At 62.9% G+C, this 57671-nt stretch carries 53 protein-coding genes, 1 tRNA gene and 1 pseudogene; 35 read left to right on the top strand and 20 right to left on the bottom strand.

The window, feature by feature from the left end:
- Positions 1–19: 19 nt before the first annotated feature.
- The 7 genes and pseudogenes from CIT26_RS15610 (at position 20) to CIT26_RS15580 (ending at position 8406) form a co-directional block, all read left to right on the top strand.
- On the top strand, positions 20–589 hold the full coding sequence (locus CIT26_RS15610; RefSeq protein ID WP_095493404.1) for a sigma-70 family RNA polymerase sigma factor: 570 nt from the start codon (positions 20–22) through the stop codon (positions 587–589).
- 1 nt (position 590) lies between these two features.
- Positions 591–1229: an NrsF family protein gene (locus tag CIT26_RS15605; RefSeq protein ID WP_095493403.1), complete on the top strand. Its 639-nt coding sequence runs from the start codon at positions 591–593 to the stop codon at positions 1227–1229.
- A 371-nt stretch (positions 1230–1600) separates the two neighbouring features.
- Positions 1601–2637: pseudogene (locus CIT26_RS15600) on the top strand (MFS transporter); the annotation flags it as partial.
- A gap of 269 nt (positions 2638–2906) precedes the next feature.
- Positions 2907–3668 carry a Tll0287-like domain-containing protein gene (locus tag CIT26_RS15595; protein ID WP_095493465.1) on the top strand — a complete coding sequence of 254 codons (762 nt, stop codon included), beginning with the start codon at positions 2907–2909 and terminating at the stop codon, positions 3666–3668.
- A complete protein-coding gene (locus tag CIT26_RS15590) occupies positions 3665–6397 on the top strand; it encodes a hybrid sensor histidine kinase/response regulator (RefSeq protein ID WP_095493402.1) in 2733 nt (910 codons plus the stop codon). The genes CIT26_RS15595 and CIT26_RS15590 overlap by 4 nt, the downstream gene beginning before the upstream one ends.
- A 49-nt stretch (positions 6398–6446) precedes the next feature.
- A complete protein-coding gene (locus tag CIT26_RS15585; protein ID WP_031255744.1) occupies positions 6447–6818 on the top strand; it encodes a response regulator in 372 nt (123 codons plus the stop codon).
- Between the two features lie 25 nt (positions 6819–6843).
- A complete protein-coding gene (locus CIT26_RS15580) occupies positions 6844–8406 on the top strand; it encodes an adenylate/guanylate cyclase domain-containing protein (protein WP_095493401.1) in 1563 nt (520 codons plus the stop codon).
- Positions 8407–9200: 794 nt separating this feature from the next.
- Here CIT26_RS15580 and CIT26_RS15575 read toward each other — a convergent pair.
- The 7 genes from CIT26_RS15575 to CIT26_RS15545 form a co-directional block, all read right to left on the bottom strand.
- The gene (locus CIT26_RS15575; RefSeq protein ID WP_029348585.1) at positions 9201–10079 is read right to left on the bottom strand and encodes a 3-hydroxybutyryl-CoA dehydrogenase; all 879 of its coding nucleotides are present in this window, start codon (positions 10077–10079) and stop codon (positions 9201–9203) included.
- Between the two features lie 117 nt (positions 10080–10196).
- A complete protein-coding gene (locus CIT26_RS15570; protein ID WP_095493400.1) occupies positions 10197–11126 on the bottom strand; it encodes an electron transfer flavoprotein subunit alpha/FixB family protein in 930 nt (309 codons plus the stop codon).
- A 24-nt stretch (positions 11127–11150) separates the two neighbouring features.
- The gene (locus CIT26_RS15565; RefSeq protein ID WP_095493399.1) at positions 11151–11900 is read right to left on the bottom strand and encodes an electron transfer flavoprotein subunit beta/FixA family protein; all 750 of its coding nucleotides are present in this window, start codon (positions 11898–11900) and stop codon (positions 11151–11153) included.
- Positions 11901–12112: 212 nt separating this feature from the next.
- The gene (locus CIT26_RS15560) at positions 12113–12913 is read right to left on the bottom strand and encodes a rhomboid family intramembrane serine protease (protein WP_095493398.1); all 801 of its coding nucleotides are present in this window, start codon (positions 12911–12913) and stop codon (positions 12113–12115) included.
- A gap of 24 nt (positions 12914–12937) precedes the next feature.
- On the bottom strand, positions 12938–13519 hold the full coding sequence (locus tag CIT26_RS15555) for a cob(I)yrinic acid a,c-diamide adenosyltransferase (RefSeq protein WP_095493397.1): 582 nt from the start codon (positions 13517–13519) through the stop codon (positions 12938–12940).
- 28 nt (positions 13520–13547) lie between these two features.
- Positions 13548–13739, bottom strand: coding sequence for a twin transmembrane helix small protein (locus CIT26_RS15550; RefSeq protein ID WP_023797244.1), 192 nt, complete (start codon positions 13737–13739; stop codon positions 13548–13550).
- A gap of 23 nt (positions 13740–13762) precedes the next feature.
- On the bottom strand, positions 13763–14629 hold the full coding sequence (locus tag CIT26_RS15545; RefSeq protein WP_095493396.1) for an SDR family oxidoreductase: 867 nt from the start codon (positions 14627–14629) through the stop codon (positions 13763–13765).
- A 57-nt stretch (positions 14630–14686) separates the two neighbouring features.
- On the opposite strand from CIT26_RS15545, the gene CIT26_RS15540 reads away from it, so the two are divergent.
- A complete protein-coding gene (locus CIT26_RS15540; protein ID WP_095493464.1) occupies positions 14687–15538 on the top strand; it encodes a YihY/virulence factor BrkB family protein in 852 nt (283 codons plus the stop codon).
- Positions 15539–15607: 69 nt separating this feature from the next.
- Here CIT26_RS15540 and CIT26_RS15535 read toward each other — a convergent pair whose 3' ends face one another.
- Entirely contained in the window at positions 15608–16483 is an 876-nt protein-coding gene (locus CIT26_RS15535; RefSeq protein ID WP_095493395.1) for a DMT family transporter, read from the bottom strand.
- 675 nt (positions 16484–17158) lie between these two features.
- Complete coding sequence (gene gluQRS, locus CIT26_RS15525; protein WP_095493394.1) at positions 17159–18034, bottom strand: tRNA glutamyl-Q(34) synthetase GluQRS; 876 nt, start codon at positions 18032–18034, stop codon at positions 17159–17161.
- Between the two features lie 93 nt (positions 18035–18127).
- On the opposite strand from gluQRS, the gene CIT26_RS15520 reads away from it, so the two are divergent.
- The 3 genes from CIT26_RS15520 (at position 18128) to CIT26_RS15510 (ending at position 19854) form a co-directional block, all read left to right on the top strand.
- Positions 18128–18769 (top strand): DNA-3-methyladenine glycosylase family protein, encoded by a 642-nt coding sequence (locus CIT26_RS15520; RefSeq protein ID WP_095493393.1) that lies wholly within the window; start codon positions 18128–18130, stop codon positions 18767–18769.
- 228 nt (positions 18770–18997) lie between these two features.
- Positions 18998–19555: an HNH endonuclease gene (locus CIT26_RS15515; RefSeq protein WP_029348574.1), complete on the top strand. Its 558-nt coding sequence runs from the start codon at positions 18998–19000 to the stop codon at positions 19553–19555.
- 35 nt (positions 19556–19590) lie between these two features.
- Positions 19591–19854 (top strand): hypothetical protein, encoded by a 264-nt coding sequence (locus CIT26_RS15510; protein WP_095493392.1) that lies wholly within the window; start codon positions 19591–19593, stop codon positions 19852–19854.
- Positions 19855–19874: 20 nt separating this feature from the next.
- Here CIT26_RS15510 and CIT26_RS15505 read toward each other — a convergent pair whose 3' ends face one another.
- Complete coding sequence (locus tag CIT26_RS15505; RefSeq protein ID WP_095493391.1) at positions 19875–20393, bottom strand: disulfide bond formation protein B; 519 nt, start codon at positions 20391–20393, stop codon at positions 19875–19877.
- Between the two features lie 57 nt (positions 20394–20450).
- Positions 20451–21038, bottom strand: a complete 588-nt coding sequence (locus CIT26_RS15500) for a YqaA family protein (protein WP_095493390.1) — start codon at positions 21036–21038, stop codon at positions 20451–20453.
- Between the two features lie 272 nt (positions 21039–21310).
- Between CIT26_RS15500 and CIT26_RS15495 the strand changes: the two genes are divergently transcribed.
- Positions 21311–21395, top strand: a tRNA-Leu gene (locus CIT26_RS15495).
- Positions 21396–21520: 125 nt separating this feature from the next.
- On the opposite strand, the gene CIT26_RS15490 is transcribed toward CIT26_RS15495, so the two are convergent.
- Positions 21521–22129, bottom strand: a complete 609-nt coding sequence (locus tag CIT26_RS15490; RefSeq protein WP_095493389.1) for a hypothetical protein — start codon at positions 22127–22129, stop codon at positions 21521–21523.
- Between the two features lie 311 nt (positions 22130–22440).
- On the opposite strand from CIT26_RS15490, the gene CIT26_RS15485 reads away from it, so the two are divergent.
- A complete protein-coding gene (locus tag CIT26_RS15485; protein ID WP_425350350.1) occupies positions 22441–22707 on the top strand; it encodes a GIY-YIG nuclease family protein in 267 nt (88 codons plus the stop codon).
- Between the two features lie 220 nt (positions 22708–22927).
- On the opposite strand, the gene CIT26_RS15480 is transcribed toward CIT26_RS15485, so the two are convergent.
- The 3 genes from CIT26_RS15480 to secA form a co-directional block, all read right to left on the bottom strand.
- Positions 22928–24208: a GNAT family N-acetyltransferase gene (locus CIT26_RS15480; RefSeq protein ID WP_095493388.1), complete on the bottom strand. Its 1281-nt coding sequence runs from the start codon at positions 24206–24208 to the stop codon at positions 22928–22930.
- A complete protein-coding gene (locus tag CIT26_RS15475) occupies positions 24208–25608 on the bottom strand; it encodes a lipopolysaccharide biosynthesis protein (protein WP_095493463.1) in 1401 nt (466 codons plus the stop codon). Before CIT26_RS15475 ends, CIT26_RS15480 begins: the two co-directional genes overlap by 1 nt.
- Positions 25609–25978: 370 nt before the next feature.
- Positions 25979–28711, bottom strand: a complete 2733-nt coding sequence (gene secA, locus CIT26_RS15470) for a preprotein translocase subunit SecA (protein WP_095493387.1) — start codon at positions 28709–28711, stop codon at positions 25979–25981.
- A 251-nt stretch (positions 28712–28962) separates the two neighbouring features.
- Here secA and CIT26_RS15465 point away from each other — a divergent pair, with 251 nt between their 5' ends.
- Positions 28963–29895, top strand: coding sequence for a peptidylprolyl isomerase (locus CIT26_RS15465; RefSeq protein WP_095493386.1), 933 nt, complete (start codon positions 28963–28965; stop codon positions 29893–29895).
- A 478-nt stretch (positions 29896–30373) separates the two neighbouring features.
- On the opposite strand, the gene CIT26_RS15460 is transcribed toward CIT26_RS15465, so the two are convergent.
- On the bottom strand, positions 30374–31024 hold the full coding sequence (locus tag CIT26_RS15460; protein WP_095493385.1) for a TetR/AcrR family transcriptional regulator: 651 nt from the start codon (positions 31022–31024) through the stop codon (positions 30374–30376).
- A 110-nt stretch (positions 31025–31134) separates the two neighbouring features.
- Here CIT26_RS15460 and CIT26_RS15455 point away from each other — a divergent pair, with 110 nt between their 5' ends.
- The 6 genes from CIT26_RS15455 to CIT26_RS15430 all read left to right on the top strand — a co-directional run bounded on the left by CIT26_RS15455 (position 31135) and on the right by CIT26_RS15430 (position 34668).
- On the top strand, positions 31135–31365 hold the full coding sequence (locus CIT26_RS15455; RefSeq protein WP_065008468.1) for a putative antibiotic biosynthesis monooxygenase: 231 nt from the start codon (positions 31135–31137) through the stop codon (positions 31363–31365).
- A 118-nt stretch (positions 31366–31483) separates the two neighbouring features.
- Positions 31484–32725, top strand: coding sequence for a bifunctional glutamate N-acetyltransferase/amino-acid acetyltransferase ArgJ (argJ, locus tag CIT26_RS15450; RefSeq protein ID WP_095493461.1), 1242 nt, complete (start codon positions 31484–31486; stop codon positions 32723–32725).
- Complete coding sequence (locus CIT26_RS15445; protein ID WP_206072770.1) at positions 32725–33504, top strand: GNAT family N-acetyltransferase; 780 nt, start codon at positions 32725–32727, stop codon at positions 33502–33504. Before argJ ends, CIT26_RS15445 begins: the two co-directional genes overlap by 1 nt.
- Positions 33501–33923, top strand: a complete 423-nt coding sequence (locus CIT26_RS15440; protein WP_095493384.1) for a (deoxy)nucleoside triphosphate pyrophosphohydrolase — start codon at positions 33501–33503, stop codon at positions 33921–33923. Before CIT26_RS15445 ends, CIT26_RS15440 begins: the two co-directional genes overlap by 4 nt.
- A 118-nt stretch (positions 33924–34041) precedes the next feature.
- On the top strand, positions 34042–34389 hold the full coding sequence (locus CIT26_RS15435; RefSeq protein WP_095493383.1) for a hypothetical protein: 348 nt from the start codon (positions 34042–34044) through the stop codon (positions 34387–34389).
- 99 nt (positions 34390–34488) lie between these two features.
- Positions 34489–34668, top strand: coding sequence for a Flp family type IVb pilin (locus CIT26_RS15430; RefSeq protein WP_095493382.1), 180 nt, complete (start codon positions 34489–34491; stop codon positions 34666–34668).
- A gap of 49 nt (positions 34669–34717) precedes the next feature.
- Here CIT26_RS15430 and CIT26_RS15425 read toward each other — a convergent pair whose 3' ends face one another.
- On the bottom strand, positions 34718–35590 hold the full coding sequence (locus CIT26_RS15425) for a methyltransferase domain-containing protein (protein WP_095493381.1): 873 nt from the start codon (positions 35588–35590) through the stop codon (positions 34718–34720).
- A 53-nt stretch (positions 35591–35643) separates the two neighbouring features.
- Here CIT26_RS15425 and CIT26_RS15420 point away from each other — a divergent pair, with 53 nt between their 5' ends.
- From CIT26_RS15420 to CIT26_RS15405, 4 genes are read left to right on the top strand one after another with little or no spacing between them, the layout of a single operon-like run.
- On the top strand, positions 35644–36429 hold the full coding sequence (locus CIT26_RS15420; protein WP_095493380.1) for a ComF family protein: 786 nt from the start codon (positions 35644–35646) through the stop codon (positions 36427–36429).
- A gap of 27 nt (positions 36430–36456) precedes the next feature.
- On the top strand, positions 36457–36726 hold the full coding sequence (gene grxC, locus CIT26_RS15415) for a glutaredoxin 3 (RefSeq protein WP_095493379.1): 270 nt from the start codon (positions 36457–36459) through the stop codon (positions 36724–36726).
- A gap of 10 nt (positions 36727–36736) precedes the next feature.
- Positions 36737–37603: a carbon-nitrogen hydrolase family protein gene (locus tag CIT26_RS15410; protein ID WP_095493378.1), complete on the top strand. Its 867-nt coding sequence runs from the start codon at positions 36737–36739 to the stop codon at positions 37601–37603.
- Positions 37600–38025, top strand: coding sequence for a DUF1178 family protein (locus CIT26_RS15405; protein WP_095493377.1), 426 nt, complete (start codon positions 37600–37602; stop codon positions 38023–38025). The genes CIT26_RS15410 and CIT26_RS15405 overlap by 4 nt, the downstream gene beginning before the upstream one ends.
- 4 nt (positions 38026–38029) lie before the next feature.
- Here CIT26_RS15405 and CIT26_RS15400 read toward each other — a convergent pair whose 3' ends face one another.
- Positions 38030–38515: a MarR family winged helix-turn-helix transcriptional regulator gene (locus CIT26_RS15400; RefSeq protein WP_095493376.1), complete on the bottom strand. Its 486-nt coding sequence runs from the start codon at positions 38513–38515 to the stop codon at positions 38030–38032.
- A gap of 98 nt (positions 38516–38613) precedes the next feature.
- Here CIT26_RS15400 and CIT26_RS15395 point away from each other — a divergent pair, with 98 nt between their 5' ends.
- A complete protein-coding gene (locus CIT26_RS15395; RefSeq protein WP_095493375.1) occupies positions 38614–39543 on the top strand; it encodes a DMT family transporter in 930 nt (309 codons plus the stop codon).
- Between the two features lie 22 nt (positions 39544–39565).
- On the opposite strand, the gene ubiG is transcribed toward CIT26_RS15395, so the two are convergent.
- Positions 39566–40315 (bottom strand): bifunctional 2-polyprenyl-6-hydroxyphenol methylase/3-demethylubiquinol 3-O-methyltransferase UbiG, encoded by a 750-nt coding sequence (gene ubiG / locus CIT26_RS15390; RefSeq protein WP_095493374.1) that lies wholly within the window; start codon positions 40313–40315, stop codon positions 39566–39568.
- Between the two features lie 153 nt (positions 40316–40468).
- Between ubiG and CIT26_RS15385 the strand changes: the two genes are divergently transcribed.
- The 10 genes from CIT26_RS15385 (at position 40469) to CIT26_RS15340 (ending at position 55206) form a co-directional block, all read left to right on the top strand.
- Positions 40469–41191 (top strand): putative glycolipid-binding domain-containing protein, encoded by a 723-nt coding sequence (locus CIT26_RS15385; protein WP_245319448.1) that lies wholly within the window; start codon positions 40469–40471, stop codon positions 41189–41191.
- Between the two features lie 208 nt (positions 41192–41399).
- Positions 41400–42653 carry an aspartate kinase gene (locus CIT26_RS15380; RefSeq protein ID WP_029348549.1) on the top strand — a complete coding sequence of 418 codons (1254 nt, stop codon included), beginning with the start codon at positions 41400–41402 and terminating at the stop codon, positions 42651–42653.
- 179 nt (positions 42654–42832) lie between these two features.
- Positions 42833–45103 (top strand): phosphoenolpyruvate--protein phosphotransferase, encoded by a 2271-nt coding sequence (gene ptsP, locus CIT26_RS15375; protein WP_095493373.1) that lies wholly within the window; start codon positions 42833–42835, stop codon positions 45101–45103.
- A gap of 139 nt (positions 45104–45242) precedes the next feature.
- Positions 45243–46322: a peptide chain release factor 1 gene (gene prfA / locus CIT26_RS15370; protein ID WP_095493372.1), complete on the top strand. Its 1080-nt coding sequence runs from the start codon at positions 45243–45245 to the stop codon at positions 46320–46322.
- Positions 46315–47193, top strand: coding sequence for a peptide chain release factor N(5)-glutamine methyltransferase (gene prmC, locus CIT26_RS15365; RefSeq protein WP_095493371.1), 879 nt, complete (start codon positions 46315–46317; stop codon positions 47191–47193). Before prfA ends, prmC begins: the two co-directional genes overlap by 8 nt.
- A 303-nt stretch (positions 47194–47496) precedes the next feature.
- Positions 47497–48486, top strand: coding sequence for a DUF4167 domain-containing protein (locus tag CIT26_RS15360; protein WP_095493370.1), 990 nt, complete (start codon positions 47497–47499; stop codon positions 48484–48486).
- Between the two features lie 223 nt (positions 48487–48709).
- Entirely contained in the window at positions 48710–51316 is a 2607-nt protein-coding gene (gene clpB / locus CIT26_RS15355) for an ATP-dependent chaperone ClpB (protein WP_095493369.1), read from the top strand.
- Positions 51317–51360: 44 nt separating this feature from the next.
- On the top strand, positions 51361–51726 hold the full coding sequence (locus CIT26_RS15350) for an MmcQ/YjbR family DNA-binding protein (protein WP_095493368.1): 366 nt from the start codon (positions 51361–51363) through the stop codon (positions 51724–51726).
- 249 nt (positions 51727–51975) lie between these two features.
- A complete protein-coding gene (locus CIT26_RS15345) occupies positions 51976–53439 on the top strand; it encodes a L,D-transpeptidase family protein (protein ID WP_095493367.1) in 1464 nt (487 codons plus the stop codon).
- Positions 53440–53640: 201 nt separating this feature from the next.
- The gene (locus CIT26_RS15340; protein WP_095493366.1) at positions 53641–55206 is read left to right on the top strand and encodes an MFS transporter; all 1566 of its coding nucleotides are present in this window, start codon (positions 53641–53643) and stop codon (positions 55204–55206) included.
- 21 nt (positions 55207–55227) lie between these two features.
- Here the strand turns inward: CIT26_RS15340 and CIT26_RS15335 are convergent, their stop codons facing one another.
- Complete coding sequence (locus CIT26_RS15335; RefSeq protein WP_167391418.1) at positions 55228–57189, bottom strand: M23 family metallopeptidase; 1962 nt, start codon at positions 57187–57189, stop codon at positions 55228–55230.
- Positions 57190–57671 lie beyond the last annotated feature (482 nt).

Below are 57671 nucleotides of genomic sequence, written 5' to 3'. Positions count from 1 at the left end.
TATCGGGGAGTGAACTCATGTGACCGGCAAGGACGAGGCCGAGCTTTCCCGGCTGATGCGGGCCGCGATCGCGGGAGATGAAAGGGCTTACGCCGATTTTCTGCACCGGACGGCTGCTCTCGTTCGCGGCTTTATCAGGCGCAAGATCGTTCAGGGCGGTGTCGATCCCGAGGATGTTGTGCAGGAAACCTTGCTGGCCATTCATGTGAAACGGCATACCTGGCGCCAGGATCTGGCTGTGCTGCCCTGGGTCTACGCCATAGCGCGTTTCAAGCTGATCGACGCCTTTCGGCGGCGCGGTCGGCGCATCGAGATCGAGATCGATGAGATCGCCGAGACCTTCGCCGAACCGGAGGCCGAGACGGTCAGCGAGCGCGACATCAATCGGGCGTTGGACGGCCTGCCGCCGGCGCAACGTTCCGTGGTCTCGTCGGTATCGGTTGAAGGCTGTTCCATCGGCGAGACGGCAGCAAAGTTCGGCATCAGCGAGACGGCGGTGCGCGTATCGCTGCATCGTGGGCTCGCAACCATCGCCAAACGGTTCGGGGCCAAACAATTCGGGCGGGCCAAACAGCTCAAGCGGGAATGACATGAGGACCGACGATCTCATCAAGGCGCTCGACGCCGATGCCCGCAGCACGGCGATGCCGCTTGGCTCGGCCTGGTGGATGAGCGCAGGTGTGGCTACTGTGATCGCGGCGGTCGTGTTCTGGCTGGCGATCGGCCCACGCACCGATATCGCCACCGCCATGCATACGATGCGCTTCCTTGCCAAGTTCGTCTTCACGATGGCTCTAGCCGTCAGCGCCTTCGCCTTGATCCGCGCCCTGTCGACACCCGGTGCATCGACGGGCAGGGCGGCGGCCTGGATGATTGCCGCACCGCTGCTGGTGATCGTTGCCGTGGTGCTGGAGCTCCTTTCCGTGCCTGCGGCCGACTGGGGCCGGCGGCTGGTCGGCAGCAATCTGGTTGTCTGCCTGACGTTCATTCCGCTGATCGGCATCGGTCCGCTTGCCATCTTCCTGGCGGTGCTGCGCTATGGCGCGCCGACGCGGCCGGTGCTTGCCGGAACGGTGGCGGGCCTGCTCGCCGGTGGGCTGGCGGCAACTTTCTATGCCGCGCACTGCTTCGACGACTCGCCGCTTTTCGTCGCCACCTGGTACACGATCGCCATTGCCATCCTCGCCGCGCTCGGCGCGCTCGGCGGGCGGCTTTTCGTGCGCTGGTAGCGACGGCCCGCGATCGGAGACCATGATGCTCTAAGGTCAAAACTCATTCATTCTGAGCGACCTAGTTCGACCCCAAGCGGAAGTTTCGCTCGCCCTCGGCTGAACTCACGCCCATGACCCAACACGGTCCTTTCGCTTGTTCGAGTGGAATGTCGCCGATTGCCACTCGAAGGCGACCTTCGCCGCGGGCGACTAGCTCACATCACTGTCTGACCACATGGGCGGCAACGCTGGGATCGGGGCCGAAACTTCCCCTCGCTGGAATCTCTGAGGCGACCGCGCCATCATTTCCGAACCTCTGGCGCGTCAAAGCCGGAGCACAGGAGGGCGGTGCACAGGTGCAACGGATCCATTCGACGACCTTTCTGTTTATGGCGCGCGCCTTGCGCGACATGGGCGATGGCTTCTTGGCCGTCCTGCTGCCCGCTTACCTGCTTGGACTTAGCTTCTCGCCTCTTCAGGTCAGGGTCATCGCGACCGCGTCCCTGCTTGGCTCGGCACTCTTGACAATCGGCGTCGGCATCGCCGGCGTTCGATCCGATCATCGCCGGCTCCTGTTTGCTGCTGCCAGTCTGATGGTCGCCACCGGTGTGGCCTTTGCCCTATTCCATGACTACGCGCTGCTGCTCGTGATCGCGTTCGCAGGCACGGTCAATCCTTCGGCCGGCAGCGTCAGTGTCTTTGTGCCATTGGAGCACGCCGTACTTGCGCGCGAAGTCGCTGATGCCGAGCGCACCAGGATGTTTGCCCACTACAGCCTTTTGGGCGCGCTTGCAGGCGCGGTTGGAGCGCTCGCCTCGGCAACACCTGATCCGCTGGTTCCGCTCGGCCTTGATCAATGGAGCGCCATCAAGGCGATGTTCGTCCTCTATGCATTTCTGGGCCTCCTCGGCGGCTTCCTCTACGCGCGGATCCAGCGACGTCGTCCCACGGCGGATTCTACAACAGGGTCCGCGCTTGGCCCCTCGCGCAAGATCGTGTTCAAGCTTGCGGCTTTGTTCAGCATGACGCCTTTGCCGGAGGCTTCGTCGTCCAGTCGCTGCTCGCCCTGTGGCTGTTCGAGAAGTTCGGTCTGTCGCTTGCCGAGGCAGGCGTCTTCTTTTCTGGTCGGGGGTCCTGTCGGCATTCTCGTTCCCCGTTGCCGTCTGGCTGTCGCGGCGCATCGGGCTCATCGACACGATGGTGTTCACGCACATCCCGTCCAGCATCGCCCTGAGCTGGCGGGGCTCGCGCCAACACTGCCTCTCGCACTCGTCTTGCTGCTGATCCGCGCCGGGCTTCCCAGATGGACGTCCCGACGAGATCGTCCTATGTCATGGCGGTCGTCACGGAGGCGGAGCGGGCGGCGGCGGCGAGCGTCACATCCGTGCCGCGCAGAGGCGCAGCGATTGGCTTACCGATATGGGCGGCCGGGTGATCTGGGGCGGTGAGCGGTACTAGGCCCGCGTCGACATTCCACCACCAAGGCCGTCATGTGAAAGCATATCATTTCGGGAGGGCTCCACCCGCTAGAGGTCAGCTTCCTAGACAAAAACGGGTTTGCGGGCCAGGGCCGCTTTGGAACGGGCGGCGGATGCTTCGTTCCTTCTCTCCCCGCTTGCGCATGTGCGTTTGTCGCTACGCTATCGACCTGCTTCGTGCTATACTTTTTCTTTGGCTTCTTTCGACGGGATGGAGATGTTCGCCCTGTCAACCTTGACGCGGAGAAGCATTGGCGTTGCTCTTGTCGGTTGCGCGTTCCTCGCGCCGGCTGCGATGGGAGCGGGAGTTACTGAAGATGTCGCGATGGGAATCCGCCTTGCGGAATTGCTTCGCGCGGGGCGAAGCGTTCTCTCCAACTATCAGACCCTAATCAACGATCCCGCACTTGGCGACAAGCACCTCGACAGCGAGCGGTTTGCGAGCGAGGCCATCGCCGTTTACTCAAAAAACACCGGCCAGGACCCGTTTTCCGGCGAATTGACCAATCGCGACCGGCGTCTGCTTGAGGCCCAGATTGGGGCTATGCGGGAGGTGGTGGACGAGCAGCAAGATGACATCAACCGCGCTGGGATCGGGTTCAAGGGCTTCGTGCCGGCCGTTTTCGCGCGTATGTTGAATGAGAAATTCGCCGCCAAGGTTGGCAACGAAGCTCTGGTGCGCGTGACTGCGCCCGAGCAACTCGTGCGCAACCGCAAATCTCTTCCGGACGCTTGGGAAGCCAACATCATCGTAAGCGTCTTTTCAGATCCGAAGAGAGCAAAAGGCGAAGCCTACACGGATGTGACGGAGGTGGAGGGACGCCCGGCATTTCGAATGCTCCTGCCCGAATACTATACGGAGTCGTGCCTTTCCTGCCACGGCGAGCCGAAGGGCGACATCGACATAACTGGATATCCCAAGGAGGGCGGAAAAGCCGGCGATCTGGGGGGCGCAATCAGCATCGTCTTGTTCAAATGAGCGTCCTGGAACAGACACCCCACGAGGTGGAAGCCATACCGGCGCCGTCGAAATCCCTGGGACGTCGCCTTGCCAGTCTGCCGATCGCGGCCCGCGTAGCTGCACTGACAGCGGCCGGCCTCGTCAGTCTCATCGTATCTTCCATCCTTCTCACGCAGGCGCTTTATCGCAGTGCCGACCGCACCGCAGACACTAAGGCATTGTTCGATCTCGCGGCGACTGCGGCTGCGGCGCACGTGACCTTTGGCGAATTGCGATACTGGCTCACCGATTTGTCGGTCAGCTTGCTAATGAACTCCCAGCGGAATGCCGAGCAGGCGCGTGAGCGACTGCTGGACCAACTGGACGGCCTTTCGAAATCATCCCCCGATGCAGTGAGGGAAATCCGTGTCGAGATCGATGACTACGTCAAAAGGGCACTACAGGCGGCGGACAGCTATACTCAGGATAACCGCATCATTGGAAACGCTCTCCTGGCCGAGGCGCGAACCCACAGCACGAATGTCGATGCCGCCCTTAACAAACTTGTCGAGCAAGTGAGCGCCGAGGCAGAAGCTGCTCGCAACGAGGCTGTAAGGCTAGCCCAGAAAACCGCGACTACCGCTGCCATTCTGGTGGTCATCGTGCTGTTGATTGGGTCGCTTCTTACAATCCTTGTTCTTCGCTCGATCATTGGCCCGTTACGGCGGCTGAACCGGGTCATCGGCGAACTGACGCAAGGACGCTACGATATTGAAATACCGATTGAGGGAGGCGACGAACTCGGCGCAATGTCGCGGACGCTTCGACTTTTTCGCGCGGGCGCGATTGAAAAGAAACGACTGGAAGACGAGGCGGAGCAGCAAAGACGGACGATCGCAGCGGCGCTTGAGGCAATTTCTGACGGATTTGTCCTATTCGATCCGCAGGACAGGGTCATCCTGGCCAACAGCAAATTTTGCGAATTCTTCCCTGACCATGCGCGAGCTTCTCTTCCTGGGCAAAGCTTCCAAGAAATCTTGGAGCAACGCCTGGCGGGCGGGCAAGTCGACCTTGCGGGCGCGTCGCCGGAGGAGTGGATTGCCCAGCGGTTACACATCCAAAAGGACCCGGCGGGCGTCGTCGGTGAGGATCGCTTCGGCGACAGATGGGTTCGCGTAAGCAGGCGAAAAACGCCTGACGGCGGCGCGGTCGCCGTTTACACCGACATCACGGAATTGAAACAGAGACAAGACGAACTCGAGCGCGCCAAGAGCCGTGCTGAATCGACGAATGAAGCCAAGAGCCGCTTCGTCGCATCCGTCAGCCACGAACTGCGTACGCCGCTGAACGCGATTATTGGCTACAGCGAGATGCTGATCGAAGATGCGAGCGACCAGCACATGGTGGAATTCGTTCCGGAACTGGAGAAGATCGCCGCGGCTGGTCGCCATCTCCTGGCGCTCATCAACGACATCCTCGACTTGTCGAAGATCGAGGCGAACAAGATGGAAATTTTCTTGGAAATGTTCGACGTCGCCGATTTGATGCGCGACGTCCAGGCCACAGTCGCGCCTCTGATGGCGAAAAACCGAAACGGTTTCGTACTGGACCTCGAGGACGACCTCGGGAAAATGCATTCGGACCAGACGAAGTTGCGTCAGAACCTGTTTAACCTGCTCAGCAACGCCGCCAAGTTTACCGAAGGGGGTCGAGTAACACTCGCGGTGCGTCGCGACAGGCGACCAAACGGCGATTGGCTGATATTCAAAGTGTCCGACACCGGGATCGGGATGACGTCGGAGCAGCAGGAACGGCTCTTCGACGCTTTTACGCAGGCGGACGCATCCACCACTCGCAACTATGGCGGAACGGGGCTTGGCCTCAGCATAACCCGGAGTTTTAGCCGAATGATCGGAGGCGTTGTAAAGGTCGAGAGCGAACTCGGAAAAGGCTCGACCTTCACAATGGAGATTCCAGCCGAGTTCAAAAAAGAATCTAGCGAGCAACACCCCTCCGAAGCTGTGCCGTTGCCGCCACGAGACAAGGCGGTTCTGATCATAGATGATGAACCAGCCGCCCGAACCGTCATCGCCAGCGCCTTGGCGGAGGCGGGACTGGCATCGTTCGAAGCAGCAAGCGGCGAGGAAGGAATAGCCGCTGCTCGAGCGCATCGCCCCGCGGCGATCATTCTCGACATCATCATGCCGCATCAGGACGGCTGGTCAGTGCTGCGATCTCTGAAGAACGATAGGGAGCTTTGCGAGATTCCTGTGATCCTTGCGACGATACTTGCAGATCGCGAACTCGGCCTCTCACTCGGGGCGGTTGAATACCTGACGAAGCCGATCGACACCGAGAAGCTGATTCAAACAATTGAGGCTTGCGGCGGTGGCAACCGCGATGTGCTTGTAATTGATGACGACCAAGCCTCCCGCGATTTCCTTCGGCGTATCCTGATCAAGAAGGATTGGCGGGTTCACGAGGCAAGCGACGGCGTGCGCGGCCTTGGCCTGATGAAACGGTTGTTGCCGCGCCTGGTGGTGCTTGATCTGCTGATGCCCGAAATGGACGGGTTTCAGACATTGAGTGAGATGCAGCAGACGCCCGAACTGCAGAATATTCCGGTGGTCGTAGTTACCTCGAAAGATCTGTCGATGAACGAGCTCGAATGGCTCCGCGATAGGGCGGTTGCCGTTGTGAGCAAGGGCGCGAACAGCAGGTCTCAATTGGTCAAGGCGCTCGAACGCCAGATTTCCGCGGCCGAGTAGGTTGGCCCGGCATCTCAGTTCGTTGACCCATCGTTAGAAGAGGCCGAAGATGACGAGAATCCTTCTGGTGGAAGACAACGAAATGAATCGCGACATGCTCTCGCGGCGGTTGTCGCGGCGTGGGTTCGAAGTGCTTATTGCGGAAAACGGACAATCCGGCGTGGAACTAACCATTTCGGAAAGACCGGATCTGATCCTTATGGATATGAGCCTGCCCGTGATGGACGGATGGGAGGCGACACGGCGGATCAAGGCTGATCCGGCCACCTCGGGGATCCCTATAATCGCGCTTTCTGCGCATGCTATGACCAGCGATCGGGAATTGGCGCTTGAGGCCGGCTGCGATGACTACGACAGCAAGCCGGTGGACCTGCCGAGGCTTGTCCAGAAAATCGAACAATTGCTTGCCGCAAATCCGTGAGCCGCCGAGTCGGCGGATTGGAGACATGACTGCCAACGAGTTCCAACGCCACGCAATAGCCGCCCATCTGGCGCAGACGCTTGCTGGACCAGCACGGGCAATCTCGGGATTTCAGGAACTGCTGCTGGAACAGGTGCAGAACCACAGTCTGGTGCACATCACTCCAGATATTGAGAGGGTCGGCGCCGCTGCCCGGCAATTGAACAGCCTCATCGACAGCTTGATCCATGGCAAAGCCGACTATCCGGACCATGCAGGGCGTGAGATCGAGGCGAAACTGCGCCACGATTTGCGAACACCACTCAACGCGATTATCGGCTACTCCGAAATGATCCTTGAAGAAGCCGAAGAATTGCACGAACACGCATTGGACGAAGATGTCAGGGTGATGCTCGCGGCTGCGGCCGAGCTGTTGGCGCATGTCGATGCAATTGCCGGCCTATCGCGCGCCAGCGACAACGAAGGGCTGTGGACGACGGATCAGGCAGAGATCGATGCAGCAGGGCTCGAAAGGGCGCTGGGCAAGACGGAGCGCGATGCATTCTCAGGACGCAACGGTAGAATACTTGTCGTCGACGACATCGGCAGTAACCGCGATCTTCTCTCGCGCCGCCTGCTGCACGACGGTCATCAGGTAGTCACTGCCGAGTCAGGCCTGTCCGCGCTGACCCGCCTTGCGGAATATGAATTCGACCTTGTTCTGTTGGACATACTGATGCCGGACATGAACGGCATCGAGGTGCTCTCGCGATTGAAAGCTGAGCGCCGGTGGCGGCACATCCCGGTCATTATGATATCGGGGCTGAACGAAGTCGACGCCGTGGTCCGCTGCATCGAGGCGGGAGCCGACGACTACTTGCTTAAACCGTTCAATCCGGTCCTGCTGCGCGCCCGGATCAACTCCAGTCTGGAGAAGAAGCGTTGGCGCGACCGCGAGGACCAGTATCTTCAGCGGATCGAGGCGGAAAAGCGGCGGGCCGACTCGCTTCTACATGCCGTCTTGCCCGGTCAAATCGTTGCGCGGCTGCAAGGGGGCGAGGAGATCATCGCGGACCGGTTCGAGGAAGTGACCATCCTTTTTGCCGATATTGTCGGATTCTCGCCTATCGCAGCGAAATTGCCGGCATCCGACCTTATCAAGCGCCTCGACCGGATGTTCAGCATGTTCGACGCGCTGGCGGAGAAGCATTCCGTGGAGAAGATCAAGACAATCGGAGACGCGTATATGGCCGCTTGTGGTCTTCCGGAGCCGGCGGCCGATCACGCCGACAGGACCGTGGCGCTGGGAAAATCCATGCTGGACTCGTTGAGGCTCTTGGCGTCGGGCAGCGATAGTTTTCGCGTCCGAATCGGCGTACACACCGGACCGGTGATCGCCGGTCTGATCGGCCGACATCGGTTCGTCTATGATGTCTGGGGCGAAACCGTGAACATCGCAAGCCGGCTCGAGTCCCAGGGCGTAGCCGACCGCATGCAAATCTCGGAGGCAACCAGACGCGCTCTGCACGGCTCTTGGGAGCTAGAACCGCGCGGCACTGTGGAACTGAGAGGCGTCGGCACGATGGAAACCTATCTCGTTCGACACTGATGGCTGATTCCCTCAGGATATTCCGCAAAGCGACGCGTAAGCGAGTAGCTTACGGCACCGGCGTTGAGAGGCTATTACTACCATAGCAATCGCGAATCGAAGAGCAGATTAACCAGCGTCCGTGTCATCATTAGCATGACTGGGTTAGGCTCGGCGGACTTGGCTACGACCACCCGTCCCATCCATATCGAATTTAGTTATGGGTTGCTGGCGAGACTGGAGGCCTATGTCGAGACGGGTATTCTATGCTTCCGCCGCATCTCCAAGCGGAAGTTCATCCATCTGTGATGGTCGAGAATAACGCCAGAGCTATCGCGACACAGTTCATCTCTGGGGTGCTGACCTACCGTGGCACCATACGTCCGGAACGTGTCCGAGACGCGACCTCCATAGCGATGGCCGCGTAAGTCCGATTATGGCGCTCGTTGCGCGTTCCAATGAACGAGACGTACGACAGGAAACCACCCATCTCGGCCATTGGCGGCAGCCCGCTGATTGAGTTTTGACCCTAAAGCGGAATGCGTTTGGATTGAACCGGCATTCCGCTCTATCTCTTTGTTTTAGCCGCATTTGTGTGACGCCAAGTGATTCCACTTGGCTGCAAATGCTCTACGTGAAACGCTCTGCCGGGCTGGTTTAAGCCAAATCCATCGGGCTTCGGCGGTCGGCGAGCAAACGGGCAAGGATCGGCCTGATGCGGTCTTCGATCAGCGGCCAAGAAGCTGTCGACAGAACAGCCGCATGGTCTTCACTCAGCGCGACCGCGCGCGATGTCCGTGAGCTCGTATCGCCGGTCAGCGCGTCGGAACGGGATGCTCGCCGCGATAGTCGTAGAAGCCGCGTCCGGTCTTGCGGCCGAGCCAGCCGGCCTCGACATATTTCACCAGCAGCGGGCAGGGGCGGTATTTCGAATCCGACAGGCCGTCATGCAGCACCTGCATGATCGACAGGCAGGTGTCGAGGCCGATGAAATCGGCGAGCTGCAGCGGTCCCATCGGATGGTTGGCGCCGAGCCGCATGGCGGTGTCGATCGCGTCGACCGAGCCGACCCCCTCATAGAGCGTGTAGATCGCCTCGTTGATCATCGGCAGTAGGATGCGGTTGACGATGAAGGCCGGAAAATCCTCCGAGACGGTGATCGTCTTGTCGAGATGGTTCACATAGGCCTTTGCTGCTTCGAAGGTCTGGTCCTCGGTGGCGATGCCGCGCACCAGTTCGACCAGCTTCATCAGCGGAACCGGATTCATGAAATGGATGCCGATGAAACGCTCCGGCCTGTCGGTCTGCGCGGCGAGACGGGTGATCGAGATCGACGAGGTGTTCGTCGCCAGGATGGCTTCGGGATTGAGCTGCGGGCAGAGCTGGGCGTAGATCTTGCGCTTGACCGTCTCGTCCTCGGTCGCCGCTTCGATGACCAGATCGGCACCCGCAAGGTCGGCCATGGTGGGCGCTGCCGAAATGCGTGCCATCGCCTCGTTGCGCAGTTTTTCCTCGAGTTTGCCGGAGCCGACCTGGCGGGCCATGTTGCCGCTGATCGTTGCGATGCCCTTTTCGATGCGGTCGGGTGAGATGTCGTAGACCAGCACCTTGTAGCCCGCAAGCGCGGACACATGGGCGATGCCGCCGCCCATCTGGCCCGCGCCGATGATGCCGATCGTCTCGATCTTGTTCATTACACCGATCCCGTCAAAAGGCCTTCGCGGCCTGCTTTTTGTGCGGTGCAAACTAAAAGGGCGGGGCGACTTCGTCTACCCCGCCCTTCACAATTTAATACGCTTTGGCAGAAGGCGTCAAAGCGCCTTTTGCAGTTCCGGCAGAATGACGAAAAGGTCGCCGACGAGGCCGTAGTCGGCGACCTGGAAGATCGGCGCTTCCTCGTCCTTGTTGATGGCGACGATGACCTTCGAATCCTTCATGCCGGCAAGATGCTGGATGGCACCGGAGATGCCGACGGCGATGTAGAGATCGGGTGCGACCACCTTGCCGGTCTGGCCGACCTGCCAGTCGTTCGGCGCGTAGCCGGCGTCGACGGCGGCACGCGAGGCGCCGACGGCCGCACCGAGCTTGTCGGCGATCGGCAGGATGACTTCCTGGAATTTCTCCGAAGAGCCCAGCGCGCGGCCGCCCGAGATGATGATCTTGGCCGAAGTCAGGTCCGGACGATCGGTCTCGGAAAGCTTGTTCTCGACGAAGCTCGACAGGCCGGGATTGGCCGCCGCCTGAACCGTCTCGACCGGGGCGGAACCGCCTTCGGGGGCGGCCTGGAAGGAGGCGGTGCGCACGGTGATGACCTTCTTGGCGTCGCTCGACTGCACCGTCTGGATGGCGTTGCCGGCATAGATCGGCCGCTTGAAGGTGTCTGATGACACCACTTCGATGATCTCCGACACCTGCGCGACGTCGAGCAGGGCTGCCACGCGCGGCGCGACATTCTTGCCCGACGAGGTTGCGGGCGCGATGATCGTGTCATAGGCACCGGCTATGCCGACGACGAGTGCCGCCAGCGGCTCGGCGAGACGCTCGGTGAGTTCGTCGGCTTCGGCGAGCAGCACCTTGCTCACGCCCTTGAGCTTGGCGGCGGCGTCCGCCGCGGGCTTGGCGCCCTTGCCGGCGACCAGCACATGCACGTCCGAGCTGATCTGCAGTGCCGCCGAAAGCGCCTTGGCGGTCTGGTCGGAAAGCGTCGCATTGTCGTGTTCTGCGATGAGGAGAATAGCCATTGTTGTTGTTCCTTTCCCGATCGCTTACAGCACGCCGGCTTCGTTCTTGAGCTTGTCGATCAATTCGGCGACGCTCTTGACCTTGACGCCCGCCTTGCGGCCGCCCGGCTCCTCGGTCTTGATCACCTTCAGCCGCGGCTTGACGTCGGCGCCGTAGTCGGCCGGGCTCTTCTCGTCGAGCGGCTTCTTCTTGGCCTTCATGATGTTGGGCAGCGAGGCATAGCGCGGCTGGTTGAGGCGAAGATCCGCGGTGACAATCGCCGGCATATTCAACTCCACCGTCTGCAGGCCGCCGTCGACCTCGCGCGTCACCTTGGCCTTGTCGCCATCGATGACGACCTTGGAAGCAAAAGTGCCTTGCGCCCAGCCCAGAAGCGCGGCCAGCATCTGGCCGGTCTGGTTCGAATCGTCATCGATCGCCTGCTTGCCGAGGATGACGAGACCGGGCTTTTCCGCCTCGACCACGCCCTTCAGCACCTTGGCAACGCCCAGCGGCTCGGTCTGCTCGTCGGTCTTGACCAGAATGGCGCGGTCGGCACCCATGGCGAGCGCGGTGCGCAAGGTCTCCTGCGCCTGCTGCGGCCCGATCGAGACAACGATGATCTCTTCCGCCTTGCCGGCCTCCTTCAGCCGGATCGCCTCTTCGACCGCGATCTCGTCGAACGGGTTCATCGCCATCTTGACGTTGGCGAGTTCCACCGCCGAACCGTCAGCCTTCACACGAACCTTCACATTCGCATCCACAACCCGCTTCACGGGCACAAGGATCTTCATTTGCCTGTCACCTCTTTCACGATAGCCACCTCTTTCAAGATAATTGGGCGCGCTATAGCAGCGCACGCCTCATCAGAGTTGTCGAAAGCCGACATTCCGGACGGAATTCTGGTCTCCGACCGCCTAGTGTGGGAAAGCTTCCGTAGTTGCGGCGGCCCCGCACGTCAATATCCGGGGCGCGCCCAAATCATCCGCGACGCACTCAAATCGGTTCAGTCCGGACTGGAGGCGCTTCCCCGTCCCCAGCGCGGCGCCGGCTGCGCTAGCGGGTCGCTCGGCGCCGGCTCTGTGGCAACAGGTGCCGGGCCGACGACCAACGTGGTCTCTTCCTCAGCACCGGCAAGCAGTGGTACGGCGCGGTTGCGCAAGACGAGCACCAGCACGGCCCCGGCCATGATGCCGCCGACATGGCAGGCCCAGGAAATCTGATCCTCGCCGCCGGCAGCGAACATCACGATCTGGAACAGGATCCACAGGATGAGCGGGATGAACGCCGGGATGCGCAGCGGAATGCGGGCGAAGGCCAGCACCCATACCTTCACCCTGGGGTAGAGGATCAGATAGGCGGCGACCACGCCGGCGATGGCGCCTGAGGCGCCGATCAGCGGAACCTGCGAGTCCCACGCGATCAGGCCCTGGAAGAAGGCGCCGGCGATGGCGCAAAGCAGGTAAAAGATGAGAAAGCGGACATGACCGAGCGCGTCCTCGACATTGTCGCCGAACACCCAGAGGAACAGCATGTTGCCGCCAAGATGGAAAATATCGGCATGCAGGAAGGAATAGGTGACGTAGCTCAGGCTCTCCGGGATGACGACAAACTGCGGAGCCAGTTCGACGCTGTCGTGGACGACCGACGGAATGAAGCCGAGGCCCAGCACAGCGGCGTTGGTGAACTGCTCGCCGCCAAGCGCGGTGGCGAAGTAGATGAGCGTGTTGAACGCGATCAGGCCGATCGTCACATATTGCAGCTTGATGTGGCGCAGCCGGTTGGTGTCATAAAGCGGGATAAACATCGGACCCCTCCCGCCTCGGCAGTTTCAGCGGTTCTTGCCGGGAACCCATAGCACGTCGGCGTTTCCATTGTCATTGACCGCGCGTGCGGCGACGAACAGAAAGTCCGATACGCGGTTGATGTATCTTATCGCCTCGCGGTTGACATGCTCGCCTGGGTCCTGCGTCAAAGCCACCATGATGCGCTCGGCCCGGCGGGCCACCGTGCGGGCGAGGTGAAGGGCAGCCGCCGCCGGCGTGCCGCCGTTGAGCACGAAGGATTTGAGCGGTTGCAAATCCTTGTTGAGCAGGTCGATGTCTTTTTCGACACGGTCGGTCTGCGCAGCGGTGATGCGCAGCGGCTCATAGCCGAGCGGCTTGCCGTCGTCCGGCACGGCCAGATCGGCGCCGAGGTCGAAAAGGTCGTTCTGGATGCGGCCGAGCATCGCGTCGATCGCCGGATATGTTGCTGCGGTGTGGATGCGGGCCATGCCGATGCAGGCATTGGCTTCGTCGATCGTGCCATAGGCGTCGATGCGCAGATCGGATTTCAGCCGCCGTTCACCGGTGCCGAGGCCGGTGGTGCCGTCGTCGCCGGTGCGGGTGTAGATCTTGTTGAGCTTGACCACGCTCTGCCTCCCGAAATCGCCACCCTCGTCACTTGCGGGTGAAATACACCGCCAGCATGATCAGCACCAATGCCACGAACTGCAGCAGCACCCGCGTCTGCATCAGCTTGTTGGAGGTCATGCCGGAGCCGCCGCGCATCATGTTGATGAGGCCGCGGATCAGCACGATCACCACGGCGACCATGACGAGGACAGCGAGGATGTTGAAGACGGTTGCCATAGTGTGTTTCCAGTCGATTGCGTTCAGGCGCGTTTGGCAAGCAGGCGGTAGAGCATTGATGCCGGCAGGATGCGTTTGAGGATAACGCCGATCCTGGCCGGCACCGTTACCACATAATGCGGATGCGGGCGCCGCGACAGAAGCGCATGGCGCAAGGCCGCATGAACCACCTCCGGCCCGGCCTTCAGCCGTGACGTGCTGCCGCCGGCCTGCAGCCGTTGCAGCTGCGCCTGGTAGGCGAGGCGGTGGACGGAATTCTCACGGTCGATATTCCTGAGAAACCACACAAGGCCGTTGCTGGCGATCTTCGATGTCACTGGCCCCGGCTCGATCAGCGAGACATGGATGCCGCTGCCCTGGAGTTCCTGATGCATGCACAGCATCAGCCCTTCGATCGCGTGCTTCGACGCCGAATAGGCGCCGCGAAAGGGCAGCGGCGCCAGGCCGAGGATCGAGGAGCAATGGACGAGACGGCCATGGCCCTGGCGCCGCATCACCGGGACGACACGGCGGGTGAGGTCATGCCAGCCAAAGACATTCGCCTCGAATTGCTCCCTGAGTGCCGCGACAGGCAGGTCCTCGACGGCGCCGGGCTGTGCGTAAGCGCCGTTGTTGAACAGGGCATCGAGCCGTCCGCCCGTCCGCTCCAGCACCGACGCCACCAGCGTCTCGATGGATCCGGCCTCGCGGTAGTCCAGATAGAAGGCCTCGATGCCATCGGCCTCGAGGGCGGCGATGTCCTCCGGCTTGCGTGCCGTCGCGAACACCCGCCAGCCTTCCGCCTTCAGCGCTCGGGTGCAATAGGCGCCTATCCCGGAAGAAGCTCCGGTGACGATGATGGTGCGCAACTCTCCTCCAGGAGGAGGCGTGGTTTGACCTAGGCTTGCCATTTGCCGCAATCCCTTCCCATATTCGCGGCGTCGAGACAATCGAAGGGAACGCGGTTCGTGTTGCGGAAGATCGTAGCCGTCAAACGCGTGCTCTATGACGCGTTCGGCCATTTCGATGCAGACGATGGCTGGGCGATGGCCAGTCATCTGGCGATCACGGCGCTGATGGCGCTTTTCCCCTTTTTGATTTTCGCCACGACGCTGGCCAGCTTTCTCGGCGCGCAGGCTTTTGCCGACACCGCCGTGCATCTCGTCTTCGACACCTGGCCAGAGCAAATCGCCAAGCCGATCGCGCGCGAAGTGCTCAACGTGCTCACCGTGCAGCGCACCGACCTGCTGACCTATGGTGTGCTGCTTGCCGCCTTCTTCGCCTCGAACGGCATCGAGGCGCTGCGCACCTCGCTCAACCGCGCCTACCGCGTTTCCGAAACGCGCGGCATCATCTATCGCCGGGTGCAGAGCATCGTCTTCGTGCTGATCGCCACGGCAGGTTTTCTGGTGATCAGCGTGCTCGTGGTTTTCGCGCCCTTACTGGGGCGGCTGGCCGAGGCCAATTTCGAATGGATAAAGCCCTATATGGGCACGATCACGCTGTGGCGTTACATCATCGCCTCCGCCGTCATCGTCGGCGGGCTGTTTGCGGTGCATTACTGGCTGCCTGCGGGCAAGCGCCGCTTCGTCTCAATCATACCGGGCATCATCTTCACGCTGATTGCCTGGCTCATCGGGTCGACCATCTTCGCCGCCTATCTCGACCGTTTCTCGTCCTATGTGACGACCTATGCCGGCCTTGCCTCGATCATGGTCGCGGTCGTCTTCCTCTATATCGTCTCGGCGATCTTCATACTCGGCGGTGAGCTCAACGCCGCGATCAGCCGCTATCTGGAGGCACGCGCCCGCGTCGGCTGATTCTTATTTGAGCATGATCTTCTCCGAAAACCGGTTGCCACTTTTTGCTTCGCTGACCTTCGGCTCGGATCATGCTTTGGTCGGCTGAGCGGTTGCCAGCCCGACGCCGAGCGTCGCGATCGCCATGCCGACGATCTGGACCAGATTCAACTGTTCGCCGAACAAAAGCCAGGCGATGACCGCGGTGACCGCCGGGACCAGATAGAACAGCGAAGCGACTTTCGACATCTCGCCGTCGCGGATCATCACCATCAACAGGAAGATGGCGCCGATCGACAGCACCAGTACCAGCCATGCCATGGCGAAGATCAACTCGCCGTTGACGACGACCGTTCGCGTCTCGAAGGCGAGCGAGGCCAGGACCATCACCGACGCCCCGCCGACATATTGCCATTTGGTGGCAGCCACGAGATCGCCGCCGGAGGCGAAGCGCTTCTGCCAGATCGTGCCGGCGCTCATGCCGAGCACCGAGACAAGCGAGGCGGCCAGCGTCTCGGCCGTCACGCCGCCGCCGAGGGCACCGAGTTTCGGCCAGAGCACGATGACCACACCGACCAGGCCGATGCCGAGACCGGCCCAATGGCGCGGCAGGATGGCCTCGCGGAGAAATCGGCCGGCCATCACCGCCGTGATCAGCGGCTGCAGCCCGACGATCAAGGCCGAAAGCCCGGCCGGCATGCCCCTGTGGATCGCCCAGAACACGCCGCCGAGATAGACGCCATGCATCAGGATGCCGGCGCCGGTCGCGTGCAGCGCTTCCGCGCGCGTCGCCCGCCTGGAACCGAGTGCTGCCATCAAGGCGGCCAACAGGACGGCTGCCAGAACGAAGCGCGCGGCCAGGAAGGTGAACGGCTCGGCCCACGGCATGGCGTAACGCGCGCCAATGAACCCGGTCGCCCACAGGACGACAAAAGAGGCGGGGATGAACCGCTTGATGCTGTGCATTTTCCGGAGGCTGCCGCGTGGTCGGTGAGGGTTGACTGTCGCGACTGCTGTAAAGTGGTTCAACCTGGCAAGCAAAACCAAACGGTTGATCCATAGGCTCATCCGAATTGAAGGATGCGCTGGTCAGGGGGATCAAAACATGATCCAGTTCCTCTGCACAAAGGATTTCGTTCTTCGACTGCGTTTGAAAGGGATTGTCGACGGTCGCTGCCGGCCTGCAGCTGCCAATCTCCAACGTCTGCGATTAGCCGTAGCCCCCGCACCTTCGTCATCCTAGGGCGGAGCAAGGAGCGAAGCGACGCGGCACAGACCCTAGGATCCATTCCGTGACCTCAGAGCGTCACGACGGTGCAGAACCTTTGATGGCGGAGGGACAGCGCCCCCCTCTGTCCTGCCGGACATCTCCCCCACAAGGGGGGAGATTGGCAGCTTTGGCGCACCGCTCGCTCTTGCGACAGTGGCGGTTCGCGAAGGCGGTGGTGACGGCCGATCTCCCCCCAAGTGGGGGAGATGTCCGGCAGGACAGAGGGGGCGCGAAGGATCACTACAGATGAGCATTAATCCTGAGCCGCTTCATTCCTCGGCTGAGGTAACGGCATCGATCCAAGGGTCTGCGGCGCGTCGCTTCGCTCCTTGCTCCCCCCTGCGAATGACGAAGCGACTATGCGCTTGGCCCTAAATCCCAATCAGCCGCCTGACATCGGCCGGTGATGCGCCGGCCTCGCGCAGGGCGGCAAGACCGGTATCCCGAAGACTCTTCGACAGCTTTCGCCCGTCTGGGCCAAGGACGAGACGATGGTGGAAGTAGCTTGGTTGCGGTAGGCCGAGGATCTCCTGGAGCAGGCGCTGCACGCCGGTGGCAGAATAGAGGTCCTGGCCGCGCACCACATGGCTGATGCCCTGCAGAGCGTCATCGACGACGACGGCGAGATGATAGCTTGTCGGGATTTCACGACGCGCCACGATCACGTCGCCCCAGTCCTGCGGCCGAGCATGCACCGTGCGTGTTGCGGAAAGCCTCTCATCCGAAAATTCCAGCCATGACAGGTCTGTGCCGACGCGCGCCATCGCAGCATCGACGTCGAGCCGCCAGGCGAAAGGCGCATTCTCGGCAATCCGTCGCTGGCGTTCCCTCATCGGCATTGCCTTGTCGACGGCGGGATAGAGCGGCACGCCGTCCGGGTCGCGCGGCCAATCGCGGCCGCGCTTTTCGCTGTCGGCAATGAAGGCGCGGATTTCGCCACGGCTCATGAAGGCCGGGTAGACGAGTTCTTCCCTGATCAGCCGGTCGAGCACCGCCTGATAGTCGGCGAAATGCTCGGACTGGCGGCGCACCGGTTCTTCCCAGCCAAGCCCGAGCCATTTCAGATCGCGAAAAATGCCGGCCTCGAATTCCGGCGTGCAGCGCGTCGTGTCGATGTCCTCGATGCGCAGCAACAGGCGCCCGCCTGTTGCGCTGGCCAATTTTTGATTGAGCAGCGCCGAATAGGCATGGCCGAGGTGCAGTTCGCCATTTGGGCTCGGCGCGAAGCGGAATGTCAGGAGTGTCATACTTCGGCGGCAATCGGGTTGTGCGGGCGCTTTCGCCAGTTGCTACTTTGCGCCTGATTACGAATTGCTATTTTGCGCTGGGAACAAGCAAGCATGCAACGCATCGCCACGCTCGACGACATCGCGCAAGGGCTCGACGCGCTCTGCCTGCTCGACCCGCGTCTCGCAAAGGTGCGCGGCATGGCCGGCGAGGTGCCGCTTCGGCTTTCCGAGCCGGGGTTCAGAAGCCTTGCCTCGATCATCGTCTCGCAGCAGGTTTCCCGCGCAAGCGCCGATGCCATCTTCGGGCGGCTGACAAAACTGGTCGATCCGCTGACGCCGCAGGCGATCCTTGCCGCCGACGAAGCCATGTTTCGCGAGGCCGGACTGTCGCGGCCGAAGCAGCGCGGTCTGATCGCCGTGGCCCAGGCGTTGGTCGACGGCCTCGACCTCGATCATCTCTGCTTGCTCGACGCCACTGAGGCGATCGCGGCGATGACCAAGGTGCCGGGCATCGGCCAGTGGACGGCGGAAGTCTATCTTTTGTTCGCCGCCGGCCACCCCGATGTCTTCCCGGCACGCGACGTTGCCCTGCAGAGCGCGGTCGGCCACGCGCTCGGCATCGACCCGCGTCCGCCCGAGAAAACACTGATCCAGCTCGCCGAATCATGGAGCCCGTGGCGAGGTGTCGCATCGCGGCTTTTTTGGGCCTATTATCGCGAATTGAAGGGCAGGGACGCCGCGCCTCCGGCCTGAATTCGCAAAAAAGCATTGAAATCAGGCGCTTTTGGCGTGGCGTTTGATCGACAAGCCGCTTCACATCCCTGTCATGTCGGGCTTACAGTATCCGCGCCGACAGGTTGCAGCGCCGCGCATCCGATTGGATGCGCAAAGGACGCTGTAGGACTTTTGAATCTGTGCATGATCCTTTCCGAAAATCAGTCGATTTTCGGGGTCATGCACTGGACCAAGGAGGTCAATGACGTGACGGTTGCCGTATCTCCGGATGGGCTTCCAGCACTGGTGCTGAACGCGGATTACCGTCCGCTCAGCTATTACCCCCTGTCGCTCTGGTCGTGGCAGGACGCCATCAAGGCGGTGTTCCTCGAGCGGGTGAATATCGTCGCCGAATACGAGCACGCGGTGTCGTCGCCGACCTTCTCGATGAAGCTGCCGAGCGTCGTCAGCCTGAAGGCCTATGTGAAGCCATCGCGGCATCCGGCCTTCACCCGCTTCAACGTGTTCCTGCGCGACCGTTTCCAGTGTCAGTATTGCGGCACACCCGAGGATCTGACCTTCGACCATGTCGTTCCCCGCCATCGCGGCGGCGCGACGACGTGGGAGAATGTCGTCGCCGCCTGCTCGCCGTGCAATCTGAGGAAGGGCGGCATGATGCCGGCGCACGCCAAGATGTGGCCGCTGCAGAAGCCCTACCAGCCGACGGTGCATGATCTGCACAACAACGGCCGCCTGTTTCCGCCCAACCATTTGCATGAAAGCTGGATGGATTATCTCTACTGGGATGTCGAACTCGAGCCGTAGGGTCGGCGTCAAACATTGAGCTGCTTGGCCGACGCATGTACAAGATCATGATCGAGTGCCTTGACGTCGCGCCAGGTTCAGGTCCGCAAGCTGCCATCGACATAGAGCAAGAGTTTCGCATCCATCGGACTTGGCACGAGCGGCCTAGCTGCACTTATGCCAATGGGAAACTTCTACTAATCGCACGAAATGACTTTGACGCCGACGGAAAGGCCCTGCTCGACGAATTCTGGGACTGTCTGGCCGCATATCTCGGAGAGCACGGATCGATGCACATCCTAGGTGTCGAGCAGGTCTGAGGCAGCCCGAACCTGTTTGCTCAGTCGCGGGCAAAGGCGCCGCGGAAGGCGATGACCGCCAGGACAAAGCTGGCGATGGCGTTCCAGCCGGCCAGCGACAGGCCGAGGATGCGCACGGCGGCCTTGTCGCAGGAGGGCGGGACGAATTTGTCGAGCGCGTCGAGCACGCCCTTGCCGCCGGTATCCACCGGTCCTGCCGCCGCCGCACAATCGGTCGGCCCCGGCCACCACGCCCATTCGACGCCGGAGTGATAGACGCCGAGATAGACGCCGTAGACCATCAGCAGGCCGCCGACGGCCAGCAGGCCGCGTGTCAGCCAGGCCGGCCAGCGCAGCGCCGACGACAGCACCGCAACCAGCATAAGCGGCACGCCGATGTAGTAGGGGGTGCGTTGCTCCAGGCAGAGCTTGCAGGGGATGTAGCCGCCCAGGTGCTGGAAGGCCAGCGCCGAGCCGACGGTGGCGGCCATGGCGACGGCGAGGACCAACGCCGTCCGCATGCGCTGGCGTCCACTGTCGGCATTCACGGTCGCTGTCATCGATCTACCGTCCATTCCCGTCAGAGCAAAGGATGGGTCAATTCGAATATCCTTGCTCTAAAACGCGTATTTGACGACGATATAGAGCGAAATCAGGGCAGCGGCGGCGGCGCCGGCGATCATGCCGAGGCGCTTTTCGATGAACTCGCGGATCGGTTCGCCATAGCGGCGCAGCAGCCAGGCCAGGAACAGGAAGCGGGCGCCGCGCGCCACGATCGCCAGCGCGATGAACAGCAGCAAAGGCGTGCCGATAACGCCGGACAGGATCGTCACCACCTTGATCGGCGGCAGATGGGCGAGGCCGGAGGTGATCAGCATCAGGACTATGAATCCGGTGCCCGCCGAGACGCGCAGTGTCTCGAAGTCGTCGTACTTGCCGTAGAATTCGAGGATCGGCCGCGCCACCGTGTCGTAGGCATAATGGCCGATGTACCAGCCGGCGATGCCGCCCAGAACGGAAGCCAGCGTGGCGACCAGCGCGTAGCGATAGGCGCGATCCGGCCGCGCTAGCGCCATCGGCAGGTAGAGCACATCGGCCGGCACGAGAAATACCGAGCTTTCGACGAAAGCGATGAAGGCCAGCCACCATTCGGCGGATTTCTTTGCCGCCAGCGACAAGGTCCAGTCGTAAAGTCCGCGAAGCATCGGCACTCCTGATGCACGTCGCCCAAAATGCGCAGCGGTTTTGGGATGACAATGCATAAAAACAAAGACCAACGCGCGCCACATGAATTTCTCCAGCCGCGACGCGCTTCAATGCGCCGCCTGTCTAGAAAGATTTTTCGCGCCGCACAATGGCCGCAGCTACACGAAATCGAAAGGCTGGGGTCGAGCGAAGGCCGCATGTCGGGAATTGGCCAGTTGACGAACAGGCCTCCAACCGTATAGTCCGCGCCCATCCAGGCCGCCCGGCCTGAGCCCCTATGGCGGAATTGGTAGACGCGCTCGACTCAAAATCGAGTTCCGCAAGGAGTGCTGGTTCGATCCCGGCTAGGGGCACCATTTTCCACCCGAGACACCTTGAAAGCTCGGTGGGACGTTATCCCAGGCGCACCTGGGATAACCCCAATTGAAGGCCCGGGCCGGTTCTTCCTGATTAGATCGGCCTCCGTAGCCAAAATTTGCTATTACATCGGCCCCGGCACCATCTTGGTCGGCTGCTCCGGCATCGGAAACGCGTAATTGTCGCATTTCACGTCGGGGTTCGTCGGGCTGAACATTCCAAGTGGGTTGTCCTTGAACAGCCAGACGTGAAGATCGTAATGGTAGAACTCCACCGGAATAAGCGGATAATGCCCCTCCATCGGCCCCTGGAACGTCTGTCCAAAGAGTTTCGGCGGCTCCTTGGTGTCGGGCGTCAGCGGAACAAGCCATTCCACGGCCACCAGGCGCAAGCCGCCGTCGACCGGCTCATAGATTAGGACATTGGGGCGCGTCGGATCTGGTGTCGGGCTGACGCTCGCGACGTTGACGAAATGAATGCCCATCGCGCCCTTAGGATAATCCATAGCTCCAGCCACTTTTTCGCCGCTGTAATAAACGCATCCGACCGTCGACAGATAGAGGTCGCGAATGGCGGCCTTGTAGTCTTCGTACTTCGAAAGCGATTGTTTCAGGGCATCGATCTCGACCTTGCCGGGCTCGGCGGCCTGACCTGCGGCCGCAATCAGGCAGGCGCCGATGAGGCCGATCAAAGCGAGAATACTGCGTCGCCTGAAGCAAGTTGTTTTCGTCATGCATTCCTCCCAGTTTTTGTTCTGGCCGTGCAGGACCGAGGCGGCAATGATGCTGGTTGCGCGGCCGAATTTATCGCCTCATCCCGGTTGGGACTGCGTTGATGCTAATCCTTTCCGCTGGGTGGGAGAATTAATCCTGATGCCCTAGTTCCTCTGCACAGTCATTTGGTTCTTCGACTGACGGTTGCTGTCGACCGGCCTCCAGCTGCACAATCTCCAACGTTTGCGATTAGCCGTAAGCCCCTGCGCTTCGTCATCCCAGGGCGGAGCAAGGAGCGAAGCGACGCGGCGCAGACCCTGGGATCCATTCCGTGACATCCGCCGAAGAATGCTGCGGCCAAGAACGGCGCTTGTATCCGCAACGGTGCCAGCTACCCTTCCACCATGACCGGCTATGCCACGATCACCGCGAGCCAGAAGCGTGGCACGATCTACATCGCTTCACCAGCCGCTATGGCGTGCAGCGACTGGCCCAGCGCGAGAAGTCGCTGAAGCGCTGGCTGCGCCAATGGAAGATCGACCTGATCGAGAAGACCAATCCAGAGTGGTTCGAACTCTTCCGCGGGACGGGGTGGTAGCGTTCGGTTCTGGCCCCCTGGAGCACTGCCGCGAGGTAACGGCATGGATCCCAGGGTCTGCGCCGCGTCGCTTCGCTCCTTGCTCCGCCCTGGGATGAAGAAGTGGAGGGATGCTTCGGCTAATCCTAGAGGTTTGCGATTTGCCACTGACAGGAAATATCGACGTTCGCTGCTGATTGGCCCGACCTGTCAAACCAGGTCCCGAGCAGGACCACCAAGCCTACCGCCGTCCCAGCAAGCTCTTTATCCGGTTGCGCAGGAGGCGCGCCATGTTGCGGGTTTCGCGGTAGAGGTGAAGCTGCGACGCCGCCTGGCGGGCGAGGCGGTCGGCGTCCGGCGTCAGGCCGATGACCAGCGTGCCGATCGGCCGGCGCTCCGTCCATAGCCGGCTCATCACCGGATGGTCGGGCACGGCGCAGGAATCGGTCATCAGGATGTTGGGGTCGTCGAGATGCTGCCTGGTCACCTCGATCATCAGCAGCGTGCCCGGCGAATAGGCGGCGAGCGTCTCGTCATAGGCCGTCTTCCAGGTATAGGCGACGCCGGCCTCGACGAAGACGATCAGGCTGGCGATGGTGCGGTCGTCGAGTGTGAGCGAATGGATGCGGCACAGATCCTGCTCGGCCAGCCGGTGCACGGCCTCGCGGGCGAAGGCGGCGCGGTAGCGGTCGATGGCCATGGCGGTGCGCTCGCGGCCTTTCCAGCCGGCAGCTTCCAGCGTCAGGAAGCGTTCAATGGCATGGCGGATGTTTTCCGGTCCGCGCGCCACCAGATGCTCCAGCCTGCCGAGGTCGGCGAGGCGGCGCTTCAGGCGGCGGAACTCGCGATAGTGGTGCGAGCGCAGTGAGGCCTTCAGATAGTCCTCGCCGTCGAACTCGCTTTCGAGCATCGGGCGTTCGGCCTTGCCGGTGGTGACCAGCGTCAGGCCGCGCGTCTCGGCGACGGTGGTCAGCAGGCTGGCCACCGGGCCGTCGAGCCGGATGTCGGGCAGGACGAAGACTTTCGGCAGTTTGAGATGCGGCCGCGACAGCATCGAGAAGAAATCCTCGATGACGCCGACGGGATCGTCACGGTCGACCAGCGGCGTGCCGATCGGGCCGAACGGGCTCGACCATGTGCGCATGACGCGCACGCCGAGTGGCACCGCCGGCCGCTCCACCGAGAACGGCACCAGCAAGCGCAGCCGGTTGCGGTATTCGTTGCCGTCGCGGATGACCGCCAGCCGCACCTCGCGGTCCTCCAGCCGCGGCATGGCCGGCGCCAGGAAGCGCGGATTGAAGAAGACGTTGGGCTCGATCGTGCGGGTGCAGAGATAGTCGAGTTCCTCGACCAGGTCGAAGCCGGCCGAGGCCGGGTAGACGGCCAGTTTGCGCTCGGGCCGGTCGTTGGCCAAGAGTTCGATATGGGCGGGGTCGGCTTCGCGGGCGAGCCCGGCCAGGCCGGACACCATGGCGCCGGCCGGGCCGCCGCTGGTTTCCTCGAGCAACGGGATGGCGGCCATCACGCGGCTCCTTCGGCGGCTACGAAAATGGCCATGACGATGCCGAGCCTGCGCCAGACCGTGAAGGACAGCGCGCCGGCCTCGAAGATCATCGCGAAGGCGGTGGCCATCGCCGCGCCCCACAAGCCAAAAAGCGGGATCAGCACCAAATTGAGGCCGATGTTGAAGACCAGCGTCATGGCGTAGACGGCGGCGCAGATGTTCTGGTTGCCGCTCATGGTGAGCAGGCTTTCGCAAGGGCCGACGGCGGCGCGGGCGACGACGCCGAAGACCAGCAGGAACAGCAGCGGATAGCCGGCAACGAATTCAGGCCCGAACAGGCTCAGCATCGGCTCGCCCAGCACCAGCACCAGCAGCGCCATCAACAGCGACGGCCAGAACGTCCACGACACCGTTTCACGGGCGAAGGCGGCTAGCTTTTCGGGCTCGCCATGGGTGAATTGCGCGTAGCGCTGGGCGACGCCCGCCTTGACCGCGAAATAGACGAAATGCACCAGCGCCAGCGTTTTCACCGTGGCGAAATAGACGGCGACATCGTTGGGGTTCATATAGGCGCCGACCATCAGCACGTCGGCATTGGTGAGCAGGAAGAAGAAACCTTCGACCAGGAAGATCGGCAGCGACACCAAGAACCACTGCGCGAAATGCACCGTCATCGGCCCGGCCGGGATTTTTTTGTCGATGCGCGTGGTGATGCCGATGAGTTGGCCGAGCGTGGTGGCATAGGCGGCGGCGATCGAGGCGAAGATCGCGGTCCTGGCGTCGGGCGCAAAGCCCACCAGAAGCATCAGCGCCATGAGCGCCAGGATCAGCACCGGCCGCACCAGATAGGTCGGCGCCAGCGCAAACAGCGCCCAGGAGTTGGCCCGCGCCAGCCCCTGCAGCAGATCGGACATGGCGATCATCGGCATGCAGATGAGGCCGAGAATGAACGGCACGACATAGTAGTTTTCGATAAACGGCGAGAGCAGCCAGACGCCGAGCGCGCCGAGACCGGCGATCGCGGTCGAGGCAACCAGCACGAACAGGCGGCTGGTCAGCACGATGCCGCGCAATTCGGCCAGCATGTTGCGCTCGCGATATTCGGGAATGAAGCGGATGACCGAAGTGTGGAAGCCGAGGCAGGCGAGATTGCCGACGATGACCATCGTCACCCAGACGAGGACGAAAATGCCGTATTCGAACGAGCCCATCCAGCGCGCCATCAGCACCTGGCTGGCGAAGGCGATGACGGCGCTGACGATGCGGATCGAGAAGGCGATGAGCGACATGCGGCCGGCTTCGCCACGCTCGTCGGCGGTGAACAGCACGGCATCGATGCGGCCAAGCAGCGGTTTTACGCGCAGCGCAAGGCGCTGCGGCAGGAACCGCCCGGCTGTCGTCGCCGCGGAAAAGCGCACCAAATACTCTCCGTTTTCGGCTTCTTCTTCGGGGCTGGGTCTAGCCAAAACACATTAAGAAACGGTTGGGTGGGGAGGGAGTGCTCCCTTCTCCCCGTTCACGGGGAGAAGGTGCCGGCAGGCGGATGAGGGACGGCGCCGGCTTTGTGCCATGTTCACCGTTCGCGGCAGAACGCGACGAAACGACAGGCCAGCTGATGGAAAGGAGCTGAAGGCCCATTTCCGGTGTCGGCGGGACAGCGCCCGCCTCTGGCCGCCTGATATCTCCCCCACAGGTGGAGAGATTGGCTAATCGCCGACGTCAACGCCGCCCCTCATCCGCCCTCCGGGCACCTTCTCCCCGTGAACGGGGAGAAGGAAAAGCGGCGCCTTACGCGAACGCTCCATGGCAATGCTTGTATTTCTTGCCCGAACCGCAGGGGCAGGCCTCGTTGCGGCCGACCTTGCCCCAAGTGGCGGGGTTTTGCGGGTCGCGGTTTTCGGGGGCGACGGTGGCGTGGGTCTCCTGGCGGACCAGAAGTCCGGTCTCGCCGCCGTTAAAATCGTCCTCGCCGGTGGTGCCGTCGAGATGGCTGCCGAACATGTCGGGCGCCTCGGGCGGCGGCGCTTCGGCGGCCTGGCGGACCAGCTCGACGCGCATCAATTGCGCGGTGACGGCCTGGCGCAGATTGCCCAGCATCGCCTGGAACAGCTCGAACGCCTCGCCCTTGTACTCCTGCAGCGGGTCACGCTGGGCGTAGCCGCGGAAGCCGACGACCGAGCGCAGATGGTCGAGGTTGACGATGTGCTCGCGCCACAGATGGTCGAGCGTCTGCAGCACCACCGAGCGCTCGACATAGGTCATCACGTCGGGGCCGAAGCGCTCGGCACGCTCCTTGGCGGCGGTCTCGGCGGCCTGGCTGATGCGCTCGCGGATGTCGTCCTCGGCAATGCCCTCTTCCTTGACCCAGTCCTCGATCGGCAGGTCGAGATTGAGGAATTCGGCGACCTCGGCCTTGAGACCGGCGACGTTCCACTGCTCGGCATAGGCGTTTTCGGGAATAGCCTTGGCGACGATCTCGTCGATGACGCCCTCGCGCATCTCGGCGATCATTTCAGGGAGGCCTTCGCCGTCCATCAGTTCGATACGCTGCTCGAACACCACCTTGCGCTGGTCGTTCGAGACGTCGTCATATTTCAGCAGGTTCTTGCGGATGTCGAAGTTGCGCGCCTCGACCTTCTTCTGCGCCTTTTCCAGCGCCTTGTTGATCCACGGGTGGATGATCGCCTCGTCTTCCTTGAGGCCGAGCTTCTGCAGCATGCCGTCCATGCGCTCGGAGCCGAAGATGCGCATCAAATCGTCCTGCAGCGACAGGAAGAATTTTGACCGCCCGGGATCGCCCTGGCGGCCTGAGCGGCCGCGCAACTGGTTGTCGATGCGGCGCGACTCGTGGCGCTCGGTGGCGAGCACGTAGAGGCCGCCGGCGGCCAGCGCCTTTTCCTTCAGCCGGGCGACGTCGTCGCGGATTGCCTTTTCCTTGGCTTCGCGCTCGGGGCTAGCCGGCATATCGCCAAGCTCCTCGGCGATGCGCATGTCGGCATTGCCGCCGAGCTGGATGTCGGTGCCGCGGCCGGCCATGTTGGTGGCGATGGTGATGGCGCCGGGTTTTCCGGCCTGGGCGACGATCGCCGCCTCACGCTCGTGGTGGCGGGCGTTCAGCACCTCGAAATCCGTAAAACCTTCCTTGCGCAAACGCGCGGCCAGCAGCTCGGATTTCTCGATCGAGGTGGTGCCGACCAGCGTCGGCTGGCCCTTGGCGCGAGCCTCCTTGATCTCCTTGACGATCGCCTTGTATTTCTCCTCGACGGTCCGGTAGACCTCGTCGTCCTCGTCAATACGGATCACCGGCAGATTGGTCGGGATCTCGGTGACGTCGAGATTGTAGATATTGCCGAATTCCTCGGCCTCGGTCAGCGCCGTGCCGGTCATGCCGGCGAGCTTCTTGTAGAGGCGAAAATAGTTCTGGAAGGTGACGGAGGCGAGCGTCTGGTTCTCCGGCTGGATCGCCACATGCTCCTTGGCCTCGAGCGCCTGGTGCAGGCCTTCCGAATAGCGGCGGCCGGGCATCATGCGGCCGGTGAATTCGTCGATGATGACGATCTCGCCGTTGCGCACGATATAGTCCTTGTCCTTCTGGAACAGCTGGTGCGCCTTCAGCGCATTGTTGACGTGGTGGACGATGGCGACGTTCTCGACGTCGTAGAGCGACTCGCCCTTGAGCAGGCCGGCGTCGCGCAAAAGGTTTTCCAGCTTCTCGGTGCCCTCCTCGGTGAAGATCGAGGTCTTCTGCTTCTCGTCGATCTCATAGTCGGCCGGCTCGAGCTTCAGCATGAAGGCGTCGATGGTGTTGTACATTTCCGAACGGTCCTCGAGCGGACCGGAGATGATCAGCGGCGTGCGCGCCTCGTCGACCAGGATGGAATCGACCTCGTCGACGATCGCGTAGCTGTGGCCGCGCTGCACCATCTGAGCACGCTCGAATTTCATGTTGTCGCGCAGATAGTCGAAGCCGAGCTCGTTGTTGGTGGCGTAGGTGACGTCGGCGGCATAGGCGGCGGCGCGTTCCTCGTCGGACAGGCCATGGACGATGACACCGACGGTAAGGCCGAGGAATTTATAGACGCGGCCCATCCATTCGGAGTCGCGTGTGGCAAGATAGTCGTTGACGGTGACGACATGGACGCCCTTGCCGGCGAGCGCGTTGAGATAGACGGGCAGCGTGGCGACCAGCGTCTTGCCCTCGCCGGTGCGCATCTCGGCGATGCCGCCATTGTGCAGCACCATGCCGCCGATCAGCTGCACGTCGAATGGGCGCATGCCGAGCACGCGGCGCGCCGCCTCGCGCACGGTGGCGAAGGCCGGCACCAGGAGATCATCGAGGCTGGCGCCGTTGGCGACGTCCTGGCGGAATTTTTCCGTGCGGGCCGTCAGCTCGGCGTCGGAGAGCGCCCGCATCTCGTTTTCCATGGCGTTGATCGCTTCGACGCGCGGCCGGGTCGACTTGACCCGACGATCGTTGGAGGAGCCGAAAACCTTACGGGCGAGACCGCCAAAACTGACCATTCAATGGTCCTTTCGATAGCATTCCAAGTCGTTGCGACGGGTGCCGGCGGCCCCATCAAATCCACGTGAAACGCGGACAAACGCAAAAAGCGCCCGGAAAACGGTTCTGGACGCAAAGTCGTTGGACAGATAAGAGGGGGCTCAATCGATGTCAACGGCGCGCTCGCCCTGACGACCGTGCCAAATTCCGCCACAATCTGGCTGGTCTGGAAGCCATCCCGCTCTAGCTATCCCCTATTGGAGTTAATCGTATGTCCTCATTGTTCCGCCGCGCGTCGCTCGCCAGCCTCGGCCTGGCATTCGGGCTGTCGGCTTTGTCGCTGTCGCCACTGATGGCGCAGGACACTGCGCCTGCCCAACCAGCCCCGGCCCAACCGGCCGCCCCCGCCCAACCGGCCGCGCCGGTCGATCCGAACGCCGTGGTCGCCACGATCAACGGCCAGACGCTGACCGAGGCAGACCTTGCGCTTGCCGAAGGCGAGCTGTCGCAGCAGTTCGCGCAGATGCCGCCCGAACAGCGCCGCGCCGCAGCACTTTCGGCGGCGATCGAAATCAAGGTCATGGCCGCCCAGGCGGTCACCACCGGCCTCGACAAGGATCCCGACTTCCAGCGCCGCATGGCGTTCCTGCAGCAGCGCGCCCTGCATGGCGAGATGGTCGAGAAGGATGTCGTCGACAAGGTTACGGATGCCGAGGTTCGCGCCCGCTACGACCAGGAAATCGCCAACACGCCGCCGACCAACGAGGTGCATGCCCGTCATATCCTCGTGAAGTCGAAGGAAGAGGCCGATGCGATCATCAAGCAGCTCGCCGGCGGCGCCGATTTCCAGAAACTCGCCAACGAGCACACCAGCGATCCGAGCGGCAAGACCAGCGGCGGCGATCTCGGCTGGTTCGGACCCGGCCAGATGGTGCCGGAATTCGACAAGGCGGTTTTTGCGCTGGCGGTCGGCAAATACACCGAGCAGCCGGTGCAGTCGCAGTTCGGCTGGCATGTCATCCAGGTCGAGGACAAGCGCGCCAAGCAGCCGCCGGCCTTCGACCAGGTCAAGGACCAGGCCCGTCAGGCGGTCATCCGCGACAAATACATCGCGCTGGTCAAGTCGCTGCGCGCCGAGGCCAAAGTCGAGATCCCGGACGAGAAGCTGAAGAAGACGGTCGACGCGCTGGAAAACACCAAGTAGCGCAAGCCATCGGTGAAGCTGCCGATCTCCCCCGCGGGGGAGATGCCCGGCAGGGCAGAGGGGGTGCTGTCCCTCCGACCTCTCAAGACTTGGGTTCCTCGCCCACCGCGAAGCGGGGGAGAGGTGGCCGCGAAGCGGCCGGAGAGGGGGCNGCAGAGGGGGTGCTGTCCCTCCGACCTCTCAAGACTTGGGTTCCTCGCCCACCGCGAAGCGGGGGAGAGGTGGCCGCGAAGCGGCCGGAGAGGGGGCTTCGTAGAGCGCGGTCCCCCTCTCCGTCTCGGCTTCGCCGAGCCACCTCTCCCCCACTTTCGTGGGGGCGAGGAACCCAAGCTGGAATGAAGCCGAGATCCTTCCCCTGCCGGACAGCTCCCCCGCAAGGGGGGAGATTGGATGCCGCGTCGGCTTTCGCCAACCACCAACGCTGGAGAGCAGCCAAGAGGCGCGCAAACTTCGACAAACGATGGTTCTGCTTCTCTACCTATCCTATAATGCGTCGACGCCTCCGCCGGACCGCCGCGGCGTCGACCGAGCCGGCATCGTCAGCGGCTATGCCCTTCAACACATAGCCAACCGCCCTGCGCAGCGTCGCTTCGTCTTCGTTGAGGCGATTGGTCAAAAGATGCGTCCAGGCAAAGGAGGCGACCAGGTCGGCGACGAGCGTGGAATCGACGTCGGCCGCCACTTCGCCCCTTGCCTTGGCGCGTTCGATCATCTGGCCGGTATGGGCATGGCGTCCTTTGGTGTATTCGACAAGCACGGCGGCCACGGTCGCATCGGACTGCGCCTCGGCGATCAGCGATCTGAAGACGCTGCCTGACGATGTTTCATGCCAGTGCGAGAACAGGTTCTTCAGGAAGCCGACGAGATCGTCCTCGAGGTTTCCGGTATCGGGATTTTCGACGCGCTTTAGCCGCTGATAGACGTCGAACAGCAAAGCGGCCTTGCTCGGCCACCAGCGATAGATCGTAGGCTTTCCCGCACGCGCCCGCCGCGCCACCGCTTCGATCGAGAAGCTGGAATAACCGGACTCGACCAGCACCGCCTCGGCGGCGTCGAGAATGGCGTCGGCGCTGTCGGGGTTGCGCCGCGCGCCAATTGATTTGCGGGCCCGATCTGCGTCCTCAGCCATCAGCTTTTTCCTAATCGGCAGTTTCCTCAGCATGCATATACGACCTCTTGACGAAACGGAACGGCCCGTTTTATATAACGGAACGTTTCGTAACGATAAGGAGAGAGCCAATGACCTCGACCGCCGCCCGCTTCTCGCGCCTCCGCTTTGCCCTGCTGGTGCTTGCCGGCGTCTATCCGCTGATCACCGCCATCCTCTATGTGGTGTTCCCGCTGACCGAACAGTGGGAGATATGGCAGCGCACGCTGGTTATCGCCCCGCTCATGGTCGCAATCATGATCTGGGGCCTCATTCCGGGCGTGCAGAAGATGTTCCGGAGGTTCCTCAATCCTGCCCAATGAGGGAAGCGTGGTGCGGCAGTTCGGTGTCGTCAGCAACGGTCGGGAAATCGCCCTTGCGCCGGCGCCCGCTATCGGGCAAACCGGCGTTCCCCTTGCGATTTTCCCGCCCGAGGTGTTCATGTCAGCCACGATTTCGCCGCTCGCGCCGAAGAAATATCCTGAGATGCCTGACATCGAGGGCGTCCGCATCGCCACCGCCGAGGCCGGGATAAAGTACAAGAACCGCGCCGACCTGCTGACCATGGTCTTCGATGCTGGCACCACGGTCGCCGGCGTGTTCACCAGGTCGAAATGCCCGTCGGCGCCGGTCGATTTCTGCCGGCAGAATCTTGCGCAGGGCAAGGCGCGCGTCCTGGTCGTCAATTCCGGCAACGCCAATGCCTTCACCGGCAACAAGGGCCGAGCCTCCACGGCAATGACCGGCGAGGCTGCAGCCAAGGCTGCGGGCTGCACGCCGGATGAGGTGTTTCTGGCCTCAACCGGCGTCATCGGCGAGCCGCTGGATGCCGGCAAGTTCAGCCATCTGCTCGCCGGACTGGTCAAGGAGGGCAGGCCGGATCTGTGGACCGAAGCCGCCAAGGCGATCATGACCACGGACACCTATCCGAAACTGGCGACCGCGACCGTAAAACTCGGCGACGCCGACGTCACCATCAACGGCATTGCCAAGGGCGCCGGCATGATCGCCCCCGACATGGCGACGATGCTCTCCTTCATCGCCACCGACGCGCCGATCGCAGCCCCCGTGCTGCAGGATCTTTTGTCGCGCGGCACGGCCAAGACCTTCAATGCGGTCACCGTCGACAGCGACACCTCGACCAGCGACACGCTGCTGATGTTCGCCACCGGCACGGCATCCAGGCGCGGCGCGCCTGACATCGCCGATGCCGGGGATGCGCGCCTCGGCGCCTTCCGCCGCGCGCTCGGCAAGGTGCTGAAATCGCTGGCGCTGCAAGTGGTGCGCGACGGCGAGGGCGCGCGAAAACAGGTCGAGGTCACCGTCACCGGCGCGAAATCGGCCCGCTCGGCCAAGCGCATCGCGCTGTCGATCGCCAATTCGCCGCTGGTCAAGACGGCGGTCGCCGGCGAGGACGCCAATTGGGGTCGCGTCGTCATGGCCATCGGCAAGGCCGGTGAACCGGCCGACCGCGACCTTCTGTCGATCTGGTTCGGCGATATCAGGCTGGCGCATGAGGGCGAGCGCGACGCCGCCTACTCCGAGGAGGCGACATCGGCCTACATGAAGCGCGACGAGATCCGCATCCATGCCGATATCGGCATCGGCCGCGGCAAGGCGACGGTGTGGACTTGCGACCTCACCAAGGAGTATGTCGCCATCAACGGCGATTATCGGAGCTGATGGCGTTGGTTTCCAGACATCCGGCAAGCGTGCTTGCCATCGTGCGCCGCTATGAGGCGGCCGGCTTTCGCGCCTGGCCGGCGGCGGCGGTCCATTATGACGGCACCTGGGTGGTGCGGCTGACGGCGGGTCATCCGGCCAAGCGGCTGAATTCGGTCAACCCGCTCGATCCCGGCGACATCCAGCACATTGCCGAGCGCATTGGCCGCGCCAGCCGCCGTTTCGACGCCTATGGCCGGCCGCTGACCTTCCGCATATCGCCGCTGTCGGGGCCGGTCCTTTCCAAACATCTCGACAGCGAAGGCTGGAGCACATTCGACGAATCGCTGGTCATGCGGCTGCCGCTGGCGGACGCCCAGCTCGATGCCGCCATGGACCAGATTCCGCTGAAGGACATCAGCCGCTTCATCGGCGCGTCGCTCAAAGTAAGCGGCTCGGATGTGTCGCTGCGGCCGGGCCTGTCGGAGATCATCGGCGCCATCCAGCCGGAAGCCGGGCTGTTCGCGCTCGAAAAGGGCACCGAACCGCTGGCGACGCTGATTTGCGTCCATGATGGCGATCTTGCCGGGTTGTTCGAGATCGCCACCGACAGATCGGTACGCAACCAGGGCCACGGCCGTCACATTATCCTGTCAGCGCTGAAATGGGCACGGCTGCGCGGCGCCCGGGAAGCCTGGCTTCAGGCCGAGGCCGACAATGCGCCGGCGCTGGCGCTTTATCGTTCGCTCGGGTTCGACGAAGTCTATCGTTACCATTATCGCCGGCCGCCCGACGCATGACCGGCGTGAACCCTGTCGGCAAGCGCCTGCTCCTGGTCGCAGCCTGCGCGCTGGTCGATGCCGACGGCCGCGTGCTTCTGGCGCAGCGGCCCGAAGGCAAGCAGCTCGCCGGCCTGTGGGAGTTTCCGGGCGGCAAGGTCGACCCCGGCGAGACGCCGGAAGAATGCCTCATCCGTGAGTTGTACGAGGAGATCGGCATCGAGACCGATATTCCCTGCCTGGCGCCGTTCACTTTCGCCAGCCATTCCTACGACGATTTTCACCTACTGATGCCGCTGTTTGTCTGCCGCCGCTTCCGCGGCATCGCGCAGCCGAAGGAGGGGCAGGTGCTGAAATGGGTGCGGCCGCGCCAGATGCGCGATTTTCCAATGCCACCGGCCGACGCGCCGCTGATCCAATTCCTCATCGATCTTCTGTGACTTGTGCCGTTACTGCCCGATTTAGACCGCGTTAATGGAAGATTTATCTCGCTATGAAAAATTGAGGCGTGGAAATCGTGGGAAGGCCGTGTTCAGGCCTTCGCCGGAGGGCGGTTGCATGAGCCTCGATAGGGACTGGGATTCGATCCGACCCGACCGGAGCTTAAGCGCTGTCCACGCCGGCATGGGCATATTGCGGATCACGCTGCTGTTCGGCTCGGCCGCGGTGGCGCTGGCCTTGATCGCGACGCCCCTGCTCGACAGCCGGACGCGACCCGCCCGCGACCATTTTGCCGGCGGTCTCGACGGAATGAGCACAGGATCGGTCGGGAGCACAGGCTCGATTGGAAGCACGGGCTCGATCGGCCATCGTGGGACCTACACGCTGCGTAGGAGCGTGCTGCAGCCGCTGCCCAGTTCGGTCTGCGTGATACGCGACAATGGCAAGCGCAGCGGCGGCTGCTGACATCGTTTTAAAGCAGCCGTTTCACCGCCTGTTAAGCCTGTGCCATTAACCTTTCTTAACAGGTCGGCGCTAGGGTTCCGGCAAGCGGGATCGACGGCCATGAGAACATTGGTGCAACGTTTTTGGGAAGACAAGACCGGCGCGACGGCCATCGAATATGGGCTGATCGTGACTGTGCTGTCGCTGACCATCATAGGCGGCATCGGCCAGGCCGCTGACGCAATGGCGTGGCTGTTCAGCGACAATTCCAGCAGGCTTGTGAACGCTTTCGCGCAGTGATCGCGACCGGCCACCAGCATCCATAAAAGTCCGGTCGACAGAAATCCGGTCAACGCCCGCCGGGATTTTCCAGTATTGTCTTCAGCGATATTTTCGCCGAGCCCGGCTTCAGCGGTTTTTGCTGCGAGGCGTCGGGCGCCCAGCCTGACATCCAGACGATCGGAAAACTCGCCCTGATGCGACCATCGGCATCCGAAAACCGCTCGGCGTAGATTTCGGCGACGCGGGCAAACAGCTTTCGTGTGCCCGGTCGCCTACTGCGGTCGATGAGCGCGCTGGTCTCGCCCATCGCCCGCAGGTCCGCCATCAGGCCGAACAGGGAATCATAACGCACCGTCACCGTCTCGACATCGGCGACGGGCAAGGCCAGGCCGGCGCGTTGCAAAAGCGCGCCGGCGTCGCGCACGTCGGTGAACGGGATGACGCGCGGGCTGGCGCCGCCGTAAAGCTCGGTCTCGGCGGCGAGCAGGCTTTCGCGCAGTTCGGAAAGCGTACCGGCGCCGGCAAAAGCGCCGAGGAAAAGACCGTCCGGCTTCAGCGCGCGGCGGATCTGCACCAGCATGCCGGGAATGTCGTTCATTGCCTGAAGGGACAAAAGAGACACGGCGAGGTCGAGGCTTTCCGGCTCGAACGGCACGGTCTCCAGCGGCGCCACCAGTCCGGCGGCATCGCCCAGGAACATAGCGTCCGCCTCCACGCGTATGATGTCCGTCACCTTGCCGCTTGTCGCGAGCACGTCGACCGCCGCCGGCGTCTGGCAAAACAGCACGGCCGCTCTGTCGAATTTGCGCTCGACGGCGCCCAACCGCTCGGCAAGCTCCTCGGCCGCCCGCCGCATCAGGAAATCCGCGCCGGCAGTCGGTCGGGCGAGCGCCCGGCGCTTGTGCGCCAGCCAGAGAGAAGTGTCGACTATGGGTTGCAACTGACGGTTCCTGGTTTCCGCTGTCTGATATAGGGTGGCGGAGGAGCAACCACGTGGCCGATCCAATGCCAGATATCAAGAGTATCGCTCGAAAGGCATTGGACTGGCCGGCGCGCATCCTGTTTCCGCCGGTTTGCGCCGGCTGCCGACGGCATGTCTCGCAGCCCGGCGTGCTGTGCGGCGCCTGCTGGCCGAAGCTCAGGCTCCTGGAGCGGCCATGGTGCCCGGTGATGGGCACGCCGTTCATCCATCACATGGGCGAGGGGTTCCTGTCGGCCGAGGCGATCGCCGACCCGCCGCCGTTCGAGCGCGCGCGGGCCGCGGTCGCTTATTCCGGTGTGGCCCGCCAGATGGTGCAAGGGCTGAAATACCAGGATCGCACCGACCTGGCGCCGTGGATGGCGCGCTGGATGCTGCGCGCCGGTGCCGAACTGATCGCGGAGGCCGATGTGGTCGTGCCGGTGCCGCTGCACTGGCGGCGTTTTTTCAGGCGCCAGTTCAACCAGTCGGCGGAACTGGCAAGGGCGGTATCGCAACTTGGCGGCCTGCCCTTTGCGCCCTCCGCGATCAGGCGCGTCAAGCTCACCCGCCAGCAGGTCGGGCTGGAGCGGCGGGAACGCGAGGAGAATGTGCGTGCCGCATTCAGAGTGCCGGAGGAGGCCGAGATCGAGATCGCCGGCCGCCGGGTGCTCTTGATCGACGACGTCTATACCACCGGCGCCACTGTCCGCGCGGTCGCCAGGGCGCTGAAGAAGGGCGGTGCCGGGACGGTCGACGTGCTGACCTTTGCGCGCGTGCTGCCGGGGGACTTTCGGGCCGACGAGTCCGCGACTATATAGATTGGGAAAAGGCAGGATTGCTGACCGATGGTCGACGTGACGATCTATACACGGATGATGTGCGGCTATTGCATGGCGGCCAAGCGGCTGCTCGAGCGCAAGGGTGTCGCCTACACCGAGCATGATGCCTCCTTCTCGCCGGAACTGCGCCGGGAAATGATTTCCCGTGCGAATGGTCGCTCGACCTTTCCGCAGATATTTATCGGCGATACCCATGTCGGCGGCTCCGACGATCTCCACGAACTGGAGGCGGAGGGCCGGCTGGACCGTCTGCTCGCCAATGGCTCGACGAATTGAGGACATGACGATGGGTGCTTTCAAGGCGGCGGCGATCCAGATGCGCTCGGGCACCAGCCCCGAGCGCAACGCGGTCGATCTGGAGCGGCTGGTGCGCGAGGCCGCGGGCCAGGGTGCGACCTATATCCAGTCACCGGAAATGACCGGTGCGCTGATCCGGGACAGCCAGGCACGGGCCGCCTCGTTCACGTCCGAGGACAAGGACATCATCGTCTCGACCTCGCGCAAGCTGGCGAAAGAACTTGGCGTCTTCCTGCATATCGGCTCGACCGCCATCCTGCGCGCCGACGGCAAGCTCGCCAACCGTGCGCTTTTGTTCGGGCCGGATGGCGCGACACTAGCCATCTACGACAAGATCCACATGTTCGATGTCGATCTCGACAATGGCGAGAGCTGGCGCGAATCCGCCGCTTACGAGCCGGGCACCGAGGCCGTCGTTACCGAGATCGATGGGGCGAGGCTGGGTTTCGCCATCTGCTACGACCTGCGCTTTCCGCAACTCTTCCGCGCCGAGGCGCTGGCCGGCGCCGACCTGCTTTCGGTGCCCGCCGCCTTCACCCGCCAGACCGGCGAGGCGCACTGGCATGTGCTGCTGCGGGCGCGCGCCATCGAGAACGGTGCCTATGTCGTCGCTGCGGCGCAAGGCGGACTGCACGAGGACGGCCGCGAGACCTATGGCCATTCGCTGATCGTCGATCCATGGGGCCGCATCATCGCCGAGGCAGCGCATGACCAGCCGGCGGTGATCATCGCTGAGATCGACCCGGCGCAGTCGGTCGCCGCGCGCAAGAAGATCCCAAATCTGAAAAATACGCGCGACTTCGCCGTGAACGCCACTTCGGTCGAGGCGCAAAGTCTCAGGGGTGCAGCATCTTGATCCGGTTTTCCCTGATCTGCGAGCACGAGCACGAATTCGAAGGCTGGTTTCGCAGCAACGACGATTTCGACACCCAGAAGAAGCGTGGCTTCGTCGATTGCCCGACCTGCGGCTCGCACAAGATCGAGAAGGCGTTGATGGCGCCGGCCGTCTCCACCGGGCGCAGCCGAGAGAAGATCGCGCTCGCCATGGGCGAGGCCCAGAAGCAGGCTCTGGCGCAATTGAAGGCGATGGCCGAGAAGGTGCGCGAGAACGCCGACTATGTCGGCGACAAGTTTGCCGAGGAGGCGCGCAAGATCCATTTCGGCGAGAGCGATCCGCGCGGCATCTATGGCGAGGCAACGCTGGAGGAGGCAAAGAGCCTGGCCGAGGACGGCGTCGAATTCATGCCGATCCCAAGTTTTCCCGACGAGCGGAACTGACTGGCTAGCTCACGCTCCGTATCAATTTCTCGAGAAGGCGAGCGAGTGTATCTTGCTCCTGGCGCGTCAGACCGGAAAGTATCTCGTGTTCGTTGGCGACGTGGGCGGCGACCGCCTCATCGATCAATGCCAGACCTTTTCCGGTCAGCTGCACGACAATCCCGCGCCGGTCGTTGGGATGCGGCCCACGCATGATCAATCCGGATTTCTCAAGTCGATCGAGCCGGTTGGTCATGGCGCCCGATGTCACCATCGTCGCTTCATAGAGGGCGGTTGGCGTCAGCGCGTAAGGTGATCCGGAACGGCGCAGCGTCGCCAGCACATCGAATTCCCCGGATTGCAGTCCGAAATGTGCAAACAGCGGAGCGAGGCGTTCTCGTGCTATCAGCGACGAGGCTTCGCTCAACCGTCCAAGCACGGCCATCGGGGAAACATCCAGATCCGGCCGTTCCCTTTTCCACTGTTCGATCGCTTTCGCAGCGCGATCCATCTAACTCACCGTTAAATATCTTGACGTTAAGAATCTTTGTATTATCTTAGCTCAAGACACGGTGCTGGCCAAGAGCCGCAAAGACATTAAGGTTCGTTATGAAATTTCTCTGGGATTCAGCGCTCGGTCTTTTGGTCGTCACCGGCGGCCTGCTCGGCCTGACGCTGCCGTTCGGCAAGATCGCCACGGCGGCCGGCGTTTCGGCCATGGTCTGGGCCCTCGTCATTTCGTTCGGCGCCGGCAGCGTGCTTTTGTGCGCCTTGCTGCTGCGCGGACAACGCATCCGGCTCACCCTGCACAGACTGCGATATTTCTTCGTCACCGCGGCGGTGTCCTATGCCTTCCCCAATCTCTTGATGTTCTCGGCCATTCCGCATCTCGGCGCCGGCTACACCGGTATCATGTTCACGCTGTCGCCGGTGGTTACACTGGTGTTTTCGATCCTGCTCGGCGTCCGGCGCCCCAATTTGCTTGGTGTCGTCGGCATTGCCGTCGGCTTCCTCGGTGCTGTCATGGTGGCGGTGACGCGCGGCGAGGCCGGCCAGCCGGCCGAATTTTTCTGGGTGGCGGTGGGGCTGCTCATCCCGGTCAGCCTTGCCGCCGGCAATATCTACCGCACGGTCGACTGGCCCGAAGGGACCGGACCGATCGAGCTTGCCGTCGGCAGCCATCTGGCATCGGCTGCGCTGCTTCTTTGCGGCATCTTCACGCTGCAGGGCGGCGGTTCGCTCGCCCTGCTCGGCAGCGTGCCGCTGGTGGTCGTCGGGCAGGTCGCGTCAGCCGCGGCGATGTTCGCCTTCTTCTTCCGGCTACAGGCGGTCGGCGGCCCGGTCTATCTCAGCCAGATCGGCTATGTCGCGGCTGCGGTCGGGCTGTTTGCCGGGACGATCTTTTTCGGCGAGCACTATCAATTGCTGACCTGGGCGGGCGCTGCCATCATCACTGCCGGCGTGTTCATCACCACCAAAGCGCAAAGCCAGATCACCACGAAGGCGCAAAGCCAGACGGGTGAGAAGGTGGCGGCGTGAGAAGGTGGCGGCGTGAGAAGGTTCAGACGGGTGCCTTCTCCGCCAGCACCATGTAATTGACGTCCATGTCCTTCGACCGCTGCCAGCGGTCGGCGAGCGGATTGTAGGCGACGCCGGTGCGGTCGATGATGGTCAGGCCAGCGCCGGCAAGCGCCTTTTCCAGCTCGTCTGGCCGCACCAGCTTGCCGAACTGGTGGGTGCCGCGCGGCAACCAGCGCAGCACATATTCGGCGCCGATGATGGCCAGGCCCAGCGCCTTCAGCGTGCGGTTGATGGTGGCGACGAACATGATACCGCCGGGCTCGAGCATCTCGCCGCATTTGGCTACGAACAGGTCGATGTCGGCAACATGCTCGACCACTTCCATGTTGAGGATGACGTCGAATTTCTCCCCGGCGGCAGCCAGATCCTCCGCCGTCGTGGCGCGGTAATCCACCGTCACGCCGACCTCCGCCGCATGCAGCTTGGCCACTTCGATGTTGGTGGCGGATGCGTCGGCGCCGAGCACTTCGGCGCCAAGCCGCGCCATCGGCTCGCACAACAGCCCGCCGCCGCAGCCGATGTCGAGGAAGCGCAGGCCCTCGAACGGCCGCGCCGCACGCGCGTCGCGGCCGAAGCGCGCCGCCACCTGGTCGCGTATATAGGCAAGCCGGATCGGATTGAACTTGTGCAGCGGGCGGAATTTGCCGTTCGGATTCCACCATTCGGCGGCAAGGGCGGAAAAGCGCTCCACTTCTCCGGCATCGATCGTCGACCGTCGGGGTTCTGGCATGGCGTGTCTCCCGCAGACTCAAGGTTCAGAGCGAGATCGGGCGCAAAACCGGATACCACTTTTGCTGATCGCGCTCTGGTGCGCTAGGAAGTCGGTCGCGAGGCAGCGAATGTCAAGGCAGCAATTTCGCCTGTCGACAGAGCAGTGCTCATGATGCCGGGCGGTGCCGACTGCGATCTGTCAGCATGTGGCAGCTCGATACGCCTCACGGCGGAAACAAAATTATTCCGGCGGACGAAGGAGAGTCGTTGCTTTCAACGGGAGGAGATCATGATGCGAAGCATAGCTTCGATCCTTTGGCGCCGACTTGACCTCGAGGGCCATGACGCCTGCCTGCTGACTGAAATTGGCCTCCTGTCTGAATCTGGCCGGCCTTCAGAAACGGACGGTGGGCGCAGCCTCAGAGGGCAGGCGCTTTTCGTCCAGGACAGCAAGCCGTGCAGCATTGCCTACGAGGTGACCTGCGATGCCGGCTGGCATGCACGATCGGCGCATATCGAGGGTTTTCTCGGCACACAAGATCTGCACTATGCGATTGAACGACTTGCCGACGGCGGATGGACGCTGAACGGCGAACGCCAAGGAGAAGTCGCTGGCCTCATCGATGTCGATCTCGGCTTCACGCCCGCTACCAACCTGATGGCGATCCGCCGTTTCGACCTGGAGGTCGGCATGTCGACACAAGCTCCGGCTGCGTATCTGACATTTCCCGAACTCAGGCTGGTGCGCCTCGAACAGACCTATCGGCGTCTCGACGAGGCCCATTACGCCTATGCTGCGCCCATGTTTGGCTACGATGAGATCCTGAAAGTCTCGCCGGCCGGCTTCGTTGTCGACTATCCGGGCCTGTGGAGAGGCGCAGCGCACCTGGCCTGAAGCCACTGCATGTCGTCGACAGGCATGCGGGCACGCGCTGCCGCCCTCGTGTGTCGTCTTCGTCGCCAGCTGCAACCGGCGGCACGCCTTGCGAAACCCAAAGCATTTGGCTAAGGAGGCCGCGAATTCAGCGGCCGGCCCAGCCGGGCGCCCCCTTTCCGTTTTTTCGGCAGCCGGTCCGGCACCCAGTCAAAGGCATTTCGCTTCCATGGCGCGCATCGTGATGAAATTCGGCGGAACCTCCGTCGCCGACATCGCCCGCATCCGCAATGTGGCGCGCCATGTCAAACGCGAGGTCGATGCCGGCCATGAGGTTGCGGTGGTCGTCTCGGCGATGGCCGGCAAGACCAACGAGCTCGTGCAATGGACGCGCGAAGCCTCGCCTATGCACGATGCACGCGAGTATGACGTCGTCGTCGCCTCCGGCGAGCAGGTGACTGCCGGCCTGCTGGCGATCGCGCTGCAGAACATGGGCGTCCATGCCCGTTCCTGGCAAGGCTGGCAGATCCCGATCAAGACCGATAATGCGCATGGCGCGGCGCGCATTCTCGACATTGACGGCGCGTTCCTGATCAAGCGCTTCGGCGAGGGCCAGGTGGCCGTGGTCGCCGGGTTCCAGGGCATCGGGCCGGACAATCGCATCGCAACGCTCGGCCGCGGCGGCTCCGACACCAGTGCTGTCGCCATCGCGGCGGCGGTCAAGGCCGACCGCTGCGACATCTATACCGATGTCGACGGGGTCTACACCACCGACCCGCGCATCGAGCCGAAAGCGCGGCGGCTGGCCAAGATTTCCTTCGAGGAAATGCTTGAAATGGCCTCGCTCGGCGCCAAGGTCCTGCAGGTACGCTCGGTCGAGCTTGCCATGGTGCACAGGGTGCGTACTTTCGTGCGGTCGTCCTTCGACGATCCCGACGCGCCCGGAATGGGGGATTTGCTCAATCCGCCCGGAACGCTTATTTGCGACGAGGAAGAGATCGTGGAACAGCAGGTCGTCACCGGAATTGCCTATGCCAAGGACGAAGCGCAGATATCGTTGCGCCGTGTCGGCGACCGGCCGGGCGTCGCCGCCGGCATTTTCGGGCCGCTGGCCGAGGCCAACATCAATGTCGACATGATCGTCCAGAACATTTCCGAGGACGGCAAGTTCACCGACATGACCTTCACCGTGCCGTCCGGCGATGTCGACAAGGCGCTTGCCGTGCTCGAGCGGCTGAAGACCACGATCGGCTACGACGTCGTACAGTCGGAAGCCGGCATGTCGAAGGTCTCGGTCATCGGCATCGGCATGAGGAGCCATGCGGGCGTCGCCGCCACCGCCTTCAAGGCGCTGGCCGACAAGGCGATCAACATCCGCGCGATCACGACCTCCGAGATCAAAATTTCGATCCTGATCGACGGTCCCTACACCGAACTTGCGGTTCGCACTTTGCATTCCGTCTACGGTCTGGATAAGCAGTAGCAGACTGCATCGGCCCGAGAATCGGAGTCGATTTCGGAAAGCACGATGCAGCATCGAAAGTCTTAGAGCGTCCTTTGTACGTCCAATTGGACGCATGGCGCTCTAATTGAGTTGTTGCGTGAGCGCCGGCCGCGGGAGAAACTGCGGCGGGCAAAATGTCCATTGGAGAACAAGCCGCGATGCGTGATACGGCCAGTGGCCCGCGCGTTTTGCTGAAACGGCTCCGCGAGCTCATGCAGGAGCCGCTGGAGCCACAGGAGCGGCTCGACCGTATCGTGCGCGATATCGCCGCCAACATGGTCGCCGAGGTGTGCTCGCTCTATGTGCTGCGCGCCGATTCGGTGCTCGAACTCTATGCCACCGAGGGTCTGAACCCGAAGGCCGTCCATTTGGCGCAGCTCAGGCTGGGCGAAGGCCTCGTCGGCACGATCGCGGCCTCAGCACGGCCGCTCAATCTCTCCAATGCGCAGGAACATCCAGCCTTCGCCTACCTGCCGGAAACGGGGGAAGAGATCTACAATTCCTTCCTCGGCGTGCCAGTGCTCAGGGCAGGGCGCACGCTTGGTGTTCTGGTCGTCCAGAACAAGACCATGCGCCACTATCGCGACGACGAAGTCGAGGCGCTGGAAACGACGGCGATGGTGATCGCCGAGATGATCGCCACCGGCGACCTTGCACGGCTGACCCGGCCCGGGCTCGAACTCGATCTGCGCCGCCCGGTGAGCTTTACCGGCCTGTCCTTCAACGAGGGTGTCGGGCTCGGTCATGTCGTGCTGCACGAGCCGCGCATCGTCGTCACCAATCTGTTCAACGAGGACAGCGATGAGGAGATCAAGCGGCTCGATGCATCCCTTGGTTCGCTCCGGCTCTCCATCGACGATATGCTGGAACGCCGCGAAGTCGCTTTCGAAGGCGAGCACCGCCAGGTGCTCGAAGCCTATCGCATGTTCGCCAACGACAGCGGCTGGGTGCGCCGGCTGGAAGAGGCGATCCGCAACGGCCTGACGGCGGAAGCGGCGGTGGAAAAAGTGCAGAGCGACATGCGTGCCCGCATGCTGCACATGACCGATCCGTATTTGCGCGAGCGGATGAGCGATTTCGACGATCTCGCCAACCGGTTGCTGCGCCAGTTGATGGGGCGCGGGCCGGACGATGTTGCGGCCTCGCTGCCGAAGGACGCCATCATCGTCGCCCGCTCGATGGGGGCCGCCGAACTGCTCGATTATCCCAGAGACAAGCTGCGCGGGCTGGTGCTCGAGGACGGCGCGGCGACCAGCCATGTCGTTATCGTGGCGCGGGCCATGGGCATACCGGTCGCGGGCCAGATGAGGGGCGCCGTTTCCATGGCGGAAAACGGCGACGCCATCATTGTCGATGGCGAGGAAGGCGCGATCCATCTGCGCCCTCAGCCCGACCTCGAAGCCGCCTATGCCGAAAAGGTCCGCTTCCGGGCGCGGCGGCAGGAGGTCTACCGCGAGCTGCGCAAGAAGCCGTCGGTGACCAAGGACGGCGTCCAGGTCGACCTTTTGATGAATGCGGGCCTAGCCGTTGATCTGCCGCAGCTTGCCGAGGCTGGCGCCGCCGGCATCGGCCTGTTCCGCACCGAGCTGCAATTCATGGTCGCCTCGACCTTTCCACGTGCGGAAGCCCAGGAACGGCTCTACCGCGACGTGCTCGACGCGGCGCGCGGCAAGCCGGTGACCTTCCGCACCATCGATATCGGCGGCGACAAGGTGCTGCCCTACTTCAAGGACACGATCCAGGAAGAGAACCCGGCGCTCGGCTGGCGCGCCATCCGCCTGACGCTCGACCGGCCGGGCCTGTTGCGCACCCAGATCCGCGCGCTTCTGAAGGCCTGCGGTGGGCGTGAACTGAAGCTGATGCTGCCGATGGTGACGGAGCTCGGCGAGATCGCACAGGCGCGCGAGATCATCGATCGCGAGGTGCGGCATCTGTCGCGTTTTGCCCATCATCTGCCGACCAGCCTGAAGCTCGGGGCCATGCTGGAAGTACCGTCGCTGCTGTTCCAGCTCGACGAGTTGATGAAGGCCGTCGATTTCGTCTCGGTCGGCTCGAACGATCTGTTCCAGTTCGTCATGGCGGTCGATCGCGGCAACACGCAGCTCTCCGACCGCTTCGATGCGCTGTCGACGCCGTTCCTGCGCGTTCTGAAGCAGATTGCCGACGCCGGGGTGCGCAATCAAACCCCGGTGACCTTGTGCGGCGAACTGGCCGGCAAGCCGATCTCGGCGATGGCGCTGATCGGCCTTGGCTACCGGTCGATCTCGATGTCGCCGGCTTCGATCGGTCCGGTCAAGGCGATGCTGACGGAACTGCCGCTGGCCGAACTGGAGACGTTCTTCGACGACAATCTCATGGCGCCGGTCCAGGGGTTGCCGATGCGGGCGCTGCTGCAAGCCTTTGCCGACGACCGCTCCATTCCGTTGTAGATTCACGTGAGGGCGGCCTGCAAATGTCGATTTTCTGCGCTTCCGGTGCTCATGTACCTAAATGTACATTCCGCTCCGGTTCTCGAAACTCGTCATTTTCGGCTCGCCCTGACGTGAATCTTATCTAAGTTCCAGGACTATGATCAACCTGCCCCGCGACCGTATGGATCAAGTCGTCAAGCGTTTCGACATGCTCGAAGCGCAGATGTCGGCCGGGCCGGCGGCAGACGCCTATGTCAAGATGGCGTCGGAATATGCCGACATCCAGGAGATGGTGGCAAAGATCAGGGCGCTGCGAACCGCCGAGGATGAACAGGCCGACTTGCAGGCGATGCTCGCCGACAAAAGCACCGATGCCGAGATGCGGGCATTGGCCGAGGCCGATCTGCCCGAGGTCAGGGAACGCATCGAGGCGCTGCAAAGGGACATCCAGATCCTGCTTCTGCCCAAGGATGCCGCAGACGACAAGAACGCCATCCTCGAAATCCGCGCCGGAACCGGCGGCGACGAGGCGGCTCTCTTTGCAGGCGACCTGTTCCGCATGTACGAACGCTACGCCGCGGCACGCGGCTGGCGTTTCGAGACGGTGTCGGCCAGCGAGGGCGAGGTCGGCGGCTACAAGGAAATCATCGCCACCATTTCGGGCAAGGGGGTCTTTGCCCATCTGAAATTCGAGTCCGGAGTGCATCGTGTGCAGCGCGTGCCGGCGACCGAGGCCGGCGGGCGTATCCACACCTCGGCGGCGACGGTTGCCGTGCTGCCCGAAGCGGAAGAGGTCGACATCGACATCAGGGCCGAAGACATCCGCATCGACACGATGCGCGCCTCGGGTTCGGGCGGCCAGCACGTCAATACCACCGATTCGGCGGTGCGCATCACCCATTTGCCGACCGGCATCATGGTGGTGCAGGCGGAGAAATCGCAACACCAGAACCGGGCGAAAGCCATGCAGATCCTGCGCGCCAGGCTTTACGACCTCGAGCGCAGCAAGGCTGCCGAGGAACGCTCCGAATCGCGCAAATCGCAGGTCGGTTCCGGCGATCGCTCGGAGCGCATCCGCACCTATAATTTTCCGCAGGGCCGCGTCACCGACCATCGCATCAATTTGACGCTCTACAAGCTCGACCGGGTGATGATGGGCGAACTCGACGAGATCGTCGACGCGCTGATCGCCGATCACCAGTCGAAGCTGCTCGCCGATATCGGCCTCGATGGCTGACAGTCTGCCTGGAACGCTCGGGCCGCTGCTGAAAGCGGCGCGGGCACGCCTTGCCGCGGCCGCAGTCGCCGATCCGGCGCTGGATGCACGGCTGATCGTCGAACATCTTTCCGGCACGACCCGCACACAAGCCATCGCCGATCCCGAATGCACGGTCGATGCCGGCGCGATTGCCGCGATCGATGCAGCCTTGAGGCGGCGGATTGCCGGTGAGCCGGTGCATCGCATCCTCGGCCATCGCGAATTCTATGGCTTGCGCCTGTCGCTGTCACAGGAAACGCTGGAGCCGCGACCGGACACCGAAACGCTGGTCGAAGCGGTGCTGCCCTTCGTGAAGGCGACAGCGGAACGGCAAGGCCAATGCCGCATTCTCGATCTCGGCACCGGCACCGGCGCCATCGCGCTGGCGCTGCTCAGCGCCGTTCCGGCGGCGGTCGCCACCGGTGTCGATATTTCGCAAGGCGCGCTGGCGACCGCCATGCGCAATGCCGGGGAATTGGGGTTAGCCGACCGGTTCCAGGTGCTCAAATCCGACTGGTTCGAAAAAGTTTTTGGCCGATACCATGTAATTGCCGCTAACCCTCCCTATATAGCGTCCATAGACATTGAAAATCTGCAGGACGAAGTCCGCGATTTCGATCCACGCCAAGCCCTTGATGGCGGCGTGGACGGTCTGAGTCCCTACAGGAACATTGCCGCTGAGGCGGCAGGTTTTTTGGAAGCCGAGGGCAGGATTGCGGTCGAGATCGGCCACACCCAACGCAAAGAGGTCACGGACATATTCTCCGCAGCCGGCTATATGCCGGCGGGGGTATTCCGCGACTTTGGCGGAAACGACAGGGTTCTGATCTTTGAACTGACAAAGCCGTGATGCAGTGCAAAAAAGCGCTTGGCAATGCCGGGGAATGCGGCTAGGGTCGCCTTAACCGGATGAGACGAAGCAGGCAGTGCTCTTAGCGATTCGGTTTCCTTGGAAATAGCTGCCTTCTTGCGCAAACGACGCCCAAGCTTCGTGCGGGAATCGTCCGACAAGTGATGTAACCGGAACAGGATGACACGTGGCGCCAACGCAATCGATGCGGGCGAACGCCGGTGAAGAGACGAAACGGCTGGCTGCGTGAGCGCCTCCGTTCGTGAAAAAAGTTTTCGAAAATTTCAAAATGAAGAGAGTCGAATGAGGCCACAACAGCAGAACAGGCGCATGCGCGGTCGCAACAACAATGGCGGCGGCAACAACAACAACAACCGCAAGGGCCCAAATCCCCTGACGCGCAACTACGAGAGCAACGGTCCGGATGTGAAGATCCGCGGATCGGCTCAGCAGATCGCCGAAAAATACGCAACCCTTGCCCGTGACGCGCAAAGCTCCGGCGACCGAGTGATGGCGGAAAACTATCTCCAGCACGCCGAGCACTACAATCGCATCATCGCTGCCGCGCAGGCGCAGCTACCGATCCAGAGCGCTCAGCAGAACCGCGACGATTTCGACGATGACGGCGACGAAGATCGCGACGAGTTCGACAATGCCGGCAACAGCAATGTCGGTGAGACTGCGGCTCCGGTGGTCAACCACGGTGGCGGCCCGCAGCCGGTCATCGACGGCACGCCGGCCGAGTTGGCGTTCAACCAGGAAAGCGGCCGTGATAATCGCGATAACCGTGGGCGCGATAACGATGGACGCGACAACGGTGGGCGCGACAACAATGGCGGCCGCCATCGTGACCGTCGCCCCAATGGCGGCTACGGCCAGAACGGCCAGCGCGGCGAATACGGTGCGCGCGGCGAGCAGGGCGGACAACGCGACGATCAGAACCGGCGCGACGATCAGAACCGGCGCGGCGATCAGAGCCGGCGCAACGAGACACCGGTACAGAACGAGACGCCCGTACAGGCGGAAACTGTGTCTCCGGTCGAGCCGGTTTCTGTGGCCGAACCCGCGCCGCAGTTCGAAAACTTTTCGCCGGCGGCTCTCGCTGCCCAGGCTGAGATGAACGAAGCAGCCGCCGAAAGCGGCGCTGCCCGCCGCCCCAGGCGTCCGCGCCGCCCGCGCGTCAATGCTGATCAGGTGGATGGCGGTAACGACAATGCTGGCGCTGATAACGTGAATGCAGCTCCGGCGGAAGACGCCGGTGGCGAACCCGCCATCATCGACGTCAACAACTGATCGAGCAAGGCCTCAGACATTCTTGGACGGCGGAGAGAAATCTCCGCCGTTTTTGTTTTGCGCGCTCGGGCAATATTATGCATTCACCATTATTGGGACGTCTTGAGGGTCCGTGGCTTGCGCCCCATATCTCGCGTGAACAGGACCCGGCTCGAACGGGCGGGTCCGTCACCGCAATCTGATCCGGTGCCGCAAAGCGGGCCGGTGACGGAAGGAGACAGAGATGAACCTTGAAAAATATTCCGAGCGCGTGCGCGGCTTCATCCAGTCCGCGCAGACCTTGGCGCTCTCGCGCAACCACCAGCAATTCACCCCCGAACATATATTGAAAGTGCTCGTCGACGACGACGAGGGCTTGGCCGCGTCGTTGATCGAGCGCGCCGGCGGCAGCGTCCGCGACGTCAAGCTTGGCGTCGAGACGGCACTTGAGGCAATGCCCAAGGTGGAAGGCGGCAACGGCCAGCTCTATCTGGCGCAGCCGCTGGCCAAGGTGTTCTCGACCACCGAGGAACTGGCCAAGAAGGCCGGCGACAGCTTCGTCACGGTCGAGCGGCTGCTGACGGCGCTGGCGGTCGAGAAATCCGCCAAGTCCGCCGACATTCTGACCAAGGCCGGCGTGACGCCACAGGCGCTGAACCAGGTGATCAACGACGTCCGCAAGGGGCGCACCGCCGATTCGGCGAGCGCCGAGCAGGGCTATGATGCGCTGAAGAAGTACGCGCGCGACCTGACTTCCGACGGCCGCGCCGGCAAGCTCGACCCGGTCATCGGCCGCGACGACGAGATCCGCCGCACCATCCAGGTGCTGTCGCGCCGCACCAAGAACAATCCGGTGCTGATCGGCGAACCTGGCGTCGGTAAGACGGCGATCGCCGAAGGGCTGGCGTTGCGCATCGTCAACGGCGACGTGCCGGAATCGCTCAAGGACAAGCAGTTGATGGCGCTCGATATGGGATCGCTGATCGCCGGTGCCAAATATCGCGGCGAATTCGAGGAACGGCTGAAGGCGGTCCTTTCGGAAGTTACCGCTGCCGCCGGCGGCATCATCCTGTTCATAGATGAGATGCACACGCTGGTCGGCGCCGGCAAGGCGGATGGCGCCATGGATGCGTCGAACCTGCTGAAGCCGGCACTGGCACGCGGCGAACTCCACTGCGTCGGCGCAACGACGCTCGATGAATACCGCAAGCATGTCGAGAAGGACGCTGCCCTTGCCCGCCGCTTCCAGCCGGTCTTCGTCAATGAGCCGACGGTGGAAGACACCGTCTCAATCCTGCGCGGCCTGAAGGAAAAATACGAGCAGCACCACAAGGTGCGCATCTCGGATTCGGCGCTGGTCGCGGCAGCGTCGCTGTCCAACCGCTATATCGCCGATCGCTTCCTGCCGGACAAGGCCATCGACCTTGTCGATGAGGCCGCGTCGCGGCTCCGGATGCAGGTCGATTCGAAGCCCGAAGCGCTGGACGAGATCGACCGCCGCATCATGCAGCTCAAGATCGAGCGTGAGGCGCTGAAGGTCGAGAAGGACGACGCGTCGAAGGACCGGCTCGCCCGCCTCGAAAAGGATCTTTCCGCTCTGGAAGAAGAATCGACCGAACTGACCTCGAAATGGCAGGCCGAGAAGCAGAAGCTCGGGCTCGCCGCCGACCTGAAGAAACAGCTCGACGAGGCGCGCAACGAGCTCGCCATTGCCCAGCGCAAGGGTGAATTCCAGCGGGCCGGCGAGCTTGCCTACGGCAAGATTCCGGAACTGGAAAAGAAGCTGAAGGCAGCCGAAGCCCAGGACGGCAAGGTCGGCATGGTCGAAGAAGTGGTCACCCCCGATCACGTCGCTCATATCGTGTCGCGCTGGACCGGCATTCCGGTCGACAAGATGCTGCAAGGCGAGCGTGACAAGCTGCTGCGCATGGAAGACGAGATCGGCAAGCGGGTCGTCGGCCAGGGCGAGGCGGTGCAGGCCGTGTCGAAAGCCGTTCGCCGTGCCCGCGCCGGCCTGCAGGATCCGAACCGGCCGATCGGTTCGTTCATGTTCCTCGGTCCGACCGGCGTCGGCAAGACCGAACTGACCAAGGCGCTTGCCAGCTTCCTGTTCGACGACGAGAGCGCCATGGTGCGCATCGACATGTCGGAATTCATGGAGAAGCACTCGGTCGCCCGGCTGATCGGCGCGCCTCCCGGCTATGTCGGCTATGAGGAAGGCGGCGCGCTGACCGAAGCGGTGCGGCGCCGGCCCTATCAGGTCGTGCTGTTCGACGAGATCGAAAAGGCGCATCCGGACGTGTTCAACGTGCTGCTGCAGGTGCTCGACGACGGCCGCCTGACCGACGGGCAGGGCCGCACAGTCGATTTCCGCAACACGCTGATCATCATGACGTCGAACCTCGGCGCCGAATATCTGGTCAATCTCGGCGAGAACCAGGACGTCGATGTCGTCCGCGACGAGGTGATGAGCGTCGTCAGGGCGTCGTTCCGGCCGGAGTTCCTCAACCGCGTCGACGAGGTGATCCTGTTCCACCGGCTGCGCCGGCAGGATATGGGCCGCATTGTCGAGATCCAGCTCAAGCGGCTGGAAAGCCTGCTCGTCGATCGCAAGATCACGCTTTCGCTGGACCAGGAGGCGATCGACTGGCTGGCGGCCAAGGGCTACGATCCGGCCTATGGCGCGCGGCCACTGAAGCGGGTGATGCAGAAGGATCTGCAGGATCCGCTGGCGGAGAAGATCCTGCTCGGCGACATCCTCGATACTTCGACCGTCAAGGTCACCGCCGGTTCCGACCGGTTGAACTTCCGCTCGAAGCCGACAGTCGTGGCGACCGAGGCGGCGGCCTGATTTCGAGGCCGCCACATGATTAAACACTAAACGGTGGGGCGCAGATGACGCTGGATGACTACAACAGCTTCTGCGCCTCGCTGCCTGCGGCGAGCCACGTCGTCCAGTGGGGCGGCGCCCATGTCTGGAAGGTCGGAGCCAAGGTCTTTGCGATCGGCGGTTGGAGCGAGGGCAAGGAGCCGTTCGTCACCTTCAAATGCTCCGACATCGCTTATGACATCTTGAAGGAACAGCCGGGCCTTCGGCCCGCGCCCTATCTTGCTTCACGCGGCATGAAATGGATCCAGCGCCAGACAAGCCAAAGCGTGGACGATGACGCGCTGAAGGACTATCTGCGCGAAAGCCATCGCCTTGTCGTGCTCAAGTTGACGAAGCAGGCGCGCAAGGAATTGGGACTCGCCACCAGCTAGCGATGTTGCTCTCACCGCCAGAAATCCGCCATCTTCATGCCCGGTTCATGTTGGAACCATATGGTTGGCAACTGATTTGCTGGCGAAGGGGTTCGCCGACCGCATCGGCCCGAACATCGTATTCGATTTCTGAAAGCAGGATGCGGAGATTTAAAGTGTTGGAGCGTCCTTTGCACGTCCGAAGGACGCGCGGCGCTCTGAAGAGACAATGCCGGCGGCGGCAATTACGGACCGGAGAATTTGGCCAAAATGTTCCGCACGATCTTCACCCTTTCGGCGCTCGCCGCCGGGCTGCTTTCTTCGAGCGCGATGGCCGCACCGACGGAAGACATGGCGCCGCGATCTGCCCGTGCGGCCGATGCCGGGGGGGTGCTGGTCGCCCAGAACGGCGATTTCGACGTCTATTACGACGCCAGGGGAAACCGCGTCATCGTCGATGCGGAAACCGGCACGGTCCTCGCCATCCAACCGCCGCAGACCAGGTTCGACCGCAGGGCGCTTCGCCGCGAGCGCTTGCGCAATCTCGGACCGGTCGAGGACGACCGCTATTATCTCGACGACCCGGAAGACGCGGCGCGCTTGCGCCGCAGGCAATTGGAAGAGGAAGGCCTGATCGTCGTACCGCCGGTCGAAGAATATGATCCCTACGGCGATCCGGTGGACGCTTTTCCCGAAGCACCGCTGGATGGCGGCAACTATGGCAACAATTATCCGGAAGCGCCGCAGCCGGTAAAGCCGCGCACCGTCAAGCGCCAGCCGCTCGACGAGGCTGCGATCGAACCGGTCGAGCCGACGGCGCCGGGCGACCAAGCGGCACTGCCGCCAAGGATCGACGGTAAGATTGTCGTCGATCCGTCGCTTTCACTCGGTGCACGCCAGGAGGTCGCTGCGCTGCAAGTGCTGCTCGACCGCGCCGGCGCTTCGCCCGGCGTCGTCGACGGGCGCTTCGGCTCGAATGTCGACAAGGCGCTCGCCGCCTACAACGAGATCACCGGCAGCAATCTGCGGTCGACCGATGTGGTCGGCATCCAGGCGGCCCTTGAGCAATCCGGCGGCGATGCCTTCGCCTCCTACAACATCACGCCCGAGGATGCGGCCGGCCCCTATGTCGCCTCGGTGCCGGAAGACTACGGCCAGAAGGCGCAACTCGACCGGCTGAGCTACACCTCCGTCACCGAAGCGCTGGCCGAGCGGTTCCATATGGACGAGAATTATCTGAAGGCGCTCAATCCGGAAGCCAATTTCAACCGTCCCGGCACGATCATCAAGGTCGCCAATTTCGGCAGACTGGTGGCGAATCCGGTGGCAAACATCATCGCCGACAAGGGCAAGAAGCAGGTCCGTGCCTATGACGCGTCGGGCAAGCTAATCGCGGCCTATCCAGCCACCATCGGCTCGGCGGACACGCCTTCACCCACCGGCACGCATGCGGTGTCGCGGGTCGCTCTTGACCCGAACTACACCTACAACCCGAACATCAATTTCAAGCAGGGCGAAAACAACAAGATCCTGACCATCCCGCCGGGCCCGAACGGCCCCGTTGGCTCGGTCTGGATTGCGCTGGACAAGCCGACCTACGGCATTCACGGCACACCCGACCCCTCCAAGATCGGCAAGACCGAAAGTCATGGCTGCGTGCGGCTGACCAATTGGGACGCGCGCGAACTGGCAAAAATCGTGTCGCCGGGCGTCACGGTGGAATTCATCGACTGAGCGCCCCTATCCCAAAGCATCGCGCAGCCCTGGGTCAACCCCGGAGCAGGCTCTTTGGGCGACGTGTTAATCGGCCGATGATCCTTGGCAAGCGAAGGAGCCGCGATCCGGCGGCACAGAAGTCCCGATCCTGTTCTGGTTTCAACGACAACAACCCTCTGGCTGGTTGTTGCCGGCGCATAGGAGGTCTAAGCAGGCTTCATGCGTTCTCCAAGCGAAGTCGGCGCTGACGCCGTCCCACTGGTCAGGCCGCTCCCGGCCGATACGTTTTGCCCGCAATCGCGGCGCAGCTTCGTGCTGATCGCGGCGATCCTGGCTTCCGCCCTTGGCTTCATCGACGGTTCGATCCTGGCCATCGCCACCCCGGCGATCCGCGTCGATCTTGGCGCCAGCCTCGCCGAGGCGCAGTGGATTTCAAACGCCTATGCGCTGACGCTTTCGGCGCTCATCCTTGTCGGCGGTGCCGCCGGCGATCGTTTTGGCTTGCGATATGCCTTCGTGGCAGGCATCGCGCTGTTCATTGCCGCCTCGCTTGCCTGCGCGGTGGCGCCGAACCCTCCGGTGCTCATTGCGTTTCGCGCCATTCAGGGCATCGGTGCCGCCGTCATGGTGCCGGGTAGCCTCGCCATTATCGCCAAAGCCTATCCGAAGAAGGAGCGCGGCAGGGCGATCGGCATCTGGGCGGCGGCCTCGGCGCTGACGACGGCGCTTGGCCCGGTGGCGGGCGGCGTTGTCTTGTCGGCCTTCGGCGACGGCATCTGGCGGGCGATCTTCGCGATCAATCTGCCGCTTGGTCTTGTCTCGATCTACCTTCTGCTCGCCAAGGTCCCGGCCGACGCACCGACGGAAAAGCGCAGCCTAGATCTCGGCGGCGCTGCCCTCGCCATCTTGGCGTTCGGCGCGCTTGCCTTCGGCTTGACTTCGATGGGCAGCGAAGGCGAGGGGCAAATGTCCGGCCCGAGCATCGCCGCCGGCGCGGTGCTGCTCATCGTGTTCATCGTCTTCGAGCGCCGGCAGCACGAACCGATGATCGATCTCTCGCTCTTTCGGGTCGGCGCCTTCGCCGGCGCCAATGTAGCGACCTTCTTCCTCTATTTCGCGCTGTCGGCCAACCTGTTCTATCTGCCGATGCTGCTGATCGCCGGATGGGGGCTGAGCGCTGCCGAGGTCGGCTTCATCTTCCTCCCGCTGTCGGTCTTGATCGCGCTGTTGTCGGGGCCCGTCGGCCGGTGGTCCGACCGGATCGGTCCGCGGTTTCCGATCGCCAGCGGCAGTCTCGTCGTCGCTGTCGCCTTTACCGGGCTTGCCTTGCTGGCCTATGCCGGCATCCACAGTTTCTGGTGGGGAGTGTTTCCGCTGATGGCGCTGATGGGGCTCGGCATGGCGCTGGTCGTGTCGCCGCTGTCGACGGCGGTGATGACGGCGGTCGAGGACAAGGATACCGGTGCTGCTTCGGGAATCAACAATGCCGTCTCGCGCATTGGCGGCCTGATCGCGGTGGCGGCGATGGGGTCACTGGCGGCCTGGATCTATGCGGCAGCGCTGAATAGCGGTGCCGCATCCGGCGTTCCGGGTTTCGGCGAACCGGCGCCGGCGAACCTGGCACCGGATCTCGATGCAGCAAGGCTTGCCGCCAGCGACGCAGCGTTCGCAGCCGTCGCCTTGGCGACGGCGCTGCTTTGCCTGCTCTCGGCAATCGTGGCGTGGACGACTGTTTCCGGCGAACGACTGCCATGGCAGCGTGGATCTGAGACTTCGCAGAGCTGAGGAGCCCGGAAAGGCTCCGGCTCAGCCTTCGATCTTGGCGCTCGCGACCTTCAGCGAATTGCTGTCTTCCTGCTTGAGCAGATCGTCGATGCGCCCGCGCTCGCGCTTGAAGGCGACGAGGTCGTCGCCCTTCAGCACCTTGCCGACCGGCAGGCGAACGCGCATCGGGTCGACCTTGGTGCCGTTGACGATCAGCTCGTAGTGGAGATGCGGACCGGTGGCGAGACCGGTCTGGCCGAGAAAACCGATGGTCTGGCCTTGGCGGACGCGCACGCCCGGCGCGATGCCTTTGGCAAAAGCGCTCTGGTGATTGTAGGAGGTCTCGTAGCCATTGGCGTGGCGGATGATGATCTGTTTGCCATAGCCACCGGCCCATCCGGCCTTCTCGACGACACCGTTGCCGGAGGCGATGATCGGCGTGCCGATGGAGGCTGACCAATCGACGCCGGTGTGCATGCGCACATAGCCGAGGATCGGATGCCTGCGGGCACCGAAGCCGGAGCGAAATTTTCCCGCGGGCAGGGGATTGCGCAGCAGGAACTGCTGGGCGCTGCGGCCGTCCTCGTCGAAATAGTCGGTGCTGCCATCCTGCATCTGGAACCGGTAGAAATTGCGCGTCGTACCGCCGAAGCTCGCCGAGACATAGAGCAGCTCGGATTCGTCGGATGCCCGGTCGTCGCCGTCCGGCTGCGAGAACAGCACCTCGATGCGGTCCGACGGACTGAGCCGCGACTGGAAATCGACACCGGACGCCAGGAGCTTGATCAGCCGCTTGGTCATCGCCTTGGACATGCCGTAGGAGTAGGCGGCGCGGTAGATGCCGTCGTAGACGTTCGGCAGATTGCCGCGCACCACCACCGGCGGCGAATCATCGAAGGCAGTCAGCAATTCGGGATTGGGCTCCGGCTCCTGCGCCGGCACATATTGGCCGTGATCATCGAGCGCGATGGTGACGATATGCTGGGCCCTGTCGTAGATGCCGGTGCGAACGACCTTGGCGGCGTCGCCATGGATCTCGAGGCCGACGCGCAGCACGGTTCCCGCCTTGAGCGCTGTCGCATTCAGCAATTTGGCGATCGCCTCGGCCATGCCGGTGGCGTCCTCGCCCGTATAGCCCGAATCGGCGAAGGCCTCGACTATGTCGCGGTCCCTGGTGAAGGGGATGATCTCCTCGGCGAAGGCCGGCGCCTGATCGTCGGGGGCAGCACGCGGCGACACCGAGACGTTTTCCGGGACGATCCTGACGTCGTAGGACCCGGCCATGCTCTCGGCGAATGCATCGCCGAATCGCTGCGGGTCGACATAATGCAGCGATGCGACCTGCACGGCGCCGTCGCTCAGGCCCGTGCCGGCCTGGCGCACCACCTTTTCCACCTCGTCGGCGGACAAATCACTCTTTTCGTCGAAGGCGGCCGTCTCGATCGGGAAATCGACCGTCTTCAGGCTCATCTCGCTTTCGACCTTGGCGCCATAGATCTGGCCGGCGGCGGCGGTCGCCGGCTGACCGGCATTGCCGTTGCGGTCATCGCCAAACACCTGCATGGGGTTGAAAGGCGGATAGGCGCGGCTGGTCGTGTGCCCGGCGGCAAGCGCCATCTTGATCTGCACGAAAGGCATGGTGTGGATGACGTCGCGGTCGCCGACCTTGGTCACCATCGACACTTCCATGCGCCGACGGTCCTTGGCCTTGGCGATCTGGCGCGGCGCCACCAGCCTGGTGGTCTTGGCGATCTCGCCGGAATCGTCGCCTCTTGCAAGGCTGATCAGTTCGGCGATCTCGGGCGGCGTTGCCAATTGCTGACGGCCGTCAAGGGCTGCGAACAGCGCCACGCCCATCAGCACGCTCGACGTCACGCCGGTAAGAAAAGTGCCCGACAGCCAGCGCGCCGAAACCTCGCGCCGGTCAGGCGGGCCACTGCGACCGTCCGCAATCAGCGGCGGCTCGTTGCCGAGTTCGGCTATGACATTTTCCGTATCTGGCATCCAGAAAGGCTGCTTCTTCCCCGGGCGGGACGGCTTGTCGCTTTTGTTGTGGCCATGACATTTGCCTGTCACGGCGGGCGAAGTCAACGAAGCGCCTGGCTTCGGCCGAGATCCCCAGTCATACTTCTCTCTTAGTGGCTCTCTTACAGCCTCTTATAAGGCGCCGCGCCGGTGGTGCATGCGCCGGCTTCGTTGGCGTTGGTGTCAAACCGCAATGCGGCGGCAATAGGGCTCCGTGGCGGTGGTCGGCTTTGTTATCCCCATGCCGCCGCGGAAGTCGGCTACCGAAAATCGGCGCCGCAATCTTTCGTCGCAAAAAATTCAAAAAAGACCGAAATCGTTGTTGACACTTTGGACGCCTGCCGACTATATACGCCTCACCAACGAGGGCGGCGCGCCGCTGGCGACGAAGAAGTTCGCTTCTAGATCTGCCCTCTGCGAAATTCAAGAGAGCCGCGTGAGCGACACTCGAACGGCCCCGA

The sequence above is a fragment of the Mesorhizobium temperatum genome (assembly GCF_002284575.1).
GTDB lineage: Bacteria > Pseudomonadota > Alphaproteobacteria > Rhizobiales > Rhizobiaceae > Mesorhizobium > Mesorhizobium temperatum.
Note: the sequence above shows the minus strand (reverse complement) of the source record. Positions and strands in the feature narration are given on the sequence as shown.

Coding starts and splice junctions, on each gene's coding strand:
- CIT26_RS15605 (WP_095493403.1), top strand. CDS start 591: ATGAGGACCGACGATCTCATCAAGGCGCTCGACGCCGATGCCCGCAGC.
- CIT26_RS15595 (WP_095493465.1), top strand. CDS start 2,907: ATGTTCGCCCTGTCAACCTTGACGCGGAGAAGCATTGGCGTTGCTCTT.
- CIT26_RS15590 (WP_095493402.1), top strand. CDS start 3,665: ATGAGCGTCCTGGAACAGACACCCCACGAGGTGGAAGCCATACCGGCG.
- CIT26_RS15585 (WP_031255744.1), top strand. CDS start 6,447: ATGACGAGAATCCTTCTGGTGGAAGACAACGAAATGAATCGCGACATG.
- CIT26_RS15580 (WP_095493401.1), top strand. CDS start 6,844: ATGACTGCCAACGAGTTCCAACGCCACGCAATAGCCGCCCATCTGGCG.
- CIT26_RS15575 (WP_029348585.1), bottom strand. CDS start 10,079: ATGAACAAGATCGAGACGATCGGCATCATCGGCGCGGGCCAGATGGGC.
- CIT26_RS15570 (WP_095493400.1), bottom strand. CDS start 11,126: ATGGCTATTCTCCTCATCGCAGAACACGACAATGCGACGCTTTCCGAC.
- CIT26_RS15565 (WP_095493399.1), bottom strand. CDS start 11,900: ATGAAGATCCTTGTGCCCGTGAAGCGGGTTGTGGATGCGAATGTGAAG.
- CIT26_RS15560 (WP_095493398.1), bottom strand. CDS start 12,913: ATGTTTATCCCGCTTTATGACACCAACCGGCTGCGCCACATCAAGCTG.
- CIT26_RS15550 (WP_023797244.1), bottom strand. CDS start 13,739: ATGGCAACCGTCTTCAACATCCTCGCTGTCCTCGTCATGGTCGCCGTG.
- CIT26_RS15545 (WP_095493396.1), bottom strand. CDS start 14,629: ATGGCAAGCCTAGGTCAAACCACGCCTCCTCCTGGAGGAGAGTTGCGC.
- CIT26_RS15535 (WP_095493395.1), bottom strand. CDS start 16,483: ATGCACAGCATCAAGCGGTTCATCCCCGCCTCTTTTGTCGTCCTGTGG.
- gluQRS (WP_095493394.1), bottom strand. CDS start 18,034: ATGACACTCCTGACATTCCGCTTCGCGCCGAGCCCAAATGGCGAACTG.
- CIT26_RS15520 (WP_095493393.1), top strand. CDS start 18,128: ATGCAACGCATCGCCACGCTCGACGACATCGCGCAAGGGCTCGACGCG.
- CIT26_RS15510 (WP_095493392.1), top strand. CDS start 19,591: ATGTACAAGATCATGATCGAGTGCCTTGACGTCGCGCCAGGTTCAGGT.
- CIT26_RS15505 (WP_095493391.1), bottom strand. CDS start 20,393: ATGACAGCGACCGTGAATGCCGACAGTGGACGCCAGCGCATGCGGACG.
- CIT26_RS15500 (WP_095493390.1), bottom strand. CDS start 21,038: ATGCTTCGCGGACTTTACGACTGGACCTTGTCGCTGGCGGCAAAGAAA.
- CIT26_RS15490 (WP_095493389.1), bottom strand. CDS start 22,129: ATGACGAAAACAACTTGCTTCAGGCGACGCAGTATTCTCGCTTTGATC.
- CIT26_RS15480 (WP_095493388.1), bottom strand. CDS start 24,208: ATGGCCGCCATCCCGTTGCTCGAGGAAACCAGCGGCGGCCCGGCCGGC.
- secA (WP_095493387.1), bottom strand. CDS start 28,711: ATGGTCAGTTTTGGCGGTCTCGCCCGTAAGGTTTTCGGCTCCTCCAAC.
- CIT26_RS15465 (WP_095493386.1), top strand. CDS start 28,963: ATGTCCTCATTGTTCCGCCGCGCGTCGCTCGCCAGCCTCGGCCTGGCA.
- CIT26_RS15460 (WP_095493385.1), bottom strand. CDS start 31,024: ATGGCTGAGGACGCAGATCGGGCCCGCAAATCAATTGGCGCGCGGCGC.
- CIT26_RS15455 (WP_065008468.1), top strand. CDS start 31,135: ATGACCTCGACCGCCGCCCGCTTCTCGCGCCTCCGCTTTGCCCTGCTG.
- argJ (WP_095493461.1), top strand. CDS start 31,484: ATGTCAGCCACGATTTCGCCGCTCGCGCCGAAGAAATATCCTGAGATG.
- CIT26_RS15445 (WP_206072770.1), top strand. CDS start 32,725: ATGGCGTTGGTTTCCAGACATCCGGCAAGCGTGCTTGCCATCGTGCGC.
- CIT26_RS15440 (WP_095493384.1), top strand. CDS start 33,501: ATGACCGGCGTGAACCCTGTCGGCAAGCGCCTGCTCCTGGTCGCAGCC.
- CIT26_RS15435 (WP_095493383.1), top strand. CDS start 34,042: ATGAGCCTCGATAGGGACTGGGATTCGATCCGACCCGACCGGAGCTTA.
- CIT26_RS15430 (WP_095493382.1), top strand. CDS start 34,489: ATGAGAACATTGGTGCAACGTTTTTGGGAAGACAAGACCGGCGCGACG.
- grxC (WP_095493379.1), top strand. CDS start 36,457: ATGGTCGACGTGACGATCTATACACGGATGATGTGCGGCTATTGCATG.
- CIT26_RS15410 (WP_095493378.1), top strand. CDS start 36,737: ATGGGTGCTTTCAAGGCGGCGGCGATCCAGATGCGCTCGGGCACCAGC.
- CIT26_RS15400 (WP_095493376.1), bottom strand. CDS start 38,515: ATGGATCGCGCTGCGAAAGCGATCGAACAGTGGAAAAGGGAACGGCCG.
- CIT26_RS15395 (WP_095493375.1), top strand. CDS start 38,614: ATGAAATTTCTCTGGGATTCAGCGCTCGGTCTTTTGGTCGTCACCGGC.
- ubiG (WP_095493374.1), bottom strand. CDS start 40,315: ATGCCAGAACCCCGACGGTCGACGATCGATGCCGGAGAAGTGGAGCGC.
- CIT26_RS15385 (WP_245319448.1), top strand. CDS start 40,469: ATGCCGGGCGGTGCCGACTGCGATCTGTCAGCATGTGGCAGCTCGATA.
- CIT26_RS15380 (WP_029348549.1), top strand. CDS start 41,400: ATGGCGCGCATCGTGATGAAATTCGGCGGAACCTCCGTCGCCGACATC.
- ptsP (WP_095493373.1), top strand. CDS start 42,833: ATGCGTGATACGGCCAGTGGCCCGCGCGTTTTGCTGAAACGGCTCCGC.
- prfA (WP_095493372.1), top strand. CDS start 45,243: ATGATCAACCTGCCCCGCGACCGTATGGATCAAGTCGTCAAGCGTTTC.
- prmC (WP_095493371.1), top strand. CDS start 46,315: ATGGCTGACAGTCTGCCTGGAACGCTCGGGCCGCTGCTGAAAGCGGCG.
- CIT26_RS15360 (WP_095493370.1), top strand. CDS start 47,497: ATGAGGCCACAACAGCAGAACAGGCGCATGCGCGGTCGCAACAACAAT.
- clpB (WP_095493369.1), top strand. CDS start 48,710: ATGAACCTTGAAAAATATTCCGAGCGCGTGCGCGGCTTCATCCAGTCC.
- CIT26_RS15350 (WP_095493368.1), top strand. CDS start 51,361: ATGACGCTGGATGACTACAACAGCTTCTGCGCCTCGCTGCCTGCGGCG.
- CIT26_RS15345 (WP_095493367.1), top strand. CDS start 51,976: ATGTTCCGCACGATCTTCACCCTTTCGGCGCTCGCCGCCGGGCTGCTT.
- CIT26_RS15340 (WP_095493366.1), top strand. CDS start 53,641: ATGCGTTCTCCAAGCGAAGTCGGCGCTGACGCCGTCCCACTGGTCAGG.
- CIT26_RS15335 (WP_167391418.1), bottom strand. CDS start 57,189: ATGCCAGATACGGAAAATGTCATAGCCGAACTCGGCAACGAGCCGCCG.